Annotated in this window: 58 protein-coding genes and 1 pseudogene (2 of these 59 cut by a window edge); 34 read left to right on the top strand and 25 right to left on the bottom strand. The window is 67.5% G+C overall.

The features are described from left to right. Both hpf and secA read left to right on the top strand, forming a co-directional pair. On the top strand, positions 1-47 hold the 3' end of the coding sequence (gene hpf / locus G6N43_RS25220; protein WP_083154272.1) for a ribosome hibernation-promoting factor, HPF/YfiA family. It extends 631 nt beyond the left edge of the window; 47 of the gene's 678 nt are visible here — the last part of the coding sequence; the start codon falls outside the window, past its left edge; its stop codon occupies positions 45-47. Positions 48-159: 112 nt separating this feature from the next. Beyond that, on the top strand, positions 160-2,973 hold the full coding sequence (gene secA / locus G6N43_RS25215) for a preprotein translocase subunit SecA (protein WP_083154270.1): 2,814 nt from the start codon (positions 160-162) through the stop codon (positions 2,971-2,973). Here secA and G6N43_RS25210 read toward each other — a convergent pair. Both G6N43_RS25210 and G6N43_RS25205 read right to left on the bottom strand, forming a co-directional pair. Beyond that, positions 2,970-3,446: an SRPBCC family protein gene (locus G6N43_RS25210; RefSeq protein WP_083154267.1), complete on the bottom strand. Its 477-nt coding sequence runs from the start codon at positions 3,444-3,446 to the stop codon at positions 2,970-2,972. The genes secA and G6N43_RS25210 overlap by 4 nt on opposite strands. Before the next feature lie 24 nt (positions 3,447-3,470). Continuing rightward, positions 3,471-3,986, bottom strand: coding sequence for an Rv3235 family protein (locus G6N43_RS25205; protein ID WP_083154264.1), 516 nt, complete (start codon positions 3,984-3,986; stop codon positions 3,471-3,473). A 189-nt stretch (positions 3,987-4,175) separates the two neighbouring features. On the opposite strand from G6N43_RS25205, the gene G6N43_RS25200 reads away from it, so the two are divergent. From G6N43_RS25200 to G6N43_RS25180, 5 genes are all read left to right on the top strand, one after another. Continuing rightward, positions 4,176-5,585, top strand: coding sequence for a WS/DGAT/MGAT family O-acyltransferase (locus G6N43_RS25200; protein ID WP_083154262.1), 1,410 nt, complete (start codon positions 4,176-4,178; stop codon positions 5,583-5,585). An 85-nt stretch (positions 5,586-5,670) separates the two neighbouring features. Beyond that, positions 5,671-7,377 carry a BCCT family transporter gene (locus tag G6N43_RS25195; RefSeq protein WP_083154259.1) on the top strand — a complete coding sequence of 569 codons (1,707 nt, stop codon included), beginning with the start codon at positions 5,671-5,673 and terminating at the stop codon, positions 7,375-7,377. 9 nt (positions 7,378-7,386) lie between these two features. Then, complete coding sequence (locus G6N43_RS25190; RefSeq protein ID WP_083154256.1) at positions 7,387-7,884, top strand: DUF6912 family protein; 498 nt, start codon at positions 7,387-7,389, stop codon at positions 7,882-7,884. Between the two features lie 52 nt (positions 7,885-7,936). Beyond that, positions 7,937-9,085: a ferredoxin reductase gene (locus tag G6N43_RS25185; protein ID WP_083154254.1), complete on the top strand. Its 1,149-nt coding sequence runs from the start codon at positions 7,937-7,939 to the stop codon at positions 9,083-9,085. A gap of 69 nt (positions 9,086-9,154) precedes the next feature. Next, positions 9,155-10,387: a fatty acid desaturase family protein gene (locus G6N43_RS25180; protein ID WP_083154251.1), complete on the top strand. Its 1,233-nt coding sequence runs from the start codon at positions 9,155-9,157 to the stop codon at positions 10,385-10,387. A gap of 61 nt (positions 10,388-10,448) precedes the next feature. Here G6N43_RS25180 and G6N43_RS25175 read toward each other — a convergent pair whose 3' ends face one another. From G6N43_RS25175 to aroA, 3 genes are all read right to left on the bottom strand, one after another. Further along, positions 10,449-11,075: a C39 family peptidase gene (locus tag G6N43_RS25175; RefSeq protein WP_083154248.1), complete on the bottom strand. Its 627-nt coding sequence runs from the start codon at positions 11,073-11,075 to the stop codon at positions 10,449-10,451. A gap of 141 nt (positions 11,076-11,216) precedes the next feature. Then, positions 11,217-12,188 carry a ribosome small subunit-dependent GTPase A gene (gene rsgA / locus G6N43_RS25170; RefSeq protein WP_083154246.1) on the bottom strand — a complete coding sequence of 324 codons (972 nt, stop codon included), beginning with the start codon at positions 12,186-12,188 and terminating at the stop codon, positions 11,217-11,219. Then, positions 12,185-13,495, bottom strand: a complete 1,311-nt coding sequence (aroA, locus tag G6N43_RS25165) for a 3-phosphoshikimate 1-carboxyvinyltransferase (RefSeq protein ID WP_083154244.1) — start codon at positions 13,493-13,495, stop codon at positions 12,185-12,187. Before aroA ends, rsgA begins: the two co-directional genes overlap by 4 nt. Positions 13,496-13,539: 44 nt before the next feature. Between aroA and G6N43_RS25160 the strand changes: the two genes are divergently transcribed. The 4 genes from G6N43_RS25160 (at position 13,540) to G6N43_RS25145 (ending at position 15,724) form a co-directional block, all read left to right on the top strand. After that, entirely contained in the window at positions 13,540-14,310 is a 771-nt protein-coding gene (locus G6N43_RS25160) for an SOS response-associated peptidase (RefSeq protein WP_197745393.1), read from the top strand. Between the two features lie 81 nt (positions 14,311-14,391). Next, the gene (locus tag G6N43_RS25155; protein WP_083154240.1) at positions 14,392-14,619 is read left to right on the top strand and encodes a hypothetical protein; all 228 of its coding nucleotides are present in this window, start codon (positions 14,392-14,394) and stop codon (positions 14,617-14,619) included. Further along, positions 14,616-15,479 carry an oxygenase MpaB family protein gene (locus G6N43_RS25150; RefSeq protein WP_083154238.1) on the top strand — a complete coding sequence of 288 codons (864 nt, stop codon included), beginning with the start codon at positions 14,616-14,618 and terminating at the stop codon, positions 15,477-15,479. The genes G6N43_RS25155 and G6N43_RS25150 overlap by 4 nt, the downstream gene beginning before the upstream one ends. Beyond that, a complete protein-coding gene (locus G6N43_RS25145; protein WP_083154235.1) occupies positions 15,476-15,724 on the top strand; it encodes a hypothetical protein in 249 nt (82 codons plus the stop codon). Before G6N43_RS25150 ends, G6N43_RS25145 begins: the two co-directional genes overlap by 4 nt. Before the next feature lie 68 nt (positions 15,725-15,792). Here G6N43_RS25145 and G6N43_RS25140 read toward each other — a convergent pair whose 3' ends face one another. Next, a complete protein-coding gene (locus tag G6N43_RS25140) occupies positions 15,793-16,023 on the bottom strand; it encodes a hypothetical protein (protein ID WP_083154232.1) in 231 nt (76 codons plus the stop codon). A 237-nt stretch (positions 16,024-16,260) separates the two neighbouring features. Between G6N43_RS25140 and G6N43_RS25135 the strand changes: the two genes are divergently transcribed. The 4 genes from G6N43_RS25135 (at position 16,261) to G6N43_RS25120 (ending at position 19,038) form a co-directional block, all read left to right on the top strand. Next, positions 16,261-16,815, top strand: a complete 555-nt coding sequence (locus G6N43_RS25135) for a TetR/AcrR family transcriptional regulator (protein WP_083154230.1) — start codon at positions 16,261-16,263, stop codon at positions 16,813-16,815. Further along, complete coding sequence (locus G6N43_RS25130) at positions 16,812-17,072, top strand: enoyl-CoA hydratase/isomerase family protein (RefSeq protein ID WP_163658202.1); 261 nt, start codon at positions 16,812-16,814, stop codon at positions 17,070-17,072. Before G6N43_RS25135 ends, G6N43_RS25130 begins: the two co-directional genes overlap by 4 nt. 177 nt (positions 17,073-17,249) lie before the next feature. Continuing rightward, complete coding sequence (locus tag G6N43_RS25125) at positions 17,250-17,801, top strand: DUF2071 domain-containing protein (RefSeq protein WP_407664925.1); 552 nt, start codon at positions 17,250-17,252, stop codon at positions 17,799-17,801. A gap of 49 nt (positions 17,802-17,850) precedes the next feature. Then, positions 17,851-19,038, top strand: a complete 1,188-nt coding sequence (locus G6N43_RS25120; protein ID WP_083154226.1) for an NDMA-dependent alcohol dehydrogenase — start codon at positions 17,851-17,853, stop codon at positions 19,036-19,038. On the opposite strand, the gene G6N43_RS25115 is transcribed toward G6N43_RS25120, so the two are convergent. Then, positions 19,023-19,871, bottom strand: a complete 849-nt coding sequence (locus tag G6N43_RS25115) for an SDR family oxidoreductase (protein ID WP_083154224.1) — start codon at positions 19,869-19,871, stop codon at positions 19,023-19,025. The genes G6N43_RS25120 and G6N43_RS25115 overlap by 16 nt on opposite strands. Before the next feature lie 57 nt (positions 19,872-19,928). Then, entirely contained in the window at positions 19,929-20,417 is a 489-nt protein-coding gene (locus G6N43_RS25110; RefSeq protein WP_083154222.1) for an aminoacyl-tRNA deacylase, read from the bottom strand. A 170-nt stretch (positions 20,418-20,587) separates the two neighbouring features. Here G6N43_RS25110 and G6N43_RS31130 point away from each other — a divergent pair. The 3 genes and pseudogenes from G6N43_RS31130 to rsrA form a co-directional block, all read left to right on the top strand. Beyond that, positions 20,588-20,680: pseudogene (locus G6N43_RS31130) on the top strand (RNA polymerase subunit sigma); the annotation flags it as partial. Continuing rightward, the gene (locus tag G6N43_RS25105; protein WP_234810166.1) at positions 20,657-21,418 is read left to right on the top strand and encodes a sigma-70 family RNA polymerase sigma factor; all 762 of its coding nucleotides are present in this window, start codon (positions 20,657-20,659) and stop codon (positions 21,416-21,418) included. The pseudogene G6N43_RS31130 and the gene G6N43_RS25105, both read left to right, overlap by 24 nt. Then, positions 21,415-21,711: a mycothiol system anti-sigma-R factor gene (gene rsrA, locus G6N43_RS25100; RefSeq protein WP_083154217.1), complete on the top strand. Its 297-nt coding sequence runs from the start codon at positions 21,415-21,417 to the stop codon at positions 21,709-21,711. The genes G6N43_RS25105 and rsrA overlap by 4 nt, the downstream gene beginning before the upstream one ends. Here rsrA and G6N43_RS31125 read toward each other — a convergent pair. Next, a complete protein-coding gene (locus tag G6N43_RS31125) occupies positions 21,708-21,800 on the bottom strand; it encodes a 50S ribosomal protein bL37 (protein ID WP_003882799.1) in 93 nt (30 codons plus the stop codon). The two genes, rsrA and G6N43_RS31125, sit on opposite strands and share 4 nt — an antisense overlap. A gap of 144 nt (positions 21,801-21,944) precedes the next feature. Here G6N43_RS31125 and G6N43_RS25095 point away from each other — a divergent pair, with 144 nt between their 5' ends. Both G6N43_RS25095 and G6N43_RS25090 read left to right on the top strand, forming a co-directional pair. Beyond that, positions 21,945-22,160, top strand: a complete 216-nt coding sequence (locus G6N43_RS25095) for a biotin/lipoyl-binding carrier protein (protein WP_014208824.1) — start codon at positions 21,945-21,947, stop codon at positions 22,158-22,160. Between the two features lie 32 nt (positions 22,161-22,192). Next, positions 22,193-23,689 (top strand): two-component system sensor histidine kinase PdtaS, encoded by a 1,497-nt coding sequence (locus tag G6N43_RS25090; protein WP_083154214.1) that lies wholly within the window; start codon positions 22,193-22,195, stop codon positions 23,687-23,689. 112 nt (positions 23,690-23,801) lie between these two features. Here the strand turns inward: G6N43_RS25090 and whiB1 are convergent, their stop codons facing one another. Beyond that, positions 23,802-24,056, bottom strand: coding sequence for a transcriptional regulator WhiB1 (gene whiB1 / locus G6N43_RS25085; RefSeq protein ID WP_070355743.1), 255 nt, complete (start codon positions 24,054-24,056; stop codon positions 23,802-23,804). 248 nt (positions 24,057-24,304) lie between these two features. Next, positions 24,305-25,258 carry a diacylglycerol/lipid kinase family protein gene (locus tag G6N43_RS25080; protein WP_083154212.1) on the bottom strand — a complete coding sequence of 318 codons (954 nt, stop codon included), beginning with the start codon at positions 25,256-25,258 and terminating at the stop codon, positions 24,305-24,307. Positions 25,259-25,308: 50 nt separating this feature from the next. Between G6N43_RS25080 and G6N43_RS25075 the strand changes: the two genes are divergently transcribed. Further along, complete coding sequence (locus G6N43_RS25075; RefSeq protein ID WP_083154210.1) at positions 25,309-25,734, top strand: hypothetical protein; 426 nt, start codon at positions 25,309-25,311, stop codon at positions 25,732-25,734. Here G6N43_RS25075 and G6N43_RS25070 read toward each other — a convergent pair. Genes G6N43_RS25070 through G6N43_RS25060 form a run of 3 tightly spaced genes read right to left on the bottom strand, consistent with a single transcriptional unit; the run spans position 25,686 to position 27,870 of the window. After that, on the bottom strand, positions 25,686-26,168 hold the full coding sequence (locus G6N43_RS25070) for a GNAT family N-acetyltransferase (RefSeq protein ID WP_083154208.1): 483 nt from the start codon (positions 26,166-26,168) through the stop codon (positions 25,686-25,688). The genes G6N43_RS25075 and G6N43_RS25070 overlap by 49 nt on opposite strands. Further along, positions 26,165-27,262: an isochorismate synthase gene (locus G6N43_RS25065; protein ID WP_083154206.1), complete on the bottom strand. Its 1,098-nt coding sequence runs from the start codon at positions 27,260-27,262 to the stop codon at positions 26,165-26,167. The genes G6N43_RS25070 and G6N43_RS25065 overlap by 4 nt, the downstream gene beginning before the upstream one ends. Beyond that, positions 27,259-27,870 (bottom strand): acid phosphatase, encoded by a 612-nt coding sequence (locus tag G6N43_RS25060; RefSeq protein WP_083154204.1) that lies wholly within the window; start codon positions 27,868-27,870, stop codon positions 27,259-27,261. The genes G6N43_RS25065 and G6N43_RS25060 overlap by 4 nt, the downstream gene beginning before the upstream one ends. Before the next feature lie 58 nt (positions 27,871-27,928). Between G6N43_RS25060 and G6N43_RS25055 the strand changes: the two genes are divergently transcribed. Further along, on the top strand, positions 27,929-28,723 hold the full coding sequence (locus G6N43_RS25055) for a ParA family protein (protein ID WP_083154202.1): 795 nt from the start codon (positions 27,929-27,931) through the stop codon (positions 28,721-28,723). 54 nt (positions 28,724-28,777) lie between these two features. On the opposite strand, the gene G6N43_RS25050 is transcribed toward G6N43_RS25055, so the two are convergent. Together G6N43_RS25050 and G6N43_RS25045 are read right to left on the bottom strand one after the other, a co-directional pair. Further along, complete coding sequence (locus G6N43_RS25050) at positions 28,778-29,992, bottom strand: Rv3212 family protein (RefSeq protein ID WP_083154199.1); 1,215 nt, start codon at positions 29,990-29,992, stop codon at positions 28,778-28,780. Between the two features lie 17 nt (positions 29,993-30,009). After that, a complete protein-coding gene (locus G6N43_RS25045; RefSeq protein ID WP_083154196.1) occupies positions 30,010-31,464 on the bottom strand; it encodes a DEAD/DEAH box helicase in 1,455 nt (484 codons plus the stop codon). A gap of 233 nt (positions 31,465-31,697) precedes the next feature. Between G6N43_RS25045 and G6N43_RS25040 the strand changes: the two genes are divergently transcribed. Further along, positions 31,698-32,402, top strand: a complete 705-nt coding sequence (locus G6N43_RS25040; protein ID WP_083154194.1) for a ferritin-like fold-containing protein — start codon at positions 31,698-31,700, stop codon at positions 32,400-32,402. Positions 32,403-32,405: 3 nt separating this feature from the next. Here G6N43_RS25040 and G6N43_RS25035 read toward each other — a convergent pair whose 3' ends face one another. Beyond that, a complete protein-coding gene (locus tag G6N43_RS25035; protein ID WP_083154192.1) occupies positions 32,406-33,140 on the bottom strand; it encodes a RodZ family helix-turn-helix domain-containing protein in 735 nt (244 codons plus the stop codon). Positions 33,141-33,396: 256 nt separating this feature from the next. Between G6N43_RS25035 and G6N43_RS25030 the strand changes: the two genes are divergently transcribed. Then, complete coding sequence (locus G6N43_RS25030; RefSeq protein WP_083154190.1) at positions 33,397-33,648, top strand: DUF3107 domain-containing protein; 252 nt, start codon at positions 33,397-33,399, stop codon at positions 33,646-33,648. Here the strand turns inward: G6N43_RS25030 and G6N43_RS25025 are convergent. Next, positions 33,635-34,303, bottom strand: a complete 669-nt coding sequence (locus tag G6N43_RS25025; protein WP_083154188.1) for an HTH-type transcriptional activator FasR — start codon at positions 34,301-34,303, stop codon at positions 33,635-33,637. The two genes, G6N43_RS25030 and G6N43_RS25025, sit on opposite strands and share 14 nt — an antisense overlap. A gap of 152 nt (positions 34,304-34,455) precedes the next feature. Between G6N43_RS25025 and G6N43_RS25020 the strand changes: the two genes are divergently transcribed. From G6N43_RS25020 to G6N43_RS25010, 3 genes are all read left to right on the top strand, one after another. Next, on the top strand, positions 34,456-35,487 hold the full coding sequence (locus G6N43_RS25020) for a DUF3152 domain-containing protein (protein ID WP_179967919.1): 1,032 nt from the start codon (positions 34,456-34,458) through the stop codon (positions 35,485-35,487). A 121-nt stretch (positions 35,488-35,608) separates the two neighbouring features. Beyond that, the gene (gene moeZ, locus G6N43_RS25015) at positions 35,609-36,787 is read left to right on the top strand and encodes an adenylyltransferase/sulfurtransferase MoeZ (protein WP_083154183.1); all 1,179 of its coding nucleotides are present in this window, start codon (positions 35,609-35,611) and stop codon (positions 36,785-36,787) included. Between the two features lie 36 nt (positions 36,788-36,823). Beyond that, complete coding sequence (locus G6N43_RS25010; protein WP_083154180.1) at positions 36,824-37,678, top strand: TIGR02569 family protein; 855 nt, start codon at positions 36,824-36,826, stop codon at positions 37,676-37,678. Between the two features lie 72 nt (positions 37,679-37,750). Here the strand turns inward: G6N43_RS25010 and G6N43_RS25005 are convergent, their stop codons facing one another. Continuing rightward, a complete protein-coding gene (locus G6N43_RS25005) occupies positions 37,751-38,047 on the bottom strand; it encodes an MGMT family protein (protein ID WP_083154177.1) in 297 nt (98 codons plus the stop codon). Further along, positions 38,048-38,812, bottom strand: coding sequence for an alpha/beta fold hydrolase (locus G6N43_RS25000; RefSeq protein WP_083154174.1), 765 nt, complete (start codon positions 38,810-38,812; stop codon positions 38,048-38,050). 65 nt (positions 38,813-38,877) lie between these two features. Here G6N43_RS25000 and G6N43_RS24995 point away from each other — a divergent pair, with 65 nt between their 5' ends. Beyond that, positions 38,878-42,009 carry an ATP-dependent helicase gene (locus tag G6N43_RS24995; RefSeq protein WP_083154172.1) on the top strand — a complete coding sequence of 1,044 codons (3,132 nt, stop codon included), beginning with the start codon at positions 38,878-38,880 and terminating at the stop codon, positions 42,007-42,009. Further along, positions 41,946-45,263, top strand: coding sequence for an ATP-dependent helicase (locus G6N43_RS24990; protein ID WP_083154169.1), 3,318 nt, complete (start codon positions 41,946-41,948; stop codon positions 45,261-45,263). The genes G6N43_RS24995 and G6N43_RS24990 overlap by 64 nt, the downstream gene beginning before the upstream one ends. On the opposite strand, the gene G6N43_RS24985 is transcribed toward G6N43_RS24990, so the two are convergent. Further along, positions 45,260-45,664 carry a DoxX family protein gene (locus G6N43_RS24985; RefSeq protein WP_083154167.1) on the bottom strand — a complete coding sequence of 135 codons (405 nt, stop codon included), beginning with the start codon at positions 45,662-45,664 and terminating at the stop codon, positions 45,260-45,262. The genes G6N43_RS24990 and G6N43_RS24985 overlap by 4 nt on opposite strands. A gap of 43 nt (positions 45,665-45,707) precedes the next feature. Between G6N43_RS24985 and G6N43_RS24980 the strand changes: the two genes are divergently transcribed. Together G6N43_RS24980 and nudC are read left to right on the top strand one after the other, a co-directional pair. Further along, positions 45,708-46,802 (top strand): potassium channel family protein, encoded by a 1,095-nt coding sequence (locus G6N43_RS24980; RefSeq protein ID WP_083154165.1) that lies wholly within the window; start codon positions 45,708-45,710, stop codon positions 46,800-46,802. Next, positions 46,802-47,731 (top strand): NAD(+) diphosphatase, encoded by a 930-nt coding sequence (nudC, locus tag G6N43_RS24975; protein ID WP_083154162.1) that lies wholly within the window; start codon positions 46,802-46,804, stop codon positions 47,729-47,731. Before G6N43_RS24980 ends, nudC begins: the two co-directional genes overlap by 1 nt. Positions 47,732-47,849: 118 nt before the next feature. Here the strand turns inward: nudC and G6N43_RS24970 are convergent, their stop codons facing one another. Next, positions 47,850-48,092, bottom strand: a complete 243-nt coding sequence (locus G6N43_RS24970) for a mycoredoxin (RefSeq protein ID WP_163658200.1) — start codon at positions 48,090-48,092, stop codon at positions 47,850-47,852. Between the two features lie 73 nt (positions 48,093-48,165). Between G6N43_RS24970 and G6N43_RS24965 the strand changes: the two genes are divergently transcribed. Next, positions 48,166-50,277 carry an ATP-dependent DNA helicase UvrD2 gene (locus tag G6N43_RS24965; RefSeq protein WP_407664833.1) on the top strand — a complete coding sequence of 704 codons (2,112 nt, stop codon included), beginning with the start codon at positions 48,166-48,168 and terminating at the stop codon, positions 50,275-50,277. A gap of 479 nt (positions 50,278-50,756) precedes the next feature. After that, entirely contained in the window at positions 50,757-51,071 is a 315-nt protein-coding gene (locus G6N43_RS24960; RefSeq protein ID WP_083154157.1) for a WhiB family transcriptional regulator, read from the top strand. 59 nt (positions 51,072-51,130) lie between these two features. Here G6N43_RS24960 and G6N43_RS24955 read toward each other — a convergent pair whose 3' ends face one another. The 3 genes from G6N43_RS24955 to G6N43_RS24945 are packed head-to-tail and all read right to left on the bottom strand — an operon-like array spanning position 51,131 to position 54,764. Beyond that, entirely contained in the window at positions 51,131-52,471 is a 1,341-nt protein-coding gene (locus tag G6N43_RS24955) for a macrolide-binding ATPase MABP-1 (protein WP_083154422.1), read from the bottom strand. Between the two features lie 43 nt (positions 52,472-52,514). Beyond that, a complete protein-coding gene (locus tag G6N43_RS24950; RefSeq protein WP_083154155.1) occupies positions 52,515-53,351 on the bottom strand; it encodes a cyclodehydratase in 837 nt (278 codons plus the stop codon). 57 nt (positions 53,352-53,408) lie between these two features. After that, the gene (locus G6N43_RS24945) at positions 53,409-54,764 is read right to left on the bottom strand and encodes a zinc-dependent metalloprotease (RefSeq protein ID WP_083154152.1); all 1,356 of its coding nucleotides are present in this window, start codon (positions 54,762-54,764) and stop codon (positions 53,409-53,411) included. Positions 54,765-54,951: 187 nt separating this feature from the next. On the opposite strand from G6N43_RS24945, the gene G6N43_RS24940 reads away from it, so the two are divergent. Next, positions 54,952-55,758, top strand: partial view of a YlbL family protein gene (locus G6N43_RS24940; protein WP_083154150.1) — the 5' portion only. It continues 216 nt past the right edge of the window; 807 of the gene's 1,023 nt are visible here — the first part of the coding sequence; it begins with the start codon at positions 54,952-54,954; the stop codon falls past the right edge of the window.

Here is a 55,758-nt window from a genome sequence, read left to right as displayed (position 1 = left end):
TGTACCGCCGCCACGCCTATGACTACGGGTTGATTCGGCTCGCGTAGCCGATGGGCTGATCCACTCGGCCTGACGCGGTCCGGTGTCGGGGCGCGCCACGTCGCTACCATGGGTTGAGCTCTTTCAGATCCAACCCATCGGGAAGCCTGAGGTTACAGCGTGCTGGACAAGTTGCTCCGTCTCGGCGAAGGCCGCATGGTCAAGCGCCTCAAGGGGGTGGCTGAGTACGTCAACACCCTGTCCGCCGACGTGGAGAAGCTCTCCGACGCCGAGCTGCGGGCCAAGACGGCCGAATTCAAACAGCGCATCGACAACGGCGCCGACCTCGACGACCTGCTCCCCGAGGCGTTCGCCGTTGCACGCGAGGCCGCCTGGCGGGTGCTCGATCAACGGCACTTCGACGTCCAGGTGATGGGCGGTGCGGCGCTGCACTTCGGCAACGTCGCGGAGATGAAGACCGGTGAGGGCAAGACGCTGACCTGCGTGCTGCCCGCGTATCTCAACGCGCTGGCCGGCAAGGGCGTGCACGTCGTCACCGTCAACGACTATCTGGCCAAACGTGACGCCGAGTGGATGGGTCGCGTGCACCGCTTCCTCGGTCTGGAGGTCGGTGTCATCCTGTCCGGCCTGACTCCCGACGAGCGACGCGTCGCCTACGGCGCCGACATCACCTACGGCACCAACAACGAGTTCGGCTTCGACTACCTGCGTGACAACATGGCGCACTCGCTGGCCGACCTGGTGCAGCGCGGCCACAACTACGCGATCGTCGACGAGGTCGACTCGATCCTGATCGACGAGGCCCGCACCCCGCTGATCATCTCGGGTCCCGCCGACGGGGCGTCGAACTGGTACACCGAGTTCGCCCGGCTCGCGCCGCTGATGGAGAAGGATGTCCACTACGAGGTCGACATCCGCAAGCGGACGATCGGTGTGCACGAGCTCGGCGTCGAGTTCGTCGAGGACCAGCTCGGCATCGACAACCTCTACGAGGCCGCCAACTCGCCGCTGGTCAGCTACCTGAACAACGCCATCAAGGCCAAGGAGCTGTTCCAGCGCGACAAGGACTACATCGTGCGCGACGGCGAGGTGCTGATCGTCGACGAGTTCACGGGTCGCGTACTCGTCGGGCGGCGCTACAACGAGGGCATGCACCAGGCCATCGAGGCCAAGGAGCACGTCGAGATCAAGGCCGAGAACCAGACGCTCGCCACGATCACGCTGCAGAACTACTTCCGGCTCTACGACAAGCTCGCCGGTATGACGGGTACCGCCCAGACCGAGGCGGCCGAACTGCACGAGATCTACAAGCTCGGTGTGGTCAGCATCCCGACCAACAAGGAGATGATCCGCAAGGACCAGTCCGATCTGATCTACAAGACCGAAGAGGCCAAGTACATCGCGGTCGTCGACGACGTCGCCGAGCGCTACGAGAAGGGCCAACCGGTGCTGATCGGCACCACCAGCGTGGAGCGCTCGGAGTACCTGTCGCGCCAGTTCACCAAGCGCCGCATCCCGCACAACGTGCTCAACGCCAAGTACCACGAGCAGGAGGCGGCGATCATCGCCGAGGCGGGCCGACTGGGCGCGGTCACCGTCGCGACGAACATGGCCGGCCGTGGCACCGACATCGTGCTGGGCGGCAACCCCGACTTCCTCACCGACAAGCGGTTGCGCGAGCGCGGACTGGATCCGGTGGAAACGCCCGAGGAGTACGAAGCCGCCTGGCACGAAACGCTGGCCCAGGTCAAGGCGGAATGCGCGAAGGAGGCCGAGGACGTCATCGCCGCCGGCGGCCTCTATGTGCTGGGCACCGAACGGCACGAGTCACGCCGCATCGACAACCAGTTGCGTGGTCGTTCCGGCCGCCAGGGCGACCCGGGCGAGTCACGCTTCTACCTCTCGCTGGGCGACGAGCTCATGCGGCGATTCAACGGCGCGACCCTGGAGTCGCTGCTGACCCGTCTGAACCTGCCCGAGGACGTGCCGATCGAGGCCAAGATGGTCAGCCGCGCGATCAAGAGCGCGCAGACGCAGGTCGAGCAGCAGAACTTCGAGGTCCGCAAGAACGTCCTCAAGTACGACGAAGTGATGAACAAGCAGCGCATGGTCATCTACGACGAGCGCCGTCGGATTCTGGAGGGCGAGAACCTCGCCGACCAGGCTCACAAGATGCTGGTCGACGTCATCAACGCCTATGTGGACGGCGCGACCGCTGAGGGCTACGCGGAGGACTGGGACCTCGAACAGCTGTGGACCGCTCTGCGGCAGCTGTATCCGGTCGGTATCGACCACCACGACCTGCTCGACTCCGACGCCGTCGGCGAGCCCGGCGAGCTGACCCGCGAGGAGTTGCGCGAGGCATTGATCGCCGACGCGGAGCGGGCCTACGCCCAGCGCGAGAAGGAGATCGAGGCGATCGCCGGCGAGGGCGCGATGCGCCAGCTGGAACGCAACGTGCTGCTCAACGTCATCGACCGCAAGTGGCGCGAACACCTCTACGAGATGGACTACCTCAAGGAGGGCATCGGGCTGCGTGCGATGGCGCAGCGTGACCCGCTGGTGGAGTACCAGCGCGAGGGCTACGACATGTTCATCGCCATGCTCGAGGGCGTCAAGGAGGAGTCGGTCGGCTTCCTGTTCAACGTGGCGGTGGAAGCGGCCCCGGCACCGGCCGTCGCACCCGTCGCCGCGCCGCAGGGGCTCGCGGAGTTCGCCGAGGGCGCCGCCGCCAAGGCGCAGGAGAGCTCGGTCGCCACCAAGGAGCGTCCGGCCCCGGCTGGTCTGCGCGCCAAGGGAATCGACAACGAGCCGCCGCCGATGATCTACAGCGGTCCTTCGGAGGACGGTTCGGCCGAGGTCAAACGCACCGGCGGCGGCGCTGGTGGTGGCCGGCCTGCGCAGGGTGGGTCCCGCAAGGAGCGGCGGCAGGCCGCGCGCCAGCAGGCCCGCGAAACCAAACGCCGCGGCTAGGGGGCCAGCCTCGCGGCGATGCGCTCGAGCGTCGCGCGCATCCCGTCCTCGGCCTGTTTGGGCATCGAGCCCACCTTCAGCATCAGCCGTTGATGATCGCTCGAGACGTCCCACGTCTCACGGACCAGCGTGCGGTCCGGCGCGTCGGCGACGGGCTCGAGTTCGTAGCGCCAGATCCGGCCGCCGATCAGTCCCAGCGGGCCCATCGTCGTTTTCCAGGCGATGCGACGATTGGGTTCGAATTCGATGACGGTGTTGGTGGTGCGGTACGGCAGGAACAGGGATTCCGGGCGACCCCGCATCGACATGCCGAACTTGGATCCGAGTTCCAGCGGCAGCGACGGCTGGGCCGCATGGTCCACCGTGCCGGAGCCGTCGAAGCTGGGGTGCTTTCCGGCGTCGGCGAGCAGCGCGAAGATCTGCTCGGCGGGCGCGTCGATGACCCGTTCCACGCTGATCGTGTTTCCCTCCACACGGTTCAGCGTATCGCCGGCGACTCAACCGATCTGCAGAGCGACAATGCGCCAGCGGGCCGCGTCGTGTTCGATGCGTGCGGCGAACGCCCGCACCCGTGACCCACTGGTGTAGGTCCCGAACACCTCGGCCTGTGCGCCGTCGGAACCGTCGACCATTCGCACGCGCAACCGGCGCACCCGCGCAACGGTGCGGCCATCCTTCGACCGGCCGACCGCGCGCTGTGGGGACCGGCTCAGCCCGATGACCGTGTCGATGAGTCCCGGCGCCAGCAGCGGCCGCAACTGCGCGACGGGCCTGCGCCTGTCGATCACCTCCAGGACCCGGCGCACCGCCGCGTCGGCGAAAGCCACTGCCGCATGCGGTGGATCCGCTTCGCGGACGACGGTATTGGAGCCCGGCCGGTGCGGACGCGGCGCGCGGCGGCGCAGCGCCGGCGCTGCACGGCACGCCGACATGCCGACGGGTGCAGGCTCGTAATCGACGACGGGGGAGACCAATGAAGTCGGGCGTGCTGCGGGATTGGAATAAGTTGTCATTCGGACGCTCCGGCGATCGACGTGGTATGAACGGCGCCTGCCGGAGAGTTGCAGACCTGTTCATGATCGCACGGTTCGAAGGGGTGCAGATGCACCCGTGATGCGCGGTGACAGGTTTGGTCGCTACCGTTGCGAGGTCGTAACACCAGCGGCGCGGAACGCTTAGTCGGCAAGGGGGCAGTGCAGGCAATGGTGACCAGGTTGTCGGCGTCGGACGCGGCGTTCTTCCATTTGGAGAACTCGTCGACGCCGATGTACGTGGGTTCGCTGTCGATTCTTCGGAAACCGCGCAACGGCCTGAGTTATGAAACCCTGTTGGAGACTGTGGAACAGCGCCTCCCACAGATTCCGCGCTATCGCCAGAAGGTGCGCGAGGTGACGCTCGGGCTGGCCCGCCCCGTGTGGGTCGACGACCCCGACTTCGACATCACTTACCACATCCGGCGTTCGGCGCTGCCGTCTCCCGGCAGCGAAGGGCAGCTGCATGAACTGATCGCGCGGCTGGGCTCTCGGTCGTTGGACAAGTCGCGACCGCTGTGGGAAATGTATCTGATCGAAGGGCTTGGCAAGAACCGGCTCGCGATCTACACCAAGTCGCATCAGGCACTGGTGAACGGCATGACGGCGCTGGAGATCGGGCACGTCATCGCCGACCGCACCCAGAAGCGTCCGGAATTCGGCGAGGACATCTGGATCCCAGCACGCGAGCCCAGCGACCGCAGCCTGCTGCTCGGCGCGATCGGTGAGTGGATGACGCGCCCGGCCGAACAACTCGGCGAGGTCCGTTCGGCGGTCACCGGCGTCGTCACCAACTCCGGCCAGTTGGCCGATGTCGGCCGGAGGTTCGTCGACGTGGCGCGGACCTTCGCCCGCGGCACGGCGCCCAGCAGTCCACTGAACACCAGGGTGTCGCGTAACCGTCGGTTCACCGTCGCCTCCGGAAGCCTCGAGGATTACCGGTTGGTGCGTGCTCGCTACGACTGCGACGTCAACGATGTCGTGCTTGCGGTGGTGGCGGGGGCGCTGCGGAACTGGCTGATGTCGCGCGGCGAGCCGGTGACCGCGACGACGACGATGCGCGCGATGGCGCCGATGTCGGTCTATCCCGACGCCGACCTCGATACGACCGGGCCGGGGCAGGCGATCAGCGAGGTGTCACCGTTTCTGGTGGATCTGCCGGTCGGCGAGGGCAACGCGGTGGTGCGGCTGTCGCAGATCGCGCACGCCACCGAGGCGCATCCCACCGCCGCCAGCCTGGTCGACGCCAGAACGATCGTCACGCTGTCGGGCTTCGCGCCACCGACGTTGCACGCCATGGGGATTCGCGTTGCCACCGGCTTCTCGGCGCGGCAGTTCAACCTGTTGATCACGAATGTGCCTGGCGCGCAGAAGCAGATGTACGTCGCGGGCGCAAAGCTGCTCGAGACCTATTCGGTGCCACCGCTGTTGCACAACCAGGTTTTGGCGATCGGGATCACGTCGTACAACGGCATGCTCTACTACGGCATCCACGCCGACCGCGACGCGATGAGCGACGTCGAGGTGCTGCCGGGTCTGCTGCGCGAATCGCTCGACGAACTACTCGACGCCGCGCGCTAGCAAACCAAATTGCGCGATCTTGATTAGACGCGCGCTGAATGGGAATGGTTCACCGGTGACTATCGACGCCGAGAACCGAAAACCCATGGAACGGGCTCTTTCGTCACCCGTTGACCAGGTCGTTCCCCATCCAGTGCTTGATGTACCCGTCGAGGAGGCCGCATACACCCGCTCGAAGGGGGTGGACTGGGTCGTGTTCGGCGTCACCGCCGTCATCGCCATCGGGTTCCTGGTGTGGGGGTTTGTCAGCACACCCTCGCTGGCCAGCGCGTCAACCAGCGCACTGACCTGGGTGATGGACAACACCGGATGGCTCTTCGTGCTGAGCGGATCGGGCTTCGTTGTCTTCGTCCTCTGGCTAGCGCTCGGCCGCTACGGCACGATCCCGCTCGGACGCGACGACGAGGAGCCCGAGTTCAACGGCGTGTCCTGGGTCGCAATGATGTTCTCCGCCGGCATGGGCATCGGTCTGATGTTCTTCGGTGTCGCCGAGCCACTGTCGCACTTCGCCAGCCCGCCTCCGGGCACCGGCGCTGCCGGTAACCCTGAGGCGGTTCAGACCGCGATGGCGACGACGCTGTTCCACTGGACGCTGCACCCGTGGGCGATCTACGCGGTGGTCGGGCTGGCGATCGCCTACGGCGTGTACCGCAAGGGGCGGTTGCAGCTCATCAGTTCGGCATTCGAGCCGCTGCTGGGCCGCTGGGCGCACGGGACGTGGGGCAAGGTCATCGACATGCTGGCGATCTTCGCCACGCTGTTCGGGTCGGCAGCGTCACTCGGGCTGGGGGCGCTGCAGATCCGCAGTGGTCTGCAGATCGTCGGAGGAATCGGCGAAACCGGCAACATGATCCTGATCGTGATCATCACAGTGCTCACGATCGCCTTTGTGCTGTCTGCGGTTTCGGGAATCACCCGGGGCATCCAATGGCTCTCGAACATCAACATGGTGCTGGCCCTCGTGCTGGCGTTGTTCGTATTCGTAGTCGGCCCAACGGTTTTCATTCTCAACCTGATCCCGACTGCGATGGCCAGCTACCTCGGCGACATCGCGATGATGTCCGCGCGCACCGGTGCCGAGGGCGCCGACGTCAACACCTGGCTGCAGTCCTGGACGGTCTTCTACTGGGCATGGTGGGTGTCGTGGACGCCGTTCGTCGGCATGTTCATCGCGCGAATCTCGCGCGGCCGTACGATCCGTCAATTCGTCGCTGGAGTGCTGCTGGTGCCCAGCCTGGTGTCGCTGCTGTGGTTTGCGGTGTTCGGCGGAGCAGCGATCCGTCAGCAGCAGGAAGGTGTCGACCTCGCGGGGGAGGGCAGCATCGAGGCGCAGCTGTTCGGGGTTCTCGAGGAGTATCCGATCGCCACGATCGCGAGCATCCTGGTGATGGTGCTCGTCGCGATCTTCTTCGTGTCGGGTGCGGACGCGGCCTCGATCGTGATGGGCTCGCTGTCCGAGCGCGGCACGATCAAACCGGGCAGGGGCACCGTCATCTTCTGGGGTATCGCGATGGGTGCGGTGGCGGCGGTGATGCTGCTCGTCGGCGGGGAGGACGGGTTGACGGGCCTGCAGACCATCACCATCATCGCGGCCCTGCCGTTCCTGCTCGTCATGATCGGCTTGGCGGTGGCCTTGGTGAAGGACCTGCGCACCGACCCGAAGGTGGTGCGTCGCCAGTATGCGTCCGAAGCGATCAACAATGCGGTCGTCACCGGCGTCACGCAGCACGGAGACGACTTCGTGATCGCCGTCGAGAAGGATCCCGACGCCGGGAAGAACGGCGCCGGTTAACCTTCCCGCGTGCGCGTGTATGTCCCAGTGACCCTGACCCTCCTGCAGCGGCTCGTCGCCGACAGGACGTTGCACGCGCGCAGCGGAACCGCGTTCGCGGTGACGCCGACGCTGCGTGAGGCCTACGCCGAGGGCGACGACGACGAACTGGCCGACGTTGCGCTGCGCGAGGCCGCGCTGGCGTCGCTGCGTCTACTCGCGGGGGAGGGCACATCCGATCTGCCGCCGCGTCGTGCGGTGGTAGAGGCCGAGGTCGATGACGCGAGCCCTCGGCCGGATCTCGACGACGCGGTGGTGCGCTTGTCCGGCCCCATCACGTACGACGACGTGATCGCCGCATACGTCGACAACGCCGATGCGGAGTCCGCGGTGCTGGCGGCGATCGACGCCGTCGACGAGGCCGACCTCGGTGACGAGGATGCGGAATTGACCGTCGGCGACGCCCAGGACCACGACCTGGCCTGGTACGCAGCACAGGAGCTGCCGTTCCTGCTCGAACTCCTGTGACGGTGACTACAGCATTGGGTACGGGACCGTAAGTTACGGTACCGTAGGTTTCGTGGCCAAGAATCAAGTGAAGATCTCGGCCAATGTCGCCGATACGAAGCGCAAAGGCGTCGTCGGCGTCAAACATCCGGCCTGGCACGCGCTGCGCACAGTCGCCGCGCGAATCACCACGCCCCTGCTGCCCGACGATTACCTGAAGCTCGCGAACCCGTTGTGGTCGGCGCGCGAACTGCGCGGTCGCGTCGTGGAGGTCCGTCGGGAGACAGAGGACTCGGCGACGCTGGTCATCAAGCCGGGATGGGGCTTCTCGTTCGACTACCAACCCGGGCAGTACATCGGCATCGGGCTGCTGGTCGACGGACGCTGGCGGTGGCGGTCGTACTCACTGACCTCGAGTCCGGTGACGTCGGGCGGCGGGCGATCCAGCCGGACCATCACCATCACCGTCAAGGCGATGCCCGAGGGGTTCTTATCGACGCACCTCGTCGGTGGCGTGGCACCCGGCACGATCGTGCGGCTGGCCGCGCCGCAGGGTAATTTCGTCATGCCCGACCCGGCGCCCGCGAAGGTGTTGTTCATCACCGGCGGCTCGGGCATCACGCCGGTGATGTCGATGCTGCGAACGCTGACGCGTCGCGATCAGATCACCGACGTCGTCCACTTACATTCGGCGCCAACCGATTCCGATGTCCTCTTCGCCGCTGAACTGGCGGAGCTGGAACGCGCGCACAAGGGTTATCAACTGAGGGTGCGGGCCACCCGCACCGACGGCCGGCTGGACCTGTCCCGACTCGACGATGTGGTGCCCGACTGGCGTGAGCGCCAGACGTGGGCGTGTGGCCCCGAGGGCATGCTCGACGCCGCCGAGGGTGCCTGGTCGGCCGCGGAGATTCCCGACCGGCTGCATCTGGAGCGGTTCGCGGTGTCGAAGGCGGCCCCGCATGGGCAGGGCGGCACCGTCGAGTTCGCGCGCAGCGGCAAGACCGTCACCGTGGACGCCGCCACTCCGTTGATGGAGGCGGGCGAGGAGGCGGGTATCCGGATGCCGTTCGGCTGCCGGATGGGCATCTGCCAGTCCTGTGTCGTGAGCCTGGTCGACGGGCACGTCCGCGACCTGCGCACCGGCGCGGAACACGAGCCCGGCACGCGGATACAGACATGTGTGTCCGCCGCTTCGGGCGATTGCGTGCTGGACGTCTAAGGTTTACTGGCCAGTAACCTACGGGTAGGTAGGTTACGGTAGCGTAGGTACACGAGAGGAGGGATGCCAATGGCGATCACCGACGTCCCCGAATTTGCACATCTGTCCGAGTCGGACATCGAGAGTCTGGCCTTCGAGCTGGATTCCATCCGTCAGGACATCGAAGACTCCCGCGGCGAGCGCGACGCGCGCTATATCCGTCGCACCATTGCCGCCCAGCGCGCCCTCGAGATTGCGGGCCGGGTCATGCTGGCCGCGAGCTCACGCCGCTCGGCGTGGTGGGCGGGCACTGTCACCCTGGGCGTGGCCAAGATCATCGAGAACATGGAGATCGGCCACAACGTCATGCACGGCCAGTGGGATTGGATGAACGATCCCGAGATTCACTCCTCGTCGTGGGAGTGGGACATGAGCGGGTCGTCCAAGCACTGGCGCTTCACCCACAACTTCATGCACCACAAGTACACCAACATCCTGGGCATGGACGACGATGTGGGCTACGGACTGCTGCGTGTGACGCGCGACCAGAAGTGGAAGCCGCACAACGTTTTAAACCTCGCCTTCAACACCATGCTGGCAACGTTGTTCGAGTGGGGCGTCGGGCTGCAGCACCTGGAGATCGGCAAGATCTTCAAGGGCCGCGACGACCGCAACGCGACCCTTGTTCGGATGCGGGAGTTCGGTGTCAAGGCCGGCGAGCAGGTCGCCAAGGACTACCTCGTGTGGCCCGCCCTGACGTCGCTGTCGCCGGGGGCGAGCTTCAAGTCGACGCTGAAGGCCAACGCGGTCGCCAACATCATCCGCAATATCTGGGCCAACGCGGTCATCTTCTGTGGCCACTTCCCCGACGGCGCAGAGAAATTCACCAAGACGGACATGGTCGGTGAAACGCAGGGTGAGTGGTATCTGCGTCAGATGCTCGGTAGCGCCAACTTCGAAGGTGGTCCGGTGCTGCGGTTCATGAGCGGCAACCTGTGCCACCAGATCGAGCATCATCTGTACCCCGATCTGCCGAGCAACCGGCTTCACGAGATCTCGCTTCGGGTGCAGCAGTTGTGCGACAAGTACGACCTGCCCTATACGACCGGTTCGTTCCTGGTGCAGTACGCCAAGACGTGGCGGACCATCGCCAAGCTGTCGCTGCCGGACAAGTATCTGCGCGATACCGCGGACGATGCGCCCGAGACCCGCAGCGAAAGGATGTTCGCCGAACTCGAGCCCGAACAGCGCAGCGGACTCAAGTCGGCGATCGCGGCCGCGCGGGCGCGCCGCCGCGAGAAGCGGATGCAGCGCCAGCATTGACAGTGATTTGTGTGCGTTGAGGAGCGCTGAGCGCTCCTCAACGCACACAAATCGTCGCCGGCTAGGTCGTCACCACCATCTCGTTGCCGCTGGTCTGCCAGGCCGCAGTGAAGGTGTCGATGCTCACCTGCTCGTCGGCGCCGTCCTCGGGACCGCTGTCGTTGAGGTGCACCACGCCGTTGTCGGTGTCGACGCCCGTGACCACCACGGCATGGTCGGAGGCGGTCCGGTCACCGTCGGCGTCCCAGATGGTCTCGGCGTTGAGGTTGACGATCACCGCCCCGCCGTCGCGCAGGACTCCCTCCAGCGCGCCCATGCTGGCTCCGTCGACGTACTTTCCGCTCACGCCGTAGTGGGCGAGCACGATCGGCAGGTCCTCGAAGATGGTTCCGCCGTTCGGGTCATCGTCGTACGCGGCCATGTCGAAGATCATGTCGCCGGGCCGCGACACACTCGGCGTGTTCTGGGCGTAGGTGACGATGTCGTCCTCGGCGGGTGCGTCGCCGGTGATCTGACCGATCACATCGGCGGCGGCCATCAGTGCGCAGTCGTTGTAGGACTGTGCGACCGTCCATCCCGCCATGCCGTCGGGATCGCCGACGACCTCGGCATGGGCGACGCCCGAGAAACCCAGGGCTACACCCATCAGTGCGGCGGCTGCGATGCCACGTGCAAAGTTCTTCTTCATGTCTTTCCTCTCGGTTGTGCCGTTGTCGGCTGCGTTGAGGAAAGGTTCGGCGGCGGGGCTGCCGGGATTCTTGAAGGATTCTTGAGCGCGATTTGTGTGCGTTGAGGAGCGCTCAGCGCTCCTCAACGCACACAAATCGCCTTAGCGCGCCGCGAGCAGGCGGCGCGCCGCGGCCACGCGGCCCGCGGCGGGCCCGGTCAACGCGTCGAGCGCGCATTCGGGGTCGGCGGGCGGACCCATGTGACCGCAACCGCGGGGGCAGTCCTCGATCGCCTCGGCCAGGTCGGAGAAGGCGAGCATCACGTCGTCGGGCTCGATATGCGCCAGGCCGAACGAGCGGATACCCGGGGTGTCGATCACCCAGCCGCCGATGCTCAGCGGCAGCGCCACCGACTGCGTCGACGTGTGCCTGCCCTTGCCGATCTCGGTCACCTCACCCGTCGCCCGATCCGCCTCCGGCACAAGGCGATTCACCAACGTCGACTTGCCGACGCCGGAGTGTCCCAGCAGTACCGTCACCTTGCCTGCGAGCAGTGGCGTCACTGCGTCGAGCGGGTCGTCGCGCCCGGCGGTGGTGATCTTGAGGTCGAGTCCGCTGAACTCCGCGGCGAAGGGCTCCGCCGGCGCCAGGTCGGTCTTGGTCAGGCACAGAATCGGTTCGAGCCCACCCGCGTACGCGGCGATCAGTGCGCGCTGCACCAGACCTGTGCGCGGCGGGGGATCGGCGAGCGCGACGACGATCAGCAGCTGATCGGCGTTGGCGACCACGACGCGTTCGGTGGGGTCGGTGTCATCGGCGGTGCGCCGCAGCACCGTCCTGCGTTCACCACGTCGCACGATGCGCGCCAACGTGTCGGGTCTGCCCGAGACGTCGCCGACGATGCTCACGTCGTCCCCGACGACAATCGGTGTGCGACCCAGCTCGCGCGCCCGCATGGCGACGACGCGGCGGTTGGGGTCGCGGTCGATCGCACAGCCCCACCGGCCCCGGTCGACGGTCACCACCATGGCGTCGTGGGCGTCGGCGTGGTCGGGTCGTGTCTTGGTTCGCGGGCGCGACCCTCTGCCGGGTCGCACCCGGACGTCGGACTCGTCGTACTCGCGAGGGCTCAATCGCCCGCCAGCATGTCGGCCCACATCTGTGGGAAGTCGGGCAGTGTCTTGGCGGTGGTGCCGATGTCCTCCACCTCGACGCCGGGCACACGCAACCCGACGATGGCGCCCGCGGTGGCCATCCGATGATCGGCGTAGGACCGCCACAGACCCGCGTGCAGGGGTTGCGCGGTGATCAGCAGACCGTCAACGGTCTCCTCGCACTTGCCGCCGAGTCCGTTGATCTCGGCGGACAGCGCGGCCAGCCGGTCCGTTTCGTGGCCACGCAGGTGCGCGATCCCACGGAGCCGAGACACCGATCCCGTCGGCGCCAGGGCGGCCAGAGCGGCCACCGCAGGTGCGAGCTCACCCACCTCGTGGAGGTCGACGTCCAGGCCGACGTGCGCGGAGGGGCCTTGCACCTCGAGATAGTTATCACCTTGGCGCACAACCGAACCCACGCTTTTCAGGATGCCCAGGACGGCATCGGCGGGCTGGATGGTCGCCGATGGCCACTTGGCGATGCGTACGGCTCCTCCGGTGACCACGGCCGCCGCCAGGAACGGGACCGCGTTGGAAAGGTCGGGTTCGATGCTCCAGTGCCTGGCCGCGATCGTGCCAGGGGATACGTGCCACCGGTTGGGGCGGGTGTCGTCGACGTCGACGCCGGCGTCGCGCAGCATGGCCACCGTCATCGCGACGTGCGGGGCCGAGGGGACGGAGTCGCCGGTGTGGACGATCGTCAACCCGTTGGTGAACGCGGCGCCGGAGAGCAGCAGACCCGAAACGAACTGCGACGACGACGACGCGTCGATCTCGACGGTTCCGCCGGCCACCGAACCCGACCCGCGCACGCTGAAAGGCAGCCCGTCGCCGTCGATTTCGACTCCGAGGCCGCGTAGCGCCTCGAGCAGCGGGGCGATGGGTCGCGCGCGGGCCTGTTCGTCGCCGTCGAACGTGACCGTCGTGGAGCTCAGTGCCGCCACCGGGGGCACGAAGCGCAGCACGGTGCCCGCCAGGCCGCAGTCGATCGTCGCGCCCGGTTTCGGGTCGATCGCACCGCTGAGCGTCAGCTCCGCGTCGGCGCCGTCGACCGTGACGCCGAGCGTCTGGACCGCACCGATCATCAGGTCGGTGTCGCGGCTGCGCAGCGCGCCGCTGATGGTCGACGGCCCGCTCCTCGTCGCCAGCGCGGCCAGCACCAGGGCGCGGTTGGTCAGCGATTTCGACCCCGGGACAGTGACCGTGGCATGTACCGGACGCGACGCCGACGGTGCCTGCCACCGCTCTTCCGACGCTTCGCGCGGGGACTGCCCGGATGTGCTCACGGCTATATCCTGCCCTGTCGGTTCCCCGTGCCACGATGGGATATATGTGTGGACGATTCGCGGTGACCACCGACCCGGCCCTGTTGGCCGAGAAGATCCAGGCGATCGACGAAAGCGTGGGGCAGAAGGACGCGCCGTCGGCCAACTACAACGTCGCGCCCACCACGACGATCAGCAGCGTGGTGAAACGCCACAGCGCGCACGACGACGAGGCAACCCGCCGGGTGCGGTCGATGCGCTGGGGGTTGGTGCCGCCGTGGGCCAAGACCGCCGAGGACGGTGGCCCTGACACCAAGGGCCCGTTGCTCATCAACGCGCGGGCCGAGAAGGTGACCACGTCACCCGCATTCCGGAATTCGGCGAAGAACAAGCGGTGTCTGGTGCCGATGGACGGCTGGTACGAATGGCGGCCCAACGGTGAGACGGCGTCGGGTAAGAAGGCGCCCAAGACGCCGTTCTACATGTACGGGGTCGACGGCGAACCGCTGTTCATGGCCGGGCTGTGGTCGACGTGGCGGCCGAAGGACGCACCCAAGGACGCGCCCCCGCTGCTGAGTTGCACCATCATCACCACCGACGCCGCGGGCCCGTTGGCCGAGATCCACGACCGGATGCCGCTGTCGATCAGCGAACGCGACTGGGACCGCTGGCTCGACCCCGACGCACCGATCGACGAGGGGCTGTTACGCGGCCACGGCGATCTCGACCGCATCGAGATCCGGCAGGTGTCCCGGCTGGTCAACAGCATCCGGAACAACGGTCCCGAGCTCATCGAGCCGGCGAAACCCGAACCGGAGCAGGCCACACTGCTTTAGGAACATGGCCTAACATCGGGTGCGGAGATCGGGGGATTTCCCCTGGAAACAAACAATGGCATTGCGAATCGCCATTAACATATGAGGGTGCTCACCGCTGTACGGAAGGTGCTCGCCTTCGAGATGACCATCGCCGAATGGATCGGTACGGCGGCCATTCTCGCCGTTCCCTACGTGGTCGTGGGCATGGTGTGGACGGCCGTCGCCGGTGACTTCCTCGGCTGGCACGGGTACGCCCGGATCGTGTCCATCGTGGTGTCGATCCTGTCGTGGCCGGTACTGCTGCTTTCGTTGGCGTGCACGATATGACCGCTGCAGACTGCCGCATCCAGATCCGTCGGCGCACCGCCCGCTGGGACGACCGCCCGGTCACCATCGCGGAGGCGATGGACTTCTGGGCGTTCGCCGCCGGGGCGGCCAACGTGATCATGCAGCTCGCTCGACCCGGAGTGGGCTACGGCGTCGTGGAGAGCAAAGTCGACTCGGGAAATCTGCTGAAGCATCCGTGGAAACGCGCCAGGACGACGTTCCAGTACCTCGCCGTCGCGATCTTCGGCACACCGGACGACCGCGCCGCGTTCCGCGAGGCCGTCAACGGCGCGCATCGCCACGTTCAGTCGACGCCGGACAGTCCCGTCCGCTACAACGCCTTCGACCGCGATCTGCAGATGTGGGTGGCGGCCTGCCTGTTCGTCGGACTGGAGGACACGTATCAGCTGCTGCGGGGCGAGATGACCGCCGAACAGTCCGAACAGTTTTACCGGTCGGCCTGGACGTTAGGCACGACGCTGCAGGTGAGCGAGGACCAATGGCCGCCGACCCGGGTCGAATTCGACGTGTACTGGGAGCAGGCGTGCCAGCAGGTGAAGATCGACGATCGCGTCCGTGACTATCTGCGCGACCTGGTGGACCTGCGAATGATCAACCCGCTGCTCGGCCTACCGTTCCGCCCGCTGCTCAAGTTCCTCACCGTCGGATTCCTGGCACCGGTGTTCCGGGACGCCATGGGCGTGCAGTGGAGCGGTTTCAAGCAGTACCTGTTCGAGAGTCTGTTCCTGTTGGTCGCCTTCGCGAACAGGTTCCTGCCGGTGTTCATCCGCCAGGGCGGCAGCTACATCCTGCTCGCCGACGTGCGACGCCGGGTCCGTCGACAGCGTGCGTTGGTGTGAGCGTGCTGCGCCGCGTGCTCAACCGTCGGGTGAGCGTCGAAGCGATGATCGAGTTCGCGATGTGGCTGGCCGTTCCCTACCTGCTCATCGGGTTGGTGTGGGCGTTCTTCGACGCCGAACAGGTGCAGCTGTTCGACACCGCGCTACGCGCCCGTGTGCCCGCCGGCTCGGAGATCCTGGCTTTCGTCCTGGCGGCGGTGATGTGGCCCCAGTTGCTGCTGGGCGCCAACTTCTGCGTGGCGTGACGGCCTGAACTGACCCCGAACGAGAAGAGGCCCTCCCCATTTCGGGGAGGGCCTTTTCGGGGGCTGACTCAGCGGTGGTAGCCGGGCACGATCGTCTCGACGTGGGTGACGCCGTGGTGGTTCTGCCAGCCGGGCTGCGACTCGGGCGCCGGCTGCGCGGTTTCGGTGGGGGCGTACTGGTAGCCCGGGCCCACTGGATCGGTCTGGGCGTTGGCAATGCCGGCCAGGCTCAGCGCGGCGCCGCCGATGACGACCGGCAGCGCGACACGTGCGACCGTCGTGGCGAAGATGTTGTTCATTCAATTCTCCTCTATGAGTGGGCTTTTCAGCCTGGCTCCGGCTTGTTCCGGTGTTGCCATAAGGATGCCGCCTGCCAGCGGCGATGTATGTCGGGCAATCGGCCGCCGCACCGGTGGATTCCGGTGTCCTCCGATCGACGGACCCTTGACAGAGTATTCCTCTGTTTTGGTAGAGTTTTCCTCGTGCCCCGGACCGCCCGGACTGCTCGGACCTCGCTGAACGCGCGGGCCCGGCTGATGGAAGTGGCCAGACGCCGCTTCGCGGGGGACGGGGCGCTGTCAGCCACGCTGGACGAGGTCCGACGCGAGGCCGGCGTCAGCGTCGGCGCGCTGTACCACCATTTCCCGGACAAACTGTCGCTCGCCACCGCCGTGTATGCCCAGCTGATCGGCGAATACCAGGCGGGGTTCGTCGCGATGCTGCGCGAACAGGACGCCGCGGAGGCGGGGATCCGTGGTGGGGTCGCGTACCACTTGCGATGGGTCACTGAACATCGCGGCGAGGCCACCCTGTTGCTCGGTTCCCGGTTGGACAGCGAGGAGCTGCGCGAGTCCAACCGCAACTTCTTCGCGGCGGTGCACGACTGGTGGCGCCCGCATCAGAGCTACGGGATGCTGCGGCCGATGCGCATCGGCACCACGTCCGCGCTGTGGCTGGGTGCCGCACAGGAGTTTTCGCGTTACTGGATCTCCAGTGCCGAGGACGAGATGCCGCCCGGGACCGTCGAGATATTCGCCGATGCCGCGTGGGCGGCGTTGCGGGCCAACGATATTGAGGAGAAGAGGCCATGAGCACATCGAGTTCCCTTTACTGGTCGATGGTCGAGAGTGGCGAGGACTCCGGCGCGCCCGCGCGCGTGCGCGTAGAGCGGCGGGGCGACCGCGCTGTCGTCATCCTCGACGAGCCGGAGCGACTGAACGTTCTGTCTGCGCCGCTGGTGCGTCAGTTGCGGCGCGAACTCGCCGCGCTCGACACCGATCCGGAGATCCGGTCAGTGGTGTTGACGGGTGCCGACCCCGGCTTCAGCGCCGGCGGCGACCTCCGGTGATGGCGCGGGCTGTCGATCGCGCAGCTCGGCCGCCGGACGTGGGCACCGCGCGACGTCGACTGGCGGTGGGGATCCGCGTCGCGAGTTCGGCGCGCATCGCGGCCTGATCGGGGTCGGACGACCGTGCGCATCGCCGCCCAACGCCGCGCACGGCCGGCTGTTCGGCCCGTCGCTGCGTTGACGCGTCACCCGTCATCGCCAGCGACCGTCATCGTGCACTGGCCGGTGGATCCGCAGCGCGTCGCGCACGCCGCACTCGTCCGGATGTGTCACTTACGTCGCGCGGTCGTCTCGACCCGACCGCCCCGCGACGCCGGCCGTCACGGTGATCGCTCGACCCGATTCACCAGGGCCGTGTATGGCGTGCCCTACACGTGGGCGAAGATGCGCGTGGCCCGGCGCGACGACGAGATCTCGTACCACAGCGTGCGGCGCTGGCCCCAGCGCGGACTGCGCAACTCGCTGACAGCGCGCGTCGGCGACGACGTGTCGCCGACTCCGCTGGAGGTCTGGCTCACCGCGCGGTGGGGCGCACACACTCGCAAGGCCGGACGCACGTGGTGGGTGCCCAACGAGCACGGCCCGTGGCCGCTTCGCGAGGCCGAGATCCTCGAACTCGACGACGATCTGCTCGTCGCCGGCGGGGTGGCCGTCGCGGGTGAACCGTTGCGCGCACTGTTCTCGCCCGGTGTCCACGCACGGTTCGGCAGGCCGTCAATCGTGAAGTGACTTCTCCGAACCGCACCCGAAGACACTCCGGGGCTGTGACCCTACTTTCATGACAACCGCGAAGAAATGCCGAGGCGCCGTATTGCACGGCATCGGCCAGGAGTGGCAGATCGAGGAGATCACGCTCGACCCGCCCCACCAGGGCGAGGTGCTGGTGAAGATGGCGGTGGCGGGCATCTGCCACTCCGACGATCATTACGCGACCGGCGACGGGGTGATGTCGGAGCAACTCGCCGCGATGATCGAAGCCACCGGCGGAACCATCCCGGAGATGTTCCCGATGGTGGGCGGCCATGAGGGCGCCGGCGTGGTCGAAGAGGTGGGGCCGGGTGTTCGGTCGGTCAAACCGGGCGATCGCGTGGCCTTCTCCTTCATTCCTGCCTGTGGCACCTGCCGGTGGTGCGTGTCGGGCATGACGTACCTGTGTGACAACGGCGCCATGATGTTCACGAAGGAGATGATCACCGACGGAACCGCGCGCAGGCACGTCGGCGACGAGAACCTGACGGCGATGACGCAACTCGGCACATTCGCCGAATATGCCGTGCTCGCTGAGGAATCCGTGATCAAGATCGACGACTCGATTCCGTTCGAAGCGGCCTCGCTGGTGTCCTGCGGGGTCACCACGGGGTGGGGCTCAGCGACCGTCGGCGTGGGCACCCAACCCGGTGACACGGTGGTCATCATCGGCACGGGTGGCGTGGGAATCAACGCGGTGCAGGGTGCTCGCGCGGCCGGTGCGCGATCCGTCATCGCGGTGGATCCGGTTGAGTTCAAACGGGATTCGGCGAAGTTCTTCGGTGCAACCGAAACGGTGCCCTCTGCCGAGGAGGCCTATCCGTTGGTCAAGGAACTGACGGCCGGGGTGATGGCCGACCGGGTGGTGCTGACGCCCAGCGTGCTGACCGCCGAACTGCTGGCGCCCGCAATGATGTTGACCCGCAAGGGCGGTACGTGCCTGATGACGGCGATACCGAAGCTCGACATCAACATCGTGCCGTTGCTGCTCGTCGATTTCATCCAGTCCTGCAAGACCCTCAAAGGCCTGCTGTACGGCGGCATGAATCCGCGAGCGAGCATGCCGATGCTGCTGTCGCTTTACAAGAACGGCACGCTAAAGCTCGACGAGCTCATCACGAAGCGGTATCGCCTCGATCAGATCAACGACGCCATCACCGACATGCGCGAAGGCCGAAACATCCGCGGCATCATCGATTTCGATCAGGGGCCCGAATAGCCCGGCGGGTTCGGGCTGTCCACCCACAGGTCGACGCCCAGTTCGGCGCCGGGTACGCAGTCGTACACCGACAGATCGGTGACACCCGATTCCAGCAGCACGTCCTCGCACAGCAGGGATTGGCCGGTGTACTCGCGGCTGGGCTTGTTCAGGATCGCGTACGCGGCGTCGGCGTAGACCGCTGGTTTACGCGCCCGCGCCATCGCCTCGTCACCGCCGAGCAGATTCTGCACCGCGGCGGTGGCCACCAGCGTGCGCGGCCACAGGGTGTTTGAGGCGATGCCGTCTTCGCGCAACTCCTCGGCTAATGCCAAGGCGCACAGCGACATTCCGTACTTCGCCATCATGTACGCGGTGGGCTTGAGCCACTTGGGCTCCAGCCGGATCGGCGGCGACAGCGTCAGGATGTGCGGATTCTCGCGGCCGATCATGTGCGGGATGCATGCCTGCGACACCGCATAGGTGCCGCGCACCTGGATACCGTTCATCAGGTCGAAGCGCTTGAGCGGCACCTCTTTGACCGAACCGAGATTGATCGCCGACGCGTTGTTCACGCAGATGTCGATGGCGCCGAACTGATCCACGGTCTGTGCCACCGCCGCGGCGACCGAGTCACCGTCACGGATGTCGCCGACGATCGGCAACGCCTGCCCACCGGCGTCCTCGAGCTCCTTGGCCGCGGTGTACACCGTGCCTTCGAGCTTGGGATGCGGTTCCGCCGTCTTGGCGATCAGTGCGATGTTCGCGCCGTCGGCCGCGGCGCGCTTGGCGATCGCCAGTCCGATACCGCGGCTGGCGCCGGAGATGAACATGGTTTTCCCTGAGAGCGACATGGGCTCACCCTAGAACCCGTGCGCACGGCCGCGAAGCGCACCCTGAAGCCCGGGGGCTCAGGCGCAGATGGCCGCGGTGGTCGCGTTGGTCAGGACGATCAGGTCACGCGGATGCAGAGCGACGTCCCAGCCACGTTTACCCGCACTGCACAGCACGCGGTCCCAGCGCAGCGCGGATTCGTCGACGACGGTCGGCAGCGGCCTGCGCTGGGCGAGCGGTGAGATGCCGCCGACCACGTAGCCGCTCGAGCGTTCGGCGGCGGCGCGCTCGGCCATCGTGACCTTGGGTACGCCAAGGGCGGCGGCCGCCGCCTTGAGCGAGAGTTTGGCGGGGACGGGCAGCACCGCGACGCCGAGGCCCTTCGGCATCGCGACCACCAAGGTCTTGAACACCTGGGCGGGGTCGACGCTGCTGTCACGCGCGAGGGCCGCTGCGGCCTCCTCACCGAACGACTCGTTTCGGGGGTCGTGGTGGTACTGCAGCACCTCGTGCGCGACGCCTGCCGCGACCAGGGCCGCGATCGCCGGAGTTGCCGCACGCGCCACGGGGCGTGAGCTTAGTGGTGGGCACGGGCACGGGTGGGACCAGCGGGGAACAGCAGGGCCCGTCGCGCTGTTATTGACGGCAGTTAACGCTGCTGACAGCGGCGGCCGCGAAAGAAGTCGGTCTCAACCTCTACGATCGAGGAAAGGGGTGCTAGGTGCCAATACTGGCCATGGAGCGTCCGGTGGACTTGCCGGGCCTTCTGGGTGGCGCCGCTACAGAAGGGACGGTGTTTCCCGCTATGACCGACATCGACGGGTCGGCATCTGATCCGGTGCCCGCGCCGGCGTCTGATTCGGCGCCCGCGCCGGCGTCTGATTCGGCGCCCGCGCCGGCGTCTGATTCGGCGCCCGCGCCGGCGTCTGATTCGGCGCCCGCGCCGGCGTCTGATTCGGCGCCCGCGCGGTCGGACGAGTCAGACGCCGAGCTGACCGCCCGTTTCGAGCGTGACGCGATTCCGCTGCTCGACCAGCTCTACGGCGGCGCGCTGCGCATGACGCGCAACCCCGCAGACGCCGAGGACCTGCTGCAGGAAACCATGGTCAAGGCCTATGCGGGCTTCCGTTCGTTCCGTGAGGGCACCAACCTCAAGGCGTGGTTGTACCGGATCCTGACCAACACCTACATCAACAGCTACCGCAAGAAGCAGCGCCAACCCGCGGAGTATCCGACCGACGAGATCACCGACTGGCAGCTCGCGTCGAACGCCGAGCATTCGTCGACGGGATTGCGTTCGGCCGAGGTCGAGGCTTTGGAAGCGCTGCCGGACAGCGAGATCAAAGAGGCGCTGCAGGCGCTGCCGGAGGAGTTCCGGATGGCGGTGTACTACGCGGACGTAGAGGGTTTCCCGTACAAGGAGATCGCCGAAATCATGGATACTCCGATTGGCACCGTGATGTCCCGGCTGCACCGGGGCAGGCGTCAACTGCGTGAATTGCTGGCCGATGTGGCCCGCGATCGCGGATTCGTCAGGGGACAGGCACCCGAGGAGGTCTCGTCGTGAGCGACGACGAACGTTGGACCCCGCCGATCGGCCCCGTCGACCCCGAGCACCCGGAATGCGCTGCCGTGATTGCCGAGGTGTGGACGCTGCTCGACGGTGAGTGCACCCCCGAGACGCGCGACAAGCTGCGCCATCACCTCGAGGAATGCCCGGCCTGCCTGCGCCACTACGGCGTCGAGGAGCGCGTCAAGAACCTCATCGCACGCAAGTGCGGGGGCGAGAAGGCCCCGGAGAGCCTGCGTGAGCGGCTGCGCATCGAGATCAGCCGCACCACGATCATCCGAAGGGGCTAGCGCACCGACTTCGAGCCGGCGTTGGGCCGCTTGCCGTGGTTGGCCTTGCTGTGCTTACGGTCGCGCTTCTTACGGCCACGCTTGGCCATGGTCGTCCTCCAGTCGGTTCAGGGGATTGGGGGCCCGCATCCCGCGGGCGCTCCTATCCATTGTCTCATGGCCTGGCGACACGGCTGTCGGGCCGGTCGTGTGGTTCGATATGAGCGACGACATAGGACTCCGGAGGGGTGAAGATGGCCGAGGACGTTCGCGCCGAGATCGTGGCCAGTGTGCTCGAGGTCGTGGTTAACGAGGGCGATCAGATCGGTGAGGGCGACACCCTGGTGCTGCTGGAGTCGATGAAGATGGAGATCCCGGTGTTGGCCGAGGTCGCGGGCACTGTCAGCAAGGTGAGCGTGTCCGTCGGCGACGTCATCCAGGCCGGCGACCTCATCGCGGTGATCAGCTGACGCGGGCCTCAAACCCGCACCAGTGAGGTTCGATGTCCACCCTCGGTGACCTTCTCGCCGAGCACACAGTTCTGCCCGGCAACGCGGTCGACCACCTGCACGCGGTGGTCGGCGAATGGCAACTGCTCGCCGACATGTCGTTCGCCGACTTTCTGATGTGGGTGCGGCGCGACGACGGTGCGCTGGTCTGCGTGGCCCAGGTGCGACCGAACACCGCGCCGACGGTGCTGCTCGCCGACGCCGTCGGCACCCTGAACCAACCCCACGAGATGCCGGTGGTGACCGAGGCGTTCGACACCGGCGCCATCGTCAGGCAAAACCCAGCGGGACAACAGGATTCACTCGGCCTCAACGTGGAGGCTGTTCCCGTGCGCTACAACAACAACGTGGTCGCGGTCCTGACGCATCAGACCGCATTGGCCGGGCGCAATGCGAGTCCGCTGGAAAGCGCCTACCTCGACTGCGCCGGTGACCTTCTGCTGATGCTGTCCGAAGGCACCTTTCCGAACGTCGGCGACGTCGCGATGTCGCGGTCGAGTCCCCGCGTCGGAGACGGGTTCATCCGCCTCGACGGCACCGGGATCGTCACGTTCGCCAGCCCGAACGCCATCTCGGCCTACCACCGCATGGGTCTGGCGGCCGAGCTGGAGGGCCACAACCTCGTCACGGTCACCCGGCCGCTGATCTCGGACCCCTTCGAGGCCCAGGAGCTCGCCGATCACGTCCGCGACTCGCTGGCCGGCGGTTCGAGCATGCGCATGGAGGTCGACGCGGGCGGGGCCGCGGTGCTGCTGCGGACGCTGCCGCTCGTGGTCCATGGCGAGGCCGTCGGCGCCGCCGTACTGATCCGCGACGTCACCGAGGTGAAGCGCCGTGATCGTGCTCTGCTGTCGAAGGACGCGACGATCCGCGAGATCCACCATCGGGTCAAGAACAATCTGCAGACCGTCGCGGCGCTGCTGCGGCTACAGGCGCGTCGCACCAACAACGTCGAGGGCCGTGAGGCGCTGATCGAATCGGTGCGGCGGGTGTCGTCCATCGCGTTGGTACACGACGCGTTGTCGATGTCGGTGGACGAGGAGGTCAACCTCGACGAGGTGATCGACCGGATCATCCCGATCATGAATGATGTTGCGGCGCCGGTGGATTCGGAAGCTCCGATCCGGATCAACCGCGTCGGTGAGCTCGGCGTGCTCGACGCCGACCGGGCCACTGCCCTCATCATGGTGATCACCGAGCTGGTGCAGAACGCCATCGAGCACGCCTTCGACCGCTCCACCCAACAGGGCTGCGTGACCATCCGTGCCGAGCGTTCGGCGCGCTGGCTCGACGTGGTGGTTCACGACGACGGTCGCGGACTGCCCGAGGGGTTCAGCTTGGAGAAATCCGACCGGCTCGGCCTTCAGATCGTGCGGACCCTCGTGTCGGCCGAACTGGACGGCTCGCTGGGCATGCACGAGGTGCCCACCGGCGGAACGGATGTGGTGCTGCGGGTGCCAATTGGGCGACGCACCCGGTTGGCTCAGTAGTGACCTGCGTCGCTTTTTACTTAAAAAGCAGTGTCTGAACAATTCGTGAATTTGAATGGGCACAAAGTTACGGCCCCGACATACGTCGGGGCCGTAAATCGTTTGACGGTGCTTAGACGCCGGTGCGGGCCTTCGTGCGGGCGTTGCGCCGCTTCAGTGCACGCCGCTCGTCCTCGCTCATGCCGCCCCACACGCCAGCGTCCTGTCCGGACTCCAATGCCCAGGTGAGGCACTCTGTGGTCACCGGGCACCGGTTGCAGACAAGCTTCGCGTCAGCGATCTGAGCAATCGCGGGTCCGCTGTTTCCCACCGGGAAGAACAGTTCCGGATCCTCGTCGCGACAGACCGCCTTGTGGCGCCAATCCATAGTTATTACTCCTTGTCGTGTGCGCAGCACAGCGCACGGACGTTTTCGTCGGCTGTTAACGCGTGCACATGAAATGTTTCTGCACTGTTGCATCCGAGTTTTTCACAGGCTGAACAGATGTCAATACTCGCGAGTTAACAAGTGGGCAACCTCACTAGCGGGGCCCACTTACCGAACCCCCCGCTCGTTTGTACTACACTCGACCAACCTGCGCCCTTAATTGGCGAATGCCCGACGGTCAGTGCAGGTCAGAGCCCTTTGGCCGGTGGTGCCACCACGGCGAGAGCATCCGGAACCGCGGTGAAGGCCATGGTTTCCCTCAGCCCGACGTAGTCTCCGTCGATCTGACAAGCAACGGGTGTGTCGCTGGTCACCCGCAGTTGTGTCAGGTCGTCCTCACGGATTAAATGGGCGGCTTCGATTCTCGGCCGTCGCGAAAGCATCTTCCGCACCAGCCGTAAGTTGGCCCACACGTTCATGCTGGTGATCGCGAAGACCCCGAGGCCGGTCTCGAACGTCGTCGACGGGTTGGTCCACACGGGCCTGGTATTCGCGTAGGTCCAGGGACTCGCGTTCGATACGAAGACGAAATGCGCCCCCTGGACCGGGTCGCGGCCGGGCATGTGCAACGTCAGCGTGGGTTTCCTGCGGGCATTGGCCAGCATTTCGCGGACAGCCACCCGGATATAGCGCGAGGCGGTGACCTTGCGTCCCTTGGCGCGCTGGGCCTCGACGGCGGCGACGACGTCTCCGTCGACACCCAAACCCGCGGTGAACACCGCCCAACGCTCGCCACAGTCCATCAGGCCGATGCGACGCCATTTCCTGCGCCGCCGATATGCCGACAGCAGGTCGATGAGCTGGTTGGTCGCCTCGATGGGATCGGGGCTGATCCCCAGCGCTCGGGCGAAGACATTGGCGGAGCCACCGGGCACGATGCCGACGGCGGGGGCCGCCGCACCTGGCCCAGCGACCTCCAGGATTCCGTTGACCACCTCGTTCACCGTGCCGTCGCCCCCGTGCACGATCAGCACGTCCACGCCGTCTCGTGCTGCGTCACGGCCGATCTCCACGGCGTGGCCCCGGTGATCGGTGTGCACGACGGTCAACTTGACCCGGCTTTCCAACGCGTGGGCCAGCAGGTCGCGCCCGGCCGGGGTCGTCGATGTCGCGTTGGGGTTGACGATCAGCACGGCGCGCACAGCTGACGACCCTATCCAACGGGTCAGGCCGAGCCTCTACGCTCGACGTCGTGACCGTTCCCTCGCCCACGACCGTTCGTCAGGCGGCGATCGTCGTATCGCTGGAAGGCCTCGCGGGTGTGCTGGCCGCGCTGTGGTACGTGGGCAGCGGGCTGCTGGGGACCGAGGAGCCCGGCATGAACAAGTTCGGCACCGCACTGTGGTTCGCCGTCATGGGCTCGGCGGTGCTCGCGGCGGGATGGGCGTTGTGGACGGGTCGGCGGTGGGGCCGCGGACTGGCGGTGTTCGCCCAGCTGATCCTGCTGGGCGTCGCCTACTACGTCGCTGCGGGCTCTGGTCAGTGGGCCGCCGGTATCGCGGTGGCGGTGGTGGCCTTGGCCATCCTGGGTCTGCTGTTCAGCCCGTCGGCGCTGCAATGGGCGGGAGCTCAGGACTCGCCGGCGAGTGCCGACAACTCCGGGCCGGAGACCCGGTAGGTGATCCACTCGCTCTGCGGTTTGCCTCCGACGGCGTCGTAGAGCGCGATCGCGTTGACGTTCCAGTCCAGCACGGCCCACGACAGCCTGGTGTAACCGTTGGCGACACACTCGCGGGCCAGCGTCGACAGCAGCTTGCGCGCCAGGCCGCGCCGCCGAAACTGTGGGCGCACGAACAGGTCTTCGAGGTAGATGCCCGCCACGCCATCCCAGGTGGAGAAGTTTCGGAACCACAACGCTGCCGCGGCGGCGACGCCGTCCACCTCTGCGATGTGGCCGTACACGATCGGCGCACCGCCGAAAAGTGCGTCCCGCATTTGGTTTTCGGTGACGGTGCAGTCGTCGGCGGCATGTTCGAACGCGGCGAGCTCGTGAATCATCGCCGTCAGTTCGGTCTCGTCACCCGGACGCGCCGGACGGATCAACTCGGTCATGTCTCGACACCCAGGGCTGCCAAGATCGTCTTGAATTTCGTTGTGGTCTCGTCGACTTCGTCGTCCGGTTCGGACTCGGCGACGATTCCGCCGCCCGCATACGCCAGCGCCGTACGGCGATCGGCCGACAGCTGCGCGCAGCGGATGGACACCACCCAACGGCCGTCGCCGCGCTGATCGCACCAACCCACCGCACCCGCGTAGAACCCGCGGTCGCCCTCCAGTTCGGTGATGAACTCCGACGCGGCGTCGCTGGGCACACCGCCCACCGCGGGCGTGGGATGCAACGCGAGCGCCAAATCCAGTGCGGTGATGGAGTGTTCGCGCAGCCGTCCACTGATCGGGGTGTAGAGGTGCCACACCGCCGCGGTCTTGTTGAGCTTCGGCTCGGCCGCGATGTCCAGTTCGGCGCACAGCGGATCCAGTGCCGCGCGCACCGCGTCCACGACGAGCTGGTGTTCGTGTCGGTTCTTCGCAGACGACGCCAGCGCGGCGCTGCTCGCCTCGTCGGCCTCGGCGTCGGGCAGTCGCGGAGCCGACCCCGCGAACGGCGCACAGAACATGCGATCGCCCTTACGTGCCACCAGCAACTCCGGGCTTGCGCCGATGAGTGCGGTGCCCGAATAGCCCCCACCCGCCGCGGACAAGTCGGCGAGAAAGGCGTTGGCCGCAGGGTCCTGGGCGAGAAGGCGGTGCAGAATCGTGCGGGCATCCAGCGGACCGTCGGAGACCAGCGTCAGGGCGCGGGCCAGCACCACCTTGTGCAAGACGTTGTGCGGATCACGCAGGCGGGCCAGCGCGGTCGCGATGCGGGCCCGGTGCTCGTCGGGCTCGGGCAGTGTCTCGGCGATCTGCACCGACGGCAGCGCACGCACCGGCCACTCCGGTAGCGCGTCGAGGAACTGGACCGACTGCGGCCTGATGAGCGCAGCCGGTTTCAACATGTCAAATGGCAAGGCACCCAATATTATTGGCGCGCTGTGCGACGCCAGTGCGGCCCGTGCCTCGGCGACTCTCGGGAACGCGGTGTGTATGCCGTCGGCGACGACGGCGGTGCCATCGGAGGCCAGGACGAAGGACGGTTCGCGGGTCATGCCGGTAGACACGGGTGGCGATGGCCCGTGAGTCCCAGTGCGCTGATCTGGCGCACGCCGTGTTCGTGTCCGCACACCGCGATAGACGCGGCCACCATCGCGAACCTGATGCCTTCAGAGATCGGCAGCTCCACCCAGCGCGTCACCACCGCACGGGAGAAGTGGCCGTGGCCGACGAAGAGGACGTCGCGCTCCTTGAGGTACGGCAACGCGTACTCGATGGCGCGGTCGGCCCGGTCGCTGACCTGCTGGATGGATTCGCCGCCCGGGCATCCGTGCGTCCACACCAGCCAGTCGGGCTCCGCCTGCTGGATTTCCTTCGTCGTGAGTCCTTCGTAGTCGCCGTAATCCCATTCGGCGAGAAGGGGAGACACTTCGTCGACCGTCAGGCCGGCGAGTTCGGCGGTGACGAGCGCACGCTTTCGCGGACTGGACACGATGAACGGGTTGTCGAGTCTCAGCACGTCCAGTGCGTCGGCGGCCAGCGTGGCCTGCTCCCGGCCGGCGTCGGTGAGGTCGAGTTCGGTGCGGCCGGTGTGCCGACCCGAAAGTGACCACTCCGTCTCGCCGTGGCGAAGCAATAGCAGTCGGTGCTGCTCGACAGTCACCCTGGCGATTCTGCCCCACGGACGGCGGCGGTGTTGGTGGGCGTGCCAGGATGAGAGGGTGACGCGGGTACTTGCGGTCGCCAATCAAAAGGGTGGGGTCGCCAAAACGACGACGGTGGCGTCGTTGGGCGCGGCGATGGCGGAGAAGGGCCGGCGGGTGCTGCTGGTCGACCTCGATCCGCAGGGTTGTTTGACGTTCTCGTTGGGTCAGGACCCCGACAAGCTGCCGGTGTCGATCCATGAGGTGCTCCTCGGCGAGGTCGAGACCGACGCGGCGCTGGTCGACACGACCGAGGGGATGACGCTGCTGCCCGCCAACATCGACCTGGCCGGGGCCGAGGCGATGTTGTTGATGCGGGCCGGCCGCGAATACGCCCTCAAGCGTGCGCTGGACAAGGTCGCCGATCGGTTCGACGTTGTGATCGTCGACTGTCCGCCGTCGCTGGGCGTGCTTACGCTCAACGGGCTGACGGCGGCCGACGACGTGATCGTGCCGCTGCAGTGCGAGACGCTGGCCCATCGCGGCGTCGGCCAGTTCCTGCGCACCATCAACGACGTCCAGCAGATCACCAACAGTGACCTGAAGTTGCTGGGCGCGCTGCCGACGCTGTACGACTCGCGCACCACGCACAGCCGTGACGTGCTCCTCGACGTCGCCGACCGATACGACCTGCCGGTGCTCGCACCGCCCATTCCCCGCACCGTGCGCTTCGCCGAGGCGACCGCATCAGGGGCGTCGGTGCTCGCGAGCCGAAAGAACAAGGGCGCGAGCGCCTATCGCGAGTTGGCGAGCGCGCTGCTCAAGCACTGGAAGAACGGCAAACCCCTCGCGACGTATACGCCCGAGGTGTAGCGATTTCGGCGTGCGGGGTCACGCTCAGCGAGACTTAGCACGCCGAAACCGCAGTTAGCCGAGCGCGACCACGTCGTCGCCCCGCTGTTCGAGCACTGTCGAGCCCGCGACGGCAGGGACGATCGGGGTGTCGCTCGCCGGCCTCTGCACCGGGATATGGCGGTCACCCTCGCCGTCCTGCGGGTCGAATATGTCGTAGCCGCCGGTGACCGGTACCAGCAGCCGCCCCGCCATCGCCGTCGCCGGTCCCAGCGGAACGTTGGGACCGGACGGCGAGATCGTGTACTTGTAGCGAAGGTCGTTGGCGGAGAACACCATTACGCTGTCGCCGGTCCACCAGGTGATCAGGTCTCCTGCGCGCGACATCGTCGCGTTCTCCGACGCCGGCTTGGTGAGCGGCGTGCTCGCGATCGTCGTGCCGGTTTCGTCGACGATGTTCACGACCGGTTTGGGCGTCGGCACGTAGACCGCCGCCGTCGTATCGGCGACCGCGATCACCTGGGCGTTGGAGTCGGCGCTCACGCCGGGCTGGGGGACGTACTTCATTTCGGGGGTGTCCTCCTCGTCCGACGGCCGCAGCAGGGTCAGCCGCACGTCCGGCTGATCCGGACAGGACTCGAAGACGGCGACGGAGGTCGAACTGGCGGCCGCCGACAACAGCCGGCAGAGCGGCAACACCGGGACGTCGGGCTTGATCCTGGCGTCCAGCGCGCCGTAACTGAGCATTCTGACCATGTCGGAGCGCCATAGCTCGAGACGGCTGTCGCCGAAGGACAGCACCACGGTGCCGTCCGACGACAGTTTCACCTCGGGGTCCGCGTAGGCGGTGCGGGCGGGACCGCGCTTACCCGTCTTGGCGTCGATGGTGCTGACCTGGCCGCAGCCGCGGGTGTCGGGGTAGACCGCGACGGCGTACTGGTACACCCAGCTGACGCCGCACAGATCCAGGTCGGTGCGCGCGTAGGACCACATCGGAGTTCCGGAGACCGGATCGCGGCCCTGGACCGTGGAGCCGTCACCGGTGACCACGCTTGCAGCGACCACCAGCGGCGCCGTCGTCTTGGGACTGGGCGCGGTCCACAGCTCGCGCAGCGTCGATGGCACCGTCTTGGCGTTGGCCAGCGGCGGCACCGGGCTCGCCGCGGGGCGGCTGATCGTCGCCCTGGCATCACTCGTCCACCAGACGAGACCGGCGGTGACGGCGATGACGGCGGCGATCACGATCGCCGCCACCACGTCGGCGCGAGTGCGGCGTTCGGGTTTGACCATCGGGTGGTGGAAGCGAGTTAGCCCGTGGTGGCCGCAGCCTTGCGCGGACGGCGGCGACGCCGGCGCCGCGGCGCGCCGTCGGTGCCTTCCGCGGCCTCCGACGAGGCTTGCTCGGTCGGCGCGGTTGTGGTGTGTCCGGTGACCGGCTCGCCGCCGCGGGTCCGCCGCCGCGTGCGGGTGCGGTTGCGGGCGGGACGGTCGGCGGACTTCTTCTCGGCCGGCGGCCGCGCGGCGTGCGCCTTGCGCGGGTCGCCCACGGTTCCCGTCGCGTCGGCGGGGATGTTCAGCTCTTCGTAGAGATGCGGCGAGCTGGAGTACGTCTCCGCCGGGTCGGGGGTGTTGAGGCCAAGAGCCTTGTCGATCATCGCCCAGCGGGGCAGTTCATCCCAGTCGACCAGCGTGACCGCGATACCGGTCTTGCCGGCGCGGCCGGTGCGGCCGATGCGGTGCACGTAGGACTGCTCGTCCTCGGGGATCTGGTAGTTGATCACGTGGGTGATGTCGTCGATGTCGATACCGCGAGCCGCCACGTCCGTCGCCACCAACACGTCGATCTCGCCGGAGCGGAACGCCTTGAGCGACTTCTCGCGGGCGCCCTGACCGAGGTCGCCGTGCACCGCGCCGACCTTGAAGCCGCGCTCGGCCAGTTCGTCGGACACCTTCTGGGCGGTGCGCTTGGTCCTGGTGAAGATCATCGTCGCGCCGCGACCCTCGGCCTGCAGAATTCGGGCGACCATCTCGACCTTGTCCAGCGCGTGGGCGCGGTAGGCGAACTGCTCGGTGGTGTCATGGGTGGCCGCCGAATGCGGGGCCTCGGCCCGGATGTGGGTCGGCTGGTTCATGAACGTGCGCGCCAGCGTGATGATCGGGTCCGGCATGGTCGCCGAAAACAGCATCGCCTGCCGTTCATCGGGGATCTGGCGCAGGATCCGCTCGATATCGGGCAGGAAGCCCAGGTCGAGCATCTCGTCGGCCTCGTCGAGCACCAGCATCGACAGCCCGCCCAGCTGCAGGTGCCCCTGCTGAGCGAGGTCGAGCAACCGGCCCGGGGTACCGACGACGACGTCGACGCCCTTCTGCAGGGCCTCGATCTGCGGCTCGTACGGCCGGCCGCCGTAGATGGACGTGACCGTGAGCTTCCGGTCGCCGGCCCGCAGGTACTTGGCCGCGGACGCCAGGTCGCTCGACACCTGCAGGCACAGCTCGCGGGTGGGCACGACGACGAGCGCGCGCGGGATACCCGTCAGCTCCCTGGTCGGGTCGGTGGTGATCCGCTGCAGCAGCGGCACGCCGAACGCCAGCGTCTTGCCCATACCTGTACGGGCCTGACCGATCAGGTCGTCACCCGCAAGCGCGAGCGGCATGGTCAGTTCTTGGATGGCAAAAGGATGTTCCTTGCCGTCCTCCTTGAGTGCGCGCACGATTTCGTCGCGGACTCCGAGTTCAGCAAATGTTCGATTGAGATGCGTCATACGCGGGAGGCTTGCCTTTCAATTGTCGATTCCTCATGGCGTCCACGCGCGCACGAGTTCGACGAAAGCTTTGCCGGGGCCCTGCGCTGAGGTAGGCGGGCCGACTGCGTGCACGCACATTTCTTAGGGAGCGGCCTGGTCTCTTCGACCCTCACGATGCTGCTTCCTGACCTCATGATACCTGGCCGGGTTCACCGAAGGGTTCGCGCCGCTCGCCGATTACAGTTGGGCCCATGACCGCCCCCAAGTCTTCGGCGCCGCTGACGGCGTCTTCCGAGCAGGTGAGCTCGGGCGTGTCGGCCGACCATCCCGGCGTCAACGAGCTGTTCGCGTTGTTGGCGTACGGCGAGGTGGCGGCGTTCTATCGGCTGACCGACGAAGCTCGGATGGCGCCCAACCTGCGGGGCCGCATCAACATGGCCAGCATGGCCGCAGCGGAGATGCAGCATTACGAGGTGCTGCGCGACGCGCTGGAACGCCGCGGCGTCGACGTGGTGCCCGCGATGACGAAATACGCGTCGGCACTTGAGAATTACCATCGACTGACCACGCCCAGCACGTGGCTCGAGGCGCTCGTCAAGACCTACGTCGGCGATGCCTTGGCCGCCGACTTCTACCTCGAGATCGCCACCGCACTACCCGCCGAGGTCGCCGACGTCGTGCGTGCGGTGCTGTCGGAGACCGGTCACTCGCAGTTCGTCGTCGCCGAGGTGCAGGCCGCCGTGACGGCGAGCGAGAAGCAACGCCACCGGCTGGCCCTGTGGTCGCGCCGGTTGCTCGGTGAGGCGATCACGCAGGCGCAGTACGTCATGGCCGACCACGACGAACTCGTCGACCTCGTCATGTCGAGCGGCGAGGGCCTGACCCAGATGACCGAATTCTTCGATCGGCTGCAGCGCACCCACGCCTCCCGCATGCAGGAGCTGGGCCTGGCCTAGCGGCTACTGCGTACAGGTCGCGATCATCGTGTTGTTGCTCTGATAGGCGATCAGCTGGCCAGCCGCGTCGTAGATGCCGCAGTTGAGCTGACCGCCCACGCTGGTCGCCGTGACGGACTTGAGCTCGACACCCGGATCCAGCACCACCGTCTTCGCCCACGGCAGCGCGACGTTGACCTCGGTCTGCAGCGCGCCCTGCGAGTCGGTGTAGATGACGGTGACGAAGTCGATCAGCGGTTTGGTGCCGGTCACCCGATAGGTGACGGTGCGCGGTGCGGCAGCCGCAGGTGGGGGCGGCGGCGGGGCGGCGATCTCGGGCTGTGGCGCCACGGTCGGCTGTGCGGACGGGCTCACCGTCGTGACGGTCTCGGCGGGCAGTGAGGGAACCACCGGCGGGGGCGTCGAGGCCGCCGGGGCCGACGTCGTCAGGGGGGCCGAGGTGGCAGTGGGAGCCGATGAGGTTCCGGTGGCCGTCACCGAACCGCTGTCGCCGCCGCCGAGGATGATGCCCGTCGTGCCGATCGCGATGAACAAGATCACACCGGCGATCCCCGCGATCCACATCCACCGGCGGTCGATGCTCTCCTCGTCGTACTCCGCGTAGTCGGCGTACTCGTCCTCCGGATACTCCAGCAGGCCGTCGTATTCGAGTTCGCCGTACTCGTCGACGGTCTGGGTGGAAATGACCTCGGTGGGGGTCAGCGAATACGGGGAATGCGCGGTATAAGGCCTGTTCATAAAGGGTTCCCAGGTTGTCTCGTTTATGTACCGGCCCGATGCTATCGATGCGCAAGTGGCAGATGAGGTTTAGCGGGCGCGTGTACGGTCACGGTCCGGACTCGGTTAGGTCGCCCGTTTGTGACCCCGTCCGGAATGGTGGGCGAGAGCCGGGCTTCGCTGACCGCGAACTCACCGGCGCGCACCACCGTGACGGCGTCCACTAGCCTTGGCGTCAAAGCTCTTCGAGGTTGTACGTACGGGAAAGGTTCACAGCGTGGAGGTCAAGATCGGTGTCACGGACAGCGCGCGCGAGCTGGTGTTCAACAGCGCGCAGACACCAACCGAGGTGGAGAAGCTGATCACCGATGCGCTGGACAAGAATTCGGGCGTGCTGGCCCTCACCGACGAGAAGGGCAGGCGGTTCCTGGTCCAGACGTCGAAGATCACCTACGTCGAGATCGGTGCCGCGGACGTCCGCCGCGTCGGCTTCGGCGTGGTCGGATCCGAGGCCGTCAAGAACGGGTAAGCGGCACGTGTGACAGGCCGCCCCAGGCAAACTGCACAGTGCCTTCGACCGCGTCGTCCTTGCTGATCGGGCGGTCGTTGTTCAGCCAGTACCGCGCCGAGTCGACGCTGATGGCCACCAGGCCGACGGCGATCATCCTGGCGCGGTGCGCCTCCAGCCCGGAATCGCGGCTGATCAGGTCGAATACCGCGTCGGTGCACGATTCGGTGGCCACCTTGACCTGCGCGGCGACCTGCGGTTCGGTCACGTAGTCGTTCTCGAAGATGAGCCGGTAGCCCTGGCTGTCGTGCTCGATGAAGTCGAAGAACGCGTGAACTGCCGCGCGCAACCGCTGCCGGTTGTCGGTGGTGGTGCGAAGCGCTTGGCGCACACCGGACACCAGGTTCTCGACGTGTCGTTGCAACACCGCCAGATACAGTTCCAGCTTCGACGAGAAGTGTTGGTAGAGAACGGGTTTGCTCACGCCTGCCCGCTCTGCGATCTCGTCCATACCCGCCGCGTGATAGCCGCGGTCGACGAAAACCTCGCTGGCAGCGACGAGTAACTGCCCACGCCGCTCGTCGCGAGGCAGCCGGTTGCCACGTCGGCCCAGCGCTTCTCGGGCGCCCGGCTGCGCGCTCCGCCTAGTCGTGGCGGAGTTGGCGAGTTCGCTCATTACGTCCTTTTATCTGCTCGTTTGGCAACGAGATTACTACCGTTGCGACAATCAGCACGCAAAGCCGTGGTCGACGGCGTTGTCGGCGAAGCTCACCACCGCCAGTGGCGCGCCGGAGGTCTGAGCACTCTAGCCTGTGTCATCCTGTGTCAGTGACCTACGACTCGGAGCGTCGCGGGGGAGGCGTGCCTGTGCTTCGCGACGAGTGGCGTGAGCCGTTGCGCGCGATGCGCGACCCCTTGGCGGGCGACTCCGGTCGGCCCAGGTCCAACCGCGACGAGCACCGCAACGTCCGCAAGCAGACCAAACTGGGCCGTTTCGTACACACCTACGGTTGGCGGGCCTACGCGCTGCCCCTGTTGGCCGTGTGGACGGTCGTGGCGCTCTATCTGACGTTTGCCGGGTCCACCGAGACCCCGACCGAAGAGCCCGAGGGGCCGGTGCAGGGCCCGCCCACGATCGGCGTGGCCAGCACCGCGATCATCGGCGCGCCGCCGAAAGGGTTGACGCAGTTCGACGCGAATCTGCCGACCGGGATCCTGCCCGACGGCGGTCCGTTCACCGAGGCGGGCGCCAAGACGTGGCATATCGTGCCCGGCGCCTCGTCACAGGTGGGCGAGGGTACGGCGAAGGTGTTCACCTACACGGTCGAGGTCGAGGACGGCATCGACACCACGACGTTCGGTGGTGACGAGGGCTTCGCCCGGATGGTCAGCGAAACGCTGGCGAATCCGAAGAGCTGGACCCACAATCCGCAGTTCGCGTTCACGCGCGTCGACGGGACCGCGCAAATCCAACCCGATTTCCGGATTTCGCTGAGCTCGCCGATGACGGTGCGGGAGGGATGCGGCTACGACATCCCGCTCGAGGCGTCCTGCTACAACCCGGCCTACCTCGACGGGGAGCCGCGCGTCTTCATCAACGAGGCGCGCTGGGTCCGCGGCGCCGTCCCGTTCCAGGGCGACATCGGCTCGTACCGGCAGTACCTGATCAACCACGAGGTGGGCCACGCGATCGGCTACCAGCGGCACGAGTCCTGCGCGGCCAACGGCGAGTTGGCGCCGATCATGATGCAGCAGACGTTCTCCACGAACAACAACGATGCGGCCCGATTCGACCCGGGCACCATCAACCCCGACGGCAAGACGTGCCGATTCAACCCTTGGCCGTACCCGATCGCCTGAGCCGACGGCGGGAAGCAGTGGGGCCCTGACGCTGTTGATTGCAGTACTTATGCACAACTGCTGAGATGGTCGGTAGACGTAAATGCGGGCGAGCGTCCCAAATGAGCAAGGAGAAATCACGGTGTCTACACCGTTGCCGCCGCTGGTAGAGCCGGCGGCAGAGTTGACGCGCGAGGAGGTCGCGCGCTACAGCCGTCACCTCATCATTCCGGACCTCGGTCTGGACGGGCAGAAGCGGCTCAAGAACGCCAAGGTGCTGGTCATCGGCGCCGGCGGGCTGGGTTCGCCTGCCCTGCTGTATCTGGCGGCTGCCGGGGTGGGCACCATCGGGATCGTCGAGTTCGACGTGGTCGACGAGTCCAATCTGCAGCGCCAGATCATTCACGGACAGTCGGACATCGGCCGGTCCAAGGCCGAGAGCGCACGCGACTCCATCCACGAGATCAACCCGCTCGTGAAGGTCAATCTGCACGAGTTCCGGCTGGAACCCGACAACGCCGTCGAGCTGTTCGAGCAGTACGACCTGATCCTCGACGGCACCGACAACTTCGCGACCCGCTACCTCGTCAACGACGCCGCCGTACTCGCGGGCAAGCCGTACGTCTGGGGCTCGATCTACCGGTTCGAGGGCCAGGTCTCGGTGTTCTGGGAGGACGCCCCGAACGGGCTGGGCCTGAACTACCGCGACCTGTATCCCGAGCCGCCACCACCGGGCATGGTGCCGTCCTGTGCGGAAGGCGGCGTGCTGGGCATTCTGTGCGCCTCCATCGCGTCCGTGATGGGCACCGAGGCCATCAAGCTGATCACCGGGATCGGGGAGCCGCTGCTGGGCCGCTTGATGGTCTACGACGCGCTCGATATGACGTATCGCACGATCAAGATCCGCAAGGATCCGTCGACGCCGAAGATCACCGAGCTCATCGACTACGAGGAGTTCTGCGGCGTGGTGTCCGATGCCGCGGCCGAGGCGGCCGCCGACTCGACCATCACCCCGCGCGAGCTGCGCGAGATGATGGACAGCGGCAAGCCGCTCGCCCTGATCGATGTGCGCGAGCCCGTCGAGTGGGACATCAATCACATCGAGGGCGCCGAGCTGATCCCCAAGGGCGCCTTCGAAACCGGTGAGGCGCTGGCCAAACTGCAGGTCGACCGGACCCCGGTGTTCTACTGCAAGACCGGCGTGCGCTCGGCCGAGGTGCTGGCCATCGTCAAGAAGGCCGGCTTCTCCGACGCGCTGCATGTGCAGGGCGGAATCGTCGCCTGGGGTAAGCAACTCGAACCCGACATGGTGATGTACTAACCGCTCGTTTGCCGGAGCTCCGCTTACGCTGACGTCATGAGTGTCGAGCGGCCCCCTGATCATGTGCTGGCGGGGTTCGGATTGACCGGTGTCACGCCGACGCCTCTCGGGTCGAGCTGGGAGGGTGGCTGGCGCTGCGGCGAGGTCGTGTTGTCGATGGTCGCCGATCACGCGCGTGCGGCGTGGTCGGCGAAGGTGCGCGAGACGCTGTTCGTCGACGGGGTGCGGCTGGCCCGGCCGGTGCGGTCGACCGACGGCCGCTACGTCGTCGCGGGCTGGCGGGCCGACACCTTCGTCGCGGGCACACCGGAACCGCGTCACGACGAGGTGGTGTCGGCCGCGGTACGGCTGCACGAGGCGACGGCCAAGCTCGAGCGCCCGCGGTTTCTGACCCAGCCCCCGGTGGCCCCGTGGTCTGACGTCGACGTGTTCATCGCCGCCGACCGGGCCGCGTGGGAAGAGCGTCCGCTGCATTCCTTGCCGCCGGGAGCGCGGGTGTCGCCCGGCTCGGCGGACGGTCAGCGGTCGGTCGAGTTGATCGGTCAGCTGGCCGGGTTACGCAAGCCGACCAAGAGCCCCAGCCAACTGGTGCACGGAGACCTTTACGGCACAGTGCTTTTCGAAGGGACCGCCGCGCCGGGGATCACCGACATCACGCCGTACTGGCGACCGGCTTCGTGGGCGGCCGGGGTCGCTGTCGTCGACGCGTTGTCGTGGGGTGACGCCGACGACGGGCTCATCGAGCGATGGAGCCCGCTGCCGGAGTGGCCGCAGATGCTGTTGCGGGCGTTGATGTTCCGTCTCGCCGTCCACGCATTGCATCCGCGGTCCACGGCTGCGGCGTTCCCGGGTCTGGCGCGTACGGCTGCGTTGGTGCGCCTGGTCGTCTGACTTTGGCCCGTCGAGTGCACGCTTGTTCGCGGCCTCACTCGACGTTTGCGTACAACAAGCGTGCAGTCGCGCTCAGAACTCGTGGCGTACGTCGCGCAACGCGATTCGGCCGTCCTGCGCCAACACCCCTTCGGCTCGCAGCAGCTCCAACTGCTCGGTGGTCAGGTGCGGTGCGGGGCGACCCGATGCGCGAATAACCCGGTGCCAGGGTAGATCCGACGAGTCGGTGCGCATGATCCAACCGACGATCCGCGGGCTGGAAAGACCGGCCGCCTCCGCGATGTCGCCATACGTCGACACTCGGCCGGGCGGGATCGAGGCGACCAGTGCGCGCACCGTTTCGACCTGTTCGTCGGTGACGGCCGCCATCTATCCCAGGGCCTTGCGTATCACCGTCGCCGTTTCGGCGGGCAATGCCTGGGCGACCATGTGGTCGCAGTCGAACTCGATGAGCTCGAAGCCGGGGGAGGCGGCCAGCGCGGTGACCAGTTCGTCGGTGACGTACGGCGGGTCGGTCCTTTCGGCCCGCACCAGCGTCGTGGGGATTGTGGGGGGCGGCAACGTGATCGGGCGGGCCAACTCGCTCCAGTACGACATCGTCGCCGGGATACTGATCCGCCAGCCGCATCGGCCGTTGGCCTGATCGATGAGGTGCTCGTCGAGTTCGCGGTCCAGTTCGTCGGCGTCGACGTCGGCCCACGAACCGTTCGCCTTCTCCGCCCGCGCCTCGGCCCGGTCGGTGTAGTCCGGTGAGGCCATCATGTCGTCGGCGATGTCGCGCATCCATCCGCCGTCCAGACCCACCGCCGGGTCGAGTAATACCAGCGCGGAGACGAGCTCGGGATGGGACGCGGCGAGCGTCAGGGCGATCGCGCCGCCGAAGGAATGCCCGACAACCACCGTCGGCCTGTCGAGCAGGGTGGCCAGCGCCGCCACGTTGGCGTCGATCGTCCACGGCGCCGCCCACGACGAACGTCCGTGCCCGAGCAGGTCCGGTGCGGCGACGACGAATTCGGTCAGATGCCGCGTCGCGAGGGTCTGCCAGCGCTGTCCGTGTCCCGTCAAGCCGTGGATGGCCAGAATCTGGATCGGGCCGTCCGGACCGTAGCGGTGAAGGTGCAGTGGTTCGCTCACTCCTCTGATGTTGCCAGCCAGTCGGTGCGGCCGACTTGTCGGACCCCCGTGGTGTCATTTCAGCCATGTCCGCACCGCAGCTCGATCTGACGCCTGCCGCGCTCACCGAACCCGGGATGCGCGGCGTCGTGCGGGTGATCGGGGGCGCAGGCACCGGCAAGAGCACCCTGCTGGTCCGGGCGGCGGCCGCGCACATCGCCGCTGGCACCGACCCGGAATCGGTTCTGCTGCTGACGGGTTCGGCACGGCTGGGCACGGAGGTGCGGGCCGCCATCACGTCGGCGCTGCTAGAAGCCGGCACTCGCGCCGTCGTGCGTGAACCGTTGGTCCGCACCGTGCACTCGTATGCGTTCGCGGTGCTGCGTCTGGCCGCCCAGCGCAAGGGCGATCCGCCGCCGCGGTTGATCACCAGCGCCGAGCAGGACGGCATCATCCGCGAACTGCTCGCCGGGGATCTCGAAGATGGCGACCGGTCCGCCGTGGCGTGGCCGTCACAGCTACGGCCCGCGCTGAGCACCGTCGGGTTCGCCAACGAACTGCGCGACCTCGTGGCGCGCTGCACCGAACGCGGTGTGGATCCTATTGAGCTGCAACGCATCGGGCGCCGCGCCGGCCGACCGGAGTGGCTCGCCGCCGGACAGTTCGCCCAAGCCTACGAGCAGATCATGCTGTTGCGTTCCGCCGTCGGAATGGCCGCCCCGCAAGCCACCGTGCCCGCGCTGGGCGCCGCCGAACTGGTGGGCGCCGCGTTGGAGGCGTTCGCCACCGATGACGAGCTGCTGGCCGCCGAACGGTCCCGGATCAAACTGCTCCTCGTCGACGATGCGCAGCATCTGGATCCGCAGGCGGCCCGCCTCGTGCGCGTGTTGTCCAGCGGCGCGGAACTCACCGTCTTGGCAGGCGACCCGAACCAGTCGGTATTCGGCTACCGCGGAGCGGATCCCGCGCTGCTGCGCGGCGACGAGCCCGCGCTAACCTTGACCGAGTCCCATCGCTGCGCGCCCGCGATCGCACGCGCCATCAGCGGAGTCGCCCAGCGTCTGCCTGGTACCGATGAGGCCCGCCGCATCGAGGGCGCCGACGGTCCGGCGGGCTCGCTGACGGTGCGCATCGCAGCCTCGCCGCATGCCGAATCCGCGCTGATCGCCGACGCGCTGCGGCGCGCGCATCTGGTCGACGGCGTGCCGTGGTCCGAGATGGCCGTGATCGTGCGGTCGGTGCCCCGACTGGGGTCCGCGCTCGCGCGCACCCTCGCCGCGGCGGGTGTGCCCGTCGACCTGCCGACGCCCAGCGCGCCGCTGGCCGACCAGCCCGCCGTGCGGGCCTTGCTGACCGTCCTCGGCGCCACCGCGCGGGGTGAACTCGACGGTGCGGAGGCGCTTTCACTGCTGACCGGGCCGATCGGCCGGGTCGATCCGGTGTCGCTGCGCCAGCTGCGACGCGCGCTGCGCCGGGTGGACGGTCATCATCCACCCCGTGAACTGGGCGACCTGCTGGTCGATGCTCTGCAGGCCGAGCCGGACGGACTCTCCGCCGAACTCGCGCGTCCGCTGCGGCGCGTCCGCGCCGTGTTGGACGCCGCGCGTCGCTCGGAGACCGAGGGAGGGGATCCGCGCTATACGCTCTGGCAGGCCTGGCACCGGTCCGGCATGCAGCGGCGCTGGCTGGCGGCCAGCGAACGCGGCGGGACGGCGGGCGCACAGGCCGACCGCGACCTCGACGCCGTCACCGCGCTTTTTGACGTCGCCGAGCAGTACGTGAATCGCACCGCCGGCGCGTCGCTGCGTGGTCTCGTCGATCACGTCATCACCCTCGGGCTGCCGTCGACCTCGCGCGACGAACGCACCCCGTCGGACACTGTGGCGGTGCTGAGTGCGCACGGTGCACTTGGCAGGCAATGGGAGTTCGTCATCATCGCGGGGCTGCAGGAAGGGTTGTGGCCCAACATGATTCCGCGCGGCGGGGTGCTGGGTACCCAGCAACTGGTCGATGTGCTCGACGGTGTGGTGGCGCCCGACGACAGGGGAGTGTCGACGCGTGCGCCGCTGCTCGCCGAGGAGCGCAGGTTGCTCATCGCGGCGATGGGCCGTGCGCGCAGTCGGCTGCTGGTGACCGCGGTCGACAGCGACTGCGGCGACGAGTCGATGTTGCCGTCCCCGTTCTGCTACGAACTGGCGGCGCTGGCCACCGATCCCGACCCAGAGCCTCCTGTTTCGGTGCAGGCGCCGCGGGTGCTGGCACCGACGGCCTTGGTCGGCCGTCTGCGTGCGGTGGTGTGCGCCCCGCCCGACGACGTCGACGAGAGTGTGCGTGCTTGTGCGGCAACGCAACTCGCGCGGTTGGCGCAAGCCGGTGTGCCGGGCGCCGACCCCGGGCAGTGGTATGCCACGACACCGCTGTCCACCGACGAGCCGCTGTGGTGCGGTGACGACCACACCGTGACGTTGTCGCCGTCGACGCTGCAGATGCTCACGGACTGCCCGCTGCGGTGGCTGTTGGAACGGCACGGTGGCAGCGATGCGCGCGATGTGCGGTCGGCCATCGGCTCGCTGCTGCACGCCCTGGTGGCCGATCCGAGGAAGACCGAGAGTCAGATGCTCAACGAGCTCGAAAAGGTCTGGGAGAAGCTGCCGTTCGATGCCGTATGGCATTCGGACAACGAACTGGACCGGCACCGGATGATGCTGTCGACGTTCGCCGAGTGGCGCGCCCAGACCCGCCGCGAACTCACCGAGGTGGGTACCGAGGTCGACGTCGAGGGCGAGATCGGTAGCAGCGACGACGGTCCGGGGGTGCGGGTCCGCGGTCGCCTGGACCGGCTGGAGCGCGATAGTCAGGGGCGCCTGGTGGTCGTCGACATCAAGACTGGCAAGAGCCCGGTCACCAAAGACGAGGCTCAGCGCCACGCCCAGCTCGCGATGTATCAGTTGGCCATCGCCGAAGGGCTGCTGCCGCAGGGGGGCCAGCCGGGCGGCGGACGCCTGGTATATCTCGGCAGGACCAGCGGGGGGCGGGCCGCCGAACGCGAGCAGGACGCCCTGACGCCCGAATCGCACGCGGAGTGGCGGGCGAAGGTGCGAGACGCCGCGTCGGCCACGCAGGGGCCGCAGTTCGTCGCGCGGGTCAACGACGGATGCGCGCACTGCCCGGTGCGGAACATGTGTCCGGCGCAGGCGCGTTCAGGAGGTCAGCAGTGAATCCTCGGTACAGTCCCGCCGAGCTCGCATCGGCGCTGGGGCTCTTCGCACCCACCGACGAGCAGGCAGCCGTGATCGCCGCGCCGCCGGGGCCGCTGGTCGTCATCGCCGGCGCCGGTGCGGGAAAGACCGAGACCATGGCCGCGCGCGTCGTGTGGCTGGTCGCCAACGGCTACGCCCGACCGGGTGAGGTGCTCGGTCTGACGTTCACCCGTAAGGCCGCCGGTCAGCTGCTGCGGCGTGTTCGCACCAGGCTGGCCCGGCTCGCGGGCGCGGGTCTGGTACCGGCCGGCCCCGGAACCCCCGACCTGACCGACGATCCGGCGACCGTCAGCACGTACCACGCCTTCGCGGGGAACCTGCTGCGCGAACACGGTCTGCTGCTCCCCGTCGAACCGGACACCCGCCTATTGAGCGAAACCGAGATGTGGCAGTTGGCTTTTCAGGTGGTGTGCGATCATCCGCAGCGCCTCGACACCGACAAGACGCCGGCCGCCGTGACCGACATGGTGCTGCGGCTGGCCGGGCAGCTGGCCGAACACCTCGTCGACACCGACCAGCTGCGCGACACGCATGTCGAGCTGGAGCGGCTCGTGCACACCCTGCCCGCCGGGTCGTACCAGCGGGACCGCGGACCGAGTCAGTGGCTGCTGCGGATGTTGGCCACGCAGACGGAACGCACGCAGCTCGTTCCGCTGATCGACGCGCTGCACCAGCGGATGCGCGAGCAGAAGGTCATGGACTTCGGCATGCAGATGGCGTCGGCCGCCCGGCTGGCGTCGACCTTCCCGCAGGTCGGCGAGCAGCTGAGGAACCGGTACCGGGTCGTGCTGCTCGACGAGTACCAGGACACCGGTCACGCGCAGCGAGTCGCGCTGTCGGCGTTGTTCGGCGGCGGGGTCGACGACGGCCTGGCCCTGACCGCCGTCGGCGATCCCATTCAGTCGATCTACGGCTGGCGCGGCGCGTCGGCCACCAACCTGCCGCGGTTCACCATCGACTTCCCCCGTGCCGACGGCAGCCCGGCGCCGACGCTGGAGCTGCGCACCAGCTGGCGCAATCCGCCGGGCACCCTGCATCTGGCGAATGCGGTGTCGGCGGAGGCGCGGCGACGTTCGGTGGCGGTGCGCAAGCTGCGGCCGAGGCCCGATGCGACCGAGGGTACCGTCAGGTGTGCGCTCCTGAACAACGTTGTCGCTGAACGTGATTGGGTGGCTGACCAGCTGGCGCGGATCTACCGCGAGGCACACGGTCGTGGCGCAGCGGTGCCGACCGCCGCGGTGCTGGTGCGCCGCAATGCCGATGCCGCGCCGATCGCGGAGGCGCTCACGGCCCGCGGTGTGCCGGTCGAAGTCGTCGGGCTGGCCGGCTTGCTCGGCGTCCCCGAGGTCGCCGATGTCGTGGCCACGCTTCGAACCGTCGCCGATCCCACGGCCGGTGCCGCCGCGATGCGCGTGCTCACCGGTCCGCGGTGGCGGCTGGGCGCACGTGACATCACGGCGCTGTGGCGGCGCGCGGTCGAACTCGACGATGCGGTCACGACGGACGACGGTGCGGTGGCCGATCGGGTCGTCGCGCAGGTCGCACCCGACGCCGACACCGCATGCCTGGCCGATGCCATCGCCGATCCGGGTCCCGCCGCGGCATATTCGCCGACAGGGTACGCCCGCATCGTGGAGCTGGGTCGAGAACTCACCGCGTTGCGTGGGCATCTCACGCATCCACTGCCCGAGCTCGTCGCCGAGGTGCGCCGGGTGCTCGGGGTGGACACCGAGGTCCGAGCGTCGCGACCGGTTTCGGCGGGCTGGGCGGGGACCGAACATCTCGATGCGTTCGCCGACGTGGTGGCCGACTATGCGAGTCGCCCGGGTGCGACGGTGTCCGGCCTGCTCGCCTACCTCGACGCAGCCGAGCAGGTGGAGAACGGCCTGGCGCCGGCCGAAGTCTCCGTCGCCGAGGGACGCGTGCAGATCCTCACCGTGCACGCCGCGAAGGGGTTGGAATGGCAGGTCGTCGCGGTGCCGCACCTCAGCGGCCGGGTGTTCCCGTCGACGGCGTCGGCCAGGACGTGGCTGACCGACGCCGGCGACCTGCCGCCACTGCTGCGCGGAGATCGCGCGACACTGTCGGAGCACGGCGTGCCGGTGCTCGACACCTCCGATGTCAACGACCGAAAGATGCTGTCGGACAAGATCGCCGACCACAAGGACAGCCTGGCGCAGCGTCGGGTCGACGAGGAGCGACGGCTGTTGTACGTGGCACTCACCCGCGCCGAGGACACGCTGCTGCTGTCCGGTCATCACTGGGGAGCCACCGAGAGCAAACCGCGCGGCCCGTCGGCGTTCCTCGAAGAGCTCAGGACGATCATCGAGCAGGCCGACGCCGCGGGCGAGCCCTGCGGTGTCATCGAGCAGTGGGCCCCCGCACCGGCCCACGGGGAGCAAAACCCGTTGCGCGACAACGTGGTCGAGGCGCTCTGGCCCGCCGACCCGGCAGGATCGCGCCGCGACGCTGTGGGGCGGGGGGCTGAGTTGGTCGCTCAGGCGATGTCGGGTGCGTCCGTCGCTGAGCCTGCCGACGGCGACGAGGGCTGGGCGTCCGACGTCGACGCGCTGCTGGCCGAACGCAGCCGCGCGGACGACTGTCCTGTCCCTCCGTTGCCGGCGCAGCTGTCGGTCAGCACACTGGTGGAACTCGGACGCGACCCAGAGGCGGTCGCGCGGCGGCTGCGCCGCAGGCTGCCCACCCGACCCGATCCACATGCCTTACTGGGCACCGCTTTTCACGATTGGGTGCAGCGCTACTACCACGCCGAGCGCCTGTTCGATCTCGACGATCTGCCCGGCGCCGTCGACCAGGACACCACCATCTCCGACGCGCTCGCCGAACTGCAGGACGCCTTCGCGGTGTCGCCGTGGGCCGCCCGCACCCCGATCGACGTCGAGGTGCCGTTCGACATGGTGATCGGCGGACGGGTGGTGCGAGGACGCATCGATGCGGTGTTCGGCGACGACGACGGCGGCGCCACCGTCGTCGACTGGAAGACGGGTGACCCGCCCGACACGCCGGAAGCCAAGCAGCAGGCCGCCGTTCAGCTAGCCGTTTACCGGCTGGCGTGGGCCGCGCTACAGGATTGTCCGGTCGAATTGGTGCGCGCGTCGTTCCACTACGTGCGCAGCGGGCTGACGGTCACTCCCGACGATCTGCCGGACGGCGACGACCTGCTCGCATTGCTGGAGAGCGCCGCCGCCTAAGAACTGCGATAGATCTTCAGCGCCTCGGTGATCATCGGGATCTGCAGGGGCAGACGGGCGATGGCGACGAGGCGCATCGACAGTGACTTGGAGGGGTCCTTGAACCACAACCGCACCATGTTGAGGTTTCCGGGGAACACACCGATGAACAGGGCCACCGCCGCCAGCGCGCCCAGCCGACGCGTTTTCGGCGCCAGCAATAGACCGGCGACGCCAAGTTCGGCGGCACCCGAGGCATAGGTGTAGAACCGCGCGCTGCCGGGCAGTTCCGCCGGGATGATGTCGTCGAACGGCTTGGGGGCCACAAAGTGCAGTACACCTATGCCGAGCAGGCTTGCGCCCATCAGGTGTGCACGTCGCGGGTTGGCGCTCTGCTGCAGTTCGGGCAGGGGTGTGCTCATGGTTACATAATGGCGTGCGGCGACTGTTCAGCGACCGGTTCTGATGGCCACGGGAAGATTGCGGCGTCGGCTCCGCCGGTTCGACCAGTCGCTGGCCGATCAGCCGGTCCATGCGCTCACCGAAACGGTTCAGATCCCGACCGAACAGGTCAGCCCCACCCAGCGCATCATCCGGCGGGTCTTCTACGCGCTCGCTGCGCTGTTCGCCGCCGTCTTCATCGTCTACCTGGACCGGCACGGATACCGCGACGTCGAAGCCACCCCGGATGCCAGCGATCCGCTGACGTTCCTGGACTGCCTGTACTACGCGACGGTCTCACTGTCGACGACCGGCTACGGCGACATCACCCCGGTCACCCCGTCGGCCCGGCTCGTCAACGTTCTCGTCATCACGCCACTGCGGATCGCGTTCCTGATCGTGCTCATCGGCACGACGGTTGAAACCCTCACCACGCAGTCGCGGCAGGTCTACCAAATCCAGCGATGGAGGAACAAGGTGCGCAACCACATCATCATCGTGGGCTACGGCACGAAGGGCAGGACCGCGGCCGCCGCGATGGTCGGCGACGAGGTGGCGCCCGCCGACATCGTCGTCGTCGACGAGAACCCCGCCGCGCTGGAGCGTGCGAAGAGTGCCGGACTGGTCACCGTTCGCGGCAGCGCGACCGACTCGGAGATCCTGCGGCTCGCCAGCGCACAGCACGCCAAGGCGATCATCGTCGCGACCAATCGCGACGACAGCGCCGTGCTCGTCACGCTGACCGCCCGCGAACTCGCGCCGAAGGCGAAGATCATCGCGGCGGTGCGGGAAGCCGAAAATCAGCACCTGCTCGAACAATCCGGCGCCGACTCGACGGTCGTGACGTCGGAGACAGCCGGCCGACTATTGGGCATAGCGGTACAGACCCCGAGCGTTGTCGAGATGATGGAAGACCTGCTCACCCCCGACGCCGGCTTCGCGATTGCCGAACGGGAAGTCAGCCCCAAAGAGGTCGGTGGATCGCCGCGGCACAACGCCGACATCGTGCTCGGCGTCGTGCGCAACGGGAAGCTGCTGCGCGTCGACGATGAAGAGGCCGACGCCCTCGAGAACGGCGACCGGCTGCTGTACATCCGCAACGCGGATGCGGAACGGTGATGACGAACGGCTTCCGGCTCCGCAACGTCCCGCTGCTGTCGCGCGTGGGCGCCGACCGTGCTGACGTGTTGCGCACCGACGTCGACGCCGCGCTGGCCGGCTGGCCGGACGCAGCGATCCTGCGCGTCGACCGTCGTAACCAGGTGCTGATCTCCGAGGGCAGGGTGGTGCTGGGCAAGGCGGCCAGCGTCGGCCCCAAACCACCCGAGAACGCGGTGTTCCTCGGGAAGCTCGGCGACGGCAGGCATGTGTGGGGGATCCGCGCAGCGCTGGAGGGGCCGGAGGATCCGCATATCGAGACCGAGGTGCTCGACCTGCGCCGCGCGGGCCCGATCTTCGATGACGTCAGCGCGCAGCTCGTCGCGACGGCCACCGCGTTGCTGAATTGGCATGACAGCGCGCGGTTCAGCGCGATCGACGGCGCGCCGACGAAGCCGATCAAGGGCGGTTGGGCGAGGGCCAACGCCGCCAACGGCCACGAGGAGTTTCCGCGCATCGACCCGGCGGTGATTTGTCTCGTCCACGACGGCCACGACCGTGCGGTGCTGGCCCGTCAGACGGTGTGGCCGGAGCGGCTGTTCTCGTTGCTCGCCGGGTTTGTCGAGGCGGGTGAGTCGTTCGAATCGTGCGTCGTCCGCGAGATCGCCGAGGAGATCGGGCTGCACGTCACCGATGTCCAATACCTGGGCAGCCAGCCGTGGCCGTTCCCGCGCTCGCTGATGGTCGGCTTCCACGCGATCGGTGACCCGGAGCAGGAGTTCTCGTTCAACGACGGCGAGATCGCCGAGGCGGCCTGGTTCACCAGGGACGAGGTTCGCGCCGCGCTGGCCGACGGCGACTGGAGTAGCGACTCGACGTCGCGGCTGCTGCTGCCCGGTTCGATTTCGATCGCCCGGGAGATCATCGAATCCTGGGCCGCGCTGGACTAATTACGCGCGAGCAGACGCGACCCAATTGCGCGCGAGCAGACGCGAACACCCCCACTTTTACGGCGTTTTGGGGGTTTACGCGTCTGCTCGCGGTGGACGGCTGGGGGCTGGGGCCGACTCAGCGGCCGAGCTTCGCCTTGACCTGCGCCCCGGTCGGGTTGGTCAGAGTGCTGCCGTCGGGGAACTTCAGCGTCGGCACCGTCTGGTTCCCGCCGTTGGCCGAGGCCACGAACTCCGCCGCAGCGGGGTCCGCCTCGATGTCGACCTCGGTGAACGCGATGCCCTCGGTCTTCAACACCTTCTTCAGGCGGACGCAGTAGCCACACCACGACGTGGTGTACATGGTCAGCTCAGCACTCATAGGACAGTGAACGTAGCCGATCGGCCGAACATGCCCGCGGCGTGCCCCGGTTTTGTCGGTCTGTCCTGACAAGATGGTCGGCATGTCGGTAGAGGTCGCATGCTCACGCATCATCGACGACCTCGACGACGAGCAGCGCGAGGCCGTGCTCGCCCCACGCGGTCCGGTGTGCGTGCTGGCCGGTGCCGGCACCGGTAAGACCCGCACCATCACCCGCCGCATCGCCCACCTGGTGTCCGCTGGGCACGTCGCGCCGGGCCAGGTGCTCGCGGTGACGTTCACTCAGCGGGCTGCCGGGGAGATGCGCGCCCGGTTGCGCGCCCTGGACGACGGTGTGGGCACCGCATCGGTTCAGGCGATGACGTTTCACGCCGCTGCACGCCGTCAGCTGGCGTATTTCTGGCCGCGGCTCGTCGGCAACACCGGATGGGAACTGCTCGACACCAAGTTCGCGGTCGTCGCACAGGCCGCCAACCGGACCGGGTTGCAAGTCAGCACCGACGACGTGCGCGACCTCGCGAGCGAAATCGAATGGGCCAAGGGGTCTTTGATCACCCCCGAGGCGTACGCCGCCGCAGTCGCCGCGGCCGGTCGCGACATCCCGTTCGACGCGCAGAAGGTCGCGGCGGTATACGCGGGGTACGAGACGCTCAAGGCCCGTCGTGACGGGACCACACTGCTCGACTTCGACGACCTGCTCCTGCACACCGCCGCCGCCATCGAGAACGACGCGGCCGTCGCCCAGGAGTTCCGCGACCGCTACCGCTGCTTCGTCGTCGACGAATACCAGGACGTGACGCCGCTGCAGCAGCGCGTGCTCGACGCATGGCTGGGGGACCGCGACGACCTCACCGTCGTCGGTGACGCCAACCAGACCATCTATTCGTTCACCGGGGCCACGCCGCAGTACCTGCTGGACTTCTCGCGGCGTTTCCCCGATGCCGCAGTTGTCCGCCTCGAGCGCGACTACCGGTCCACCCCGCAGGTGGTCTCGCTGGCCAACCGCGTCATCGCCGCCGCACGCGGCCGGATGGCCGGCAGCAAGCTGCATCTCGTCGGCCAGCGCGACCCGGGCCCGGTGCCCACGTTCGCCGAACACCCCGACGAGGTCGCTGAGGCCACCGCCGTCGCCAAGAACATCAAACGGCTGATCGCCGCGGGCACCGCGCCGTCGGAGATCGCCGTGTTGTACCGCATCAACGCGCAATCGGAGGTCTACGAGGAGGCGCTCACCGAGGCGGGCATCCCCTTTCAGGTCCGCGGCGGCGAGGGGTTCTTCAGCCGCCAGGAGATCCGCCAGTCGTTGGTCGCGCTGCAGCGCGCGGCCGAGCGTGACGTCGAGGGCCCCCTGCCCGATCTCGTCCGCGCTGTGCTGGAACCCCTGGGGCTGACGGCCGAGCCGCCGGCGGGTACCCGGGCGCGCGAGCGGTGGGAGGCGTTGACCGCGCTCGCCGAATTGGTCGACGAGGAAGTCGCGCAGCGCCCGTCGCTGGACCTGCCGGCCCTGCTCGTCGAGCTTCGGCAGCGCGCCGACGCCCGACACCCACCCGTCGTGCAGGGCGTCACGCTCGCCTCGCTGCACGCGGCTAAGGGGCTGGAATGGGATGCGGTGTTCCTGGTCGGTCTCGCCGACGGCACACTGCCCATCTCCCACGCTCTGGCGCACGGCCCGGACAGCGAACCGGTCGAAGAGGAACGGCGCCTGCTCTACGTCGGAATCACGAGGGCACGAATACATTTGGCGCTCAGTTGGGCACTCGCGAGGACGCCGGGTGGACGGCAGAGCCGTAAGCTGTCGCGGTTCCTCAACGGTGTCGCACCGCAGGCGTCCGCCGACAACACCCCGAGTCGGCCCCGCCGAGCCAAGGGCGTCACGCCGCGGTGCCGCGTCTGCAACGCGACCCTGACCGCGCCCGCCGCGATCGTGTTGCGTCGCTGCGAGGGGTGCCCGTCCGACATCGACGAGACCCTGCTCGCCGAACTCAAGGAATGGCGGTTGCGCACCAGCAAGGAGATGAGCGTGCCCGCGTATGTGGTGTTCACCGACAACACCTTGATCGCCATCGCGGAGACGCTGCCCAGTGACGACGCCGCGCTGGTCGCGATCCCGGGCATCGGTGCACGTAAGCTCGAGCAGTACGGCGCCGACGTCCTCGCATTGGTCAAAGCCCGCCAATCCTCGTAAAGATCGTGCCAAAACCGCAGGTCAAAAAATCGATTGTCAGTTTCGGCTGTTACCCTTAGCCTCAAGATCGCACCTAACCAGCCGTGTGATTTGTCGTGTGAAAGGAGGGTTCCGAGATCATGTTGAGCATGAACGCGTTTAACGGCGTACGCATTGCCGGCGGTTCCTGGACCCTCCATGTCCCGGCTGCCGCCGCCGCGTGGGCGCATCCCGCTTATATGGCGCATGCCGCCGCGGGAGCTGCAGCTGCCATTACGCCGCAGCCCAAGCGCCGCCGCACCGCCGCCGCGACTGGAACGTCCGTGGATCGGGGCATCATCTAGACAGCCCTACGATTCGCCCCAAGAGGCCACGGACCCGCAGTCACCGGATCCGTGGCCAATTTTTTTTGGGAACCATTCGGACCTCCGAATCCCAGGTCACAGATCCATCAGAAGACAGATGCGACAACCTACGACCAGGAAGCAGAGGTACGAGCCATGTCATCTGCGATGAGCGCTTACGCGACGAGCATCGCATCAGAGACAGGCCCAGAGACGACGACGCTGGTGGTGCCGTGTCATGTCGGCGATCCCGACTTGTGGTTCGCCGAGAATCCCGTCGAACTCGAACGCGCCAAAGCGCTGTGCGCGGATTGCCCGATCCGCCGGCAGTGTCTGGCTGCTGCGCTGGAGCGCGGGGAGCCGTGGGGAGTTTGGGGCGGCGAGATTCTCGACCGCGGCATGGTCATCGCGCGTAAACGTCCACGCGGGCGACCGCGCAAGAACACCGTGGGCAACCCGGCAGCGGCGTAACGCTGCCGGGTTCCCCCGCGTGCACGCCAGCAGTTTCGACGCAATCACGCGCTAACGAATCAGGCCGCTTCCTCCGCGAAGCCCGGAATCAGCTCCATGGCAAGGCGTCTGGCGGGGATATGCGCATCAAGCTGGCAGGAGATCGCCACGTTGGACGCGATCACGCGCATCGGAATCGCCAACTTGGCAGGAATGTCCATCTGCCGGGCTGCCTTGATCTGGCCCGCCGCGCGGTCGGGCTTCATGTTTCCGGCTGTGATGCGCTGCAGCCACTTGCGGTTGTAGTGGAACACCTCCACCTCGAGAGGCTCCACGTACTGCCGCATCATGTCGTCCATCTCGCGCTTGGACACCTGCTCGCCCTTCTGGACGAACCCGATCGCCTGCATTTCCTTCAGCAGATTCTCGTAGTCATCGTTGAGCGCATAACGTGTGGCCCTGCCGATTTCAGGCGGGATGCCGCCGGGCATCGGTGCGACCGCGCCGAAGTCGATGACGCCCATCTTGTTGTCGGGCAACAGCATGAAGTTCCCCGGATGCGCGTCGCCGTGCATCATCTCGAGACGGTGTGGCGCGTCGTAGGTCAATTCGAACAGCCGCGTCCCCATCAGATCGCGCTGCTCCTGCGTGCCCTCGCGGATGATCACCGACATCGGCACACCCTCGATCCATTCCTGAATCACCACCTTGGGCGCGCTGGCGACGATGCGCGGAACGACGAACCGCGGATGTCCCTCATAGGCTTTGGCGAACGCGCGCTGGTTGTCCGCTTCGAGCCGGTAGTCGAGTTCCATCTCGGTGCGCTCGATCAGTTCGTCGACCACACCCTGGACGTCGGCGCCGGGGGAGAGCTGACGCAGCACGCTGACCATCCGCTGCATGGTCTTGAGGTCGGCGCGCAGTGCCTCGTCGGCGCCGGGGTACTGGATCTTGACGGCGACCTCGCGGCCGTCGGCCCACACCGCCTTGTGCACCTGGCCGATGCTCGCCGACGCAACCGCCTTGTCGTCGAAGGACTTGAACCGTTCGCGCCACTTGGTACCCAGCTGCTGATCGAGCACCCGGTGCACCTTGGCCGCGGGCAGCGGCGGGGCCTCGCGCTGCAACTTGGTCAGGGCTTCGCGGTACGGCTTGCCGTACTGCTCGGGGATCGCGGCCTCCATGACCGACAGCGCCTGACCGACCTTCATCGCGCCGCCCTTGAGCTCACCCAGGACGGTGAACAACTGCTGAGCCGCCTTGTCCATCAACTCGGCGTTGACCTCGTCCTTGGACTTGCCCGTCAGGCGTTTGCCGAAGCCCAGCGCCGCCCGGCCGGCCATGCCGGCCCCAAGGCCCGCGAGCTTGGCGTTACGCGCGGCCCCACCCCGTTTGATCTCGCTCACCAGACCATCATCCATGACGCCGCTGAACCCCACTGCAACGACTTGCCTACAAACGTTGTCAGCAGGTGCAACGCGGATGCCGAGACCAGCGGCGGGCTACGACCGATCCCACGTTGACGTCGAACTCCAGCGTCGCGTCCAGCGTTGGCGGCGGCTCGACATCCGGGGTGACATGGTCACCGCGGGACACCGCTTGTATGACGCGGTCGACCTGGTTGAGCGCCAGCGCCGCGGTTGCCAGCACCGTCGCGCGGTCGGCGCTGCCGACGGTGTCACGCAGCTGCGCGGCGATCGCCGGCCAGGCGGCGTCCCGGTCGCTGCGGTGGAGGTCACCGCACGTCAGGCAGCTGGTCACGCCGGGGATGACCAGGGGGCCGACCAGGCCGGCGCCGTCGCGCACCCGTACCGGAAGGTGCGGTACCCCGGCGGCGTGCAGCTCGCGCACCACCCGCGGGTCGCACACCAGGAAGTCGGTCAGCACCGCGAGATCCGTCGGCTCGGCCGCTGCCCCGGCATGGGTACGGCTGCTCTGCGTGACGCGGGCACCCGAGCAGCGCAACGCCGTGAGGAGCAGATCCGATAGGGGACCCTGCCCGTGGATCCGGATGGACGCCGCTCGTCCCCGGCGACGCGTCGTGGTCGTCACCAGACCGGCATCGACCAGCGATGCGACCAGATCGGCGATGCTCTCGGCGGTCGCCTCGTCGGCCTGGTCCTGCAGCTCTGACAGCGTGGCGCCCGACTGGAGGCGCCGCAGCAGGTCGGCGAGCGTCCGCGTCGTCAATCCCGACGGTGGGCGGACCAGAACCGCGCGCCGCGGATCCCAGCCCACCTGGACCACCCCATCGGGTCGCGATAGCACCGGCCGAGCCGGATCGAGGACGTAGCGCCCCATGCGTGGAGTCTGGCATGGAATCCGCCGGATCCCGTCAAACTATCCACAGGCACCGACTCAGCGGTCGGAATCGCCTGTGTCAGAATCCTTTTCGAGATCGGCGATCAACTGATCGATTCCACTGGTATCGCCGCCGATCATGCGGTCGATGAAGCCGGCCGGCTCGTCGAGGTCCTCGGCGGTGGGTAACAGGTCGGGATGCTGCCACACGCCGTCGCGGGCGTCGGACCCCACAGCCTCGGTCAGCCGCTCCCACAGCGCCGCCGCCTCGCGCATCTTGCGTGGCCGCAGTTCCAGCCCGACCAGGGTGGCGAACGTCTGCTCAGCGGGGCCACCGGTGGCACGCCGCCGCCGCAGCGTCTCCGACAGCGCCGACGTGCCGGGGATCCGGTCGCCGAGCGCGTCGGTGACGACGGTCTGTACCCAGCCCTCGATCAGCGCCAGCAGCGTCTCCAGCCGCTCGAGCGCAGCGGTCTGCTCCGGCGTCGCCTTCGGTTCGAAGATGCCCTGGTTGAGCAGTTGTTCCATCTGCGACGGATCGGTCAGGGCCGCCGGGTTGAATCCCTGCGCGAGCTCCTCGAGCCCGCTCATGTCGATCTTCATGCCCCTGGCGAATGCCTCGACCGCGTTGAGCAGCTGGCTGGCGAGCCACGGCACGTGACTGAACAGGCGGTGATGCGCGGCCTCGCGCGCCGCGAGGAACGTCAGGATCTCGCTGCGCGGCTGTTCGAGCCCCTCGGAGAGCGACTCGATGGCGTCGGGCATCAGCGCCGCAATACCCTTGGGCCCCAACGGAAGTCCGATATCGGTGGACGTCAGCACTTCGCGTGACAGCGTGCCCAGCGCCTGTCCCAGCTGCGAGCCGAACGCCATGCCGCCCATCTGCGTCATCATCGACAGCAACGGCCCGGCCATGGACTTCGCCTCTTCGGGCAGCGACGACGCCCACACCGTGGAGATCTGCTCGGCCACCGGGTCACACAGCCGCTTCCACGTCTCCAGCGTGTTGTCGACCCAGTCCTTCGGCGTCCACGCCACGGCCTTCGTGGTGCCTGCGGGCAGCGCCGTGACACCGTCCAGCCACGTCTCGGCCAGATGGACGGCGTCGGCGACCGCCGCGCTGGTTTTCTCGGGCACCGGCGCGACGAAACCGATCGAGCTCGACGCCAGCTGCCGGGCGAGGTCGTAGTTCACCGCCCCGGACCGGGTGCCGTCGGCCATCACGTTTCCGGCCCCGCTGAACATCTCGCCGAGGCGGGTGAAGATCTGGCCGAGCTGGGACATGTCGAACTGGGACCCGCCCAGACCGAACGGATCCCCCGAGCCCGCGCCGGAGCCCGGATCCGGGTCCTTCTTGCGTTTGTCTCGCTCGGGGTCGTCCCCGGCGGAGAAGCCGAAAGGCAGGTCAGCCATACCCTCAACGGTACTCACAGGTGCGTCGGCGCGTGAGTTGGCACGTCACGCCGAGAGCGAAGCCACGCCGATCGCCCCGATTTCGCGGCCGCGGGCATCCATCGAGCCACCTCACAGGCCTGCCCGGATTTCGCCAACAGAGATCGTGATCGCAGCCACTCGAGCGCCAACCTCTACATTGGGCGGCGTGAACAGGCGCATTTTGACGTTGCTCGTCGCGCTCATCCCGATCGTCGCGTTCGGAGTCGTGCTGTCGGTGGTGACGGTGCCGTTCGTCGCGCTGGGGCCCGGGCCGACGTTCGACACCCTCGGTGAGGTCGATGGCAAGCCGGTCGTCGACATCGAGGGCACCGAGGTCCACCCCACGTCGGGGCATCTGAACATGACCACGGTGTCGCAGCGTGACGGGCTGACGCTCGGGCAGGCGCTGGCGCTGTGGATGTCGGGTCGCGAACAGCTGGTGCCTCGTGACCTGGTCTACCCGCCGGACAAGACGAAGGACGAGATCGACGAGGCCAACAACACCGACTTCCGAAAGTCCGAGGACAGCGCCGAATACGCCGCCCTGCTCTACCTGAAATACCCGCTCACCGTCACCGTCAAGTCGGTCAACGAGGACGGTCCGTCGGCGGGCAAGCTCGAGGACGGCGATGCGATCGAATACGTCAACGGCAAGCCCGTGACCAACCTCGACGAGTTTCAGGCCCTGATCAAGGAGACCAAACCGGGCGACACGGTGGTGCTGGACTACCGACGCAAGAACGGTGACCTGGGTGCCGCCACCATCACGATGGGTAAGCACCCCGACCGCGATCAGGGTTTCCTCGGCATCGGGGTGCTCGACGCGCCGTGGGCACCGTTCACCGTCGACTTCAACCTCGCCAACATCGGTGGCCCGTCCGCCGGGTTGATGTTCAGCCTCGCGGTCGTCGACAAACTCACCACCGGTGACCTCAATGACGGCAAGTTCGTCGCGGGCACCGGCACCATCACC

This window comes from Mycolicibacterium moriokaense (assembly GCF_010726085.1).
GTDB lineage: Bacteria > Actinomycetota > Actinomycetes > Mycobacteriales > Mycobacteriaceae > Mycobacterium > Mycobacterium moriokaense.
This window is presented reverse-complemented; position numbering and strand designations above follow the sequence as displayed.

Bases quoted from the DNA above. Each gene is read 5' to 3' on its own strand.
- G6N43_RS25205 (WP_083154264.1), bottom strand. From the start codon at position 3,986: ATGACAACTTATTCCAATCCCGCAGCACGCCCGACTTCATTGGTCTCC.
- G6N43_RS25200 (WP_083154262.1), top strand. From the start codon at position 4,176: ATGGTGACCAGGTTGTCGGCGTCGGACGCGGCGTTCTTCCATTTGGAG.
- G6N43_RS25195 (WP_083154259.1), top strand. From the start codon at position 5,671: ATGGAACGGGCTCTTTCGTCACCCGTTGACCAGGTCGTTCCCCATCCA.
- G6N43_RS25180 (WP_083154251.1), top strand. From the start codon at position 9,155: ATGGCGATCACCGACGTCCCCGAATTTGCACATCTGTCCGAGTCGGAC.
- G6N43_RS25175 (WP_083154248.1), bottom strand. From the start codon at position 11,075: ATGAAGAAGAACTTTGCACGTGGCATCGCAGCCGCCGCACTGATGGGT.
- G6N43_RS25160 (WP_197745393.1), top strand. From the start codon at position 13,540: ATGTGTGGACGATTCGCGGTGACCACCGACCCGGCCCTGTTGGCCGAG.
- G6N43_RS25155 (WP_083154240.1), top strand. From the start codon at position 14,392: ATGAGGGTGCTCACCGCTGTACGGAAGGTGCTCGCCTTCGAGATGACC.
- G6N43_RS25150 (WP_083154238.1), top strand. From the start codon at position 14,616: ATGACCGCTGCAGACTGCCGCATCCAGATCCGTCGGCGCACCGCCCGC.
- G6N43_RS25140 (WP_083154232.1), bottom strand. From the start codon at position 16,023: ATGAACAACATCTTCGCCACGACGGTCGCACGTGTCGCGCTGCCGGTC.
- G6N43_RS25135 (WP_083154230.1), top strand. From the start codon at position 16,261: ATGGAAGTGGCCAGACGCCGCTTCGCGGGGGACGGGGCGCTGTCAGCC.
- G6N43_RS25130 (WP_163658202.1), top strand. From the start codon at position 16,812: ATGAGCACATCGAGTTCCCTTTACTGGTCGATGGTCGAGAGTGGCGAG.
- G6N43_RS25120 (WP_083154226.1), top strand. From the start codon at position 17,851: ATGACAACCGCGAAGAAATGCCGAGGCGCCGTATTGCACGGCATCGGC.
- G6N43_RS25115 (WP_083154224.1), bottom strand. From the start codon at position 19,871: ATGTCGCTCTCAGGGAAAACCATGTTCATCTCCGGCGCCAGCCGCGGT.
- G6N43_RS25105 (WP_234810166.1), top strand. From the start codon at position 20,657: ATGACCGACATCGACGGGTCGGCATCTGATCCGGTGCCCGCGCCGGCG.
- G6N43_RS31125 (WP_003882799.1), bottom strand. From the start codon at position 21,800: ATGGCCAAGCGTGGCCGTAAGAAGCGCGACCGTAAGCACAGCAAGGCC.
- G6N43_RS25095 (WP_014208824.1), top strand. From the start codon at position 21,945: ATGGCCGAGGACGTTCGCGCCGAGATCGTGGCCAGTGTGCTCGAGGTC.
- G6N43_RS25090 (WP_083154214.1), top strand. From the start codon at position 22,193: ATGTCCACCCTCGGTGACCTTCTCGCCGAGCACACAGTTCTGCCCGGC.
- whiB1 (WP_070355743.1), bottom strand. From the start codon at position 24,056: ATGGATTGGCGCCACAAGGCGGTCTGTCGCGACGAGGATCCGGAACTG.
- G6N43_RS25070 (WP_083154208.1), bottom strand. From the start codon at position 26,168: ATGACCGAGTTGATCCGTCCGGCGCGTCCGGGTGACGAGACCGAACTG.
- G6N43_RS25065 (WP_083154206.1), bottom strand. From the start codon at position 27,262: ATGACCCGCGAACCGTCCTTCGTCCTGGCCTCCGATGGCACCGCCGTC.
- G6N43_RS25050 (WP_083154199.1), bottom strand. From the start codon at position 29,992: ATGGTCAAACCCGAACGCCGCACTCGCGCCGACGTGGTGGCGGCGATC.
- G6N43_RS25045 (WP_083154196.1), bottom strand. From the start codon at position 31,464: ATGACGCATCTCAATCGAACATTTGCTGAACTCGGAGTCCGCGACGAA.
- G6N43_RS25040 (WP_083154194.1), top strand. From the start codon at position 31,698: ATGACCGCCCCCAAGTCTTCGGCGCCGCTGACGGCGTCTTCCGAGCAG.
- G6N43_RS25035 (WP_083154192.1), bottom strand. From the start codon at position 33,140: ATGAACAGGCCTTATACCGCGCATTCCCCGTATTCGCTGACCCCCACC.
- G6N43_RS25025 (WP_083154188.1), bottom strand. From the start codon at position 34,303: ATGAGCGAACTCGCCAACTCCGCCACGACTAGGCGGAGCGCGCAGCCG.
- G6N43_RS25010 (WP_083154180.1), top strand. From the start codon at position 36,824: ATGAGTGTCGAGCGGCCCCCTGATCATGTGCTGGCGGGGTTCGGATTG.
- G6N43_RS25005 (WP_083154177.1), bottom strand. From the start codon at position 38,047: ATGGCGGCCGTCACCGACGAACAGGTCGAAACGGTGCGCGCACTGGTC.
- G6N43_RS24995 (WP_083154172.1), top strand. From the start codon at position 38,878: ATGTCCGCACCGCAGCTCGATCTGACGCCTGCCGCGCTCACCGAACCC.
- G6N43_RS24990 (WP_083154169.1), top strand. From the start codon at position 41,946: ATGCGCGCACTGCCCGGTGCGGAACATGTGTCCGGCGCAGGCGCGTTC.
- G6N43_RS24985 (WP_083154167.1), bottom strand. From the start codon at position 45,664: ATGAGCACACCCCTGCCCGAACTGCAGCAGAGCGCCAACCCGCGACGT.
- G6N43_RS24980 (WP_083154165.1), top strand. From the start codon at position 45,708: ATGGCCACGGGAAGATTGCGGCGTCGGCTCCGCCGGTTCGACCAGTCG.
- nudC (WP_083154162.1), top strand. From the start codon at position 46,802: ATGACGAACGGCTTCCGGCTCCGCAACGTCCCGCTGCTGTCGCGCGTG.
- G6N43_RS24970 (WP_163658200.1), bottom strand. From the start codon at position 48,092: ATGAGTGCTGAGCTGACCATGTACACCACGTCGTGGTGTGGCTACTGC.
- G6N43_RS24965 (WP_407664833.1), top strand. From the start codon at position 48,166: ATGGTCGGCATGTCGGTAGAGGTCGCATGCTCACGCATCATCGACGAC.
- G6N43_RS24960 (WP_083154157.1), top strand. From the start codon at position 50,757: ATGTCATCTGCGATGAGCGCTTACGCGACGAGCATCGCATCAGAGACA.
- G6N43_RS24955 (WP_083154422.1), bottom strand. From the start codon at position 52,471: ATGGATGATGGTCTGGTGAGCGAGATCAAACGGGGTGGGGCCGCGCGT.
- G6N43_RS24950 (WP_083154155.1), bottom strand. From the start codon at position 53,351: ATGGGGCGCTACGTCCTCGATCCGGCTCGGCCGGTGCTATCGCGACCC.
- G6N43_RS24945 (WP_083154152.1), bottom strand. From the start codon at position 54,764: ATGGCTGACCTGCCTTTCGGCTTCTCCGCCGGGGACGACCCCGAGCGA.